The sequence below is a fragment of the Mesorhizobium sp. RCAM 06353 genome, assembly GCF_059683585.1.
In genome coordinates this window covers 2,818,112-2,872,319 of the sequence record NZ_CM185031.1, presented here as the reverse complement: position 1 = coordinate 2,872,319, position 54,208 = coordinate 2,818,112, and the positions used below count along the sequence as shown (strand labels likewise).

Below are 54,208 nucleotides of genomic sequence, written 5' to 3'. Positions count from 1 at the left end.
CGTCATGCGTCCGACCAGATGCGGGCCGGAAATGGTCACGCCATAGCCGATATCGAGGAAGGCATGGTCATAGGCGCGCCCCAGATTCTGCGGTAGAACGAATTCTTCACGCGGCGTCGAAAGGAAGGCGCGCTTGTTGCGGTCGTCCAGCACATCCTTGTTGTAGACCATGATCTGGAAGCGATCGAACCGCTCGGCCAAAAACTTCGGATCCTCGCCGCGATTGGCCACCATCCAGTCGATGAACGATTTTTTGTCGTTGAACGGCACTTCGGCGTTGCGGTCATAGGCCACCGGCAAGGCAGCCCTGACGGTGGCCGGAAGAATGGAGAACGCCGCCGCACCCGCCGACAGCGTCAAGAAATCCCGACGCTTCATGGAAAAGCCTCCAAAAGTGGCCTTTGCCACCCCAAAACCAAGCACTTCAACGGGATTGCACCGCCTCCCAAAACGAGTCAATGGCCGTCGGGAGGCGGGCGTCCGGTCCGGAAAAATGTTGCAAACGGGCAACAGTTTTTGCGATGCCATCGGCCTTTTTCAGCATCTTGGAATGGCGCGCCGCATTGACGCAGGGCCCGCTGGAGCGCCTTTGCCTTAGATTAGCAAGAGCTGTTGTGCTTGACTCGGCCGTCAAAAACAGGCAGCAAACCTGGATCGGAAGGGCTGAAATACCGCGTGCATGATCGTGGACGAGCCTTTTTTGGCACAAAGTCCACGTCTCAAAGTTGGTTTTGAGAGGGATTGGTTAACCAACTTTGTCCATATTTTGAAGCAATCGGCAATCAACGACAGGCGCGGCAAACGCGTCGGGGACCACCCTGGGATCACTCGCAGAATGGTCGTCGCGGCTGACAAGGCCACGTACGGGGAAAACCGATTGGAGCGAGATTGGTTGCATGGCGTTGTCGAGTAAACACAAAATAATCTGGGACCAACGCGAAGGCGGCCAGCAGGCCGATGCGCAGCGTTCCTCTCCCTTCAACCCGCAACGGATCGTCCGCTGGGTCGCTGTGCCCGGCGTCAGCGCCGCCGTCGGCCTCTGGCTGATCGGCACCATGGCGGGCCTCAGTTCCGTCGGCGCCTCGCTGTCGGCGACGTCGGGCGGCGGCCTGCCGCAGACGCTGGCCATGCCGGGCTCGTTGGCGATGGCCGATCCGCTGAAACAGCATTTCCTCAGATCCTCGGCGCCATTCGTGCTGGCCAATGCCCATGGTGGCGCGCAGGCCCTGCACGACCATGCCGTGCAATGCGGCGCCAGCTGCTTCAAGCTGGCCAGTGTGAGCCCGCTGGCGGAAAAATCCGCGCGCCTCGTTGCACATGCGAAGCCCGAACAGCCAATCCTGAAGTCGAAGGCGCAGGAGCGCTTCGAACGCATGGAAGCGTCGCTGTCGCCGGCCAAGCTCGCCGCCGCTTTTGCAGTCGCAGGCAAGCCTGTTGCCGTGGCCGACGCCCGCCCGGTGATTTCCAGCATCGGCGCGCAGATCACCGAAGCCTCGCTGGTGCCGTCTTCACAGGTCATGGCCAGCCTGTCGGATGACATGCCGGCTCCCGCGGCGGAACGCTTCGCCCGCGCCGATACCGTGGTCCAGACCGCGCCGACGCCGAGCGGCTTTGCCCAGTCGCAGACGCCTGACAACGCGCAGCTGGCGCTGGCCCTCGTCGAGTCGATGCCGGTCGATGACGAGGCATTCGCCTCGCCGCTGCCGATGACCGAATCCTCGGCCGATGTCGCGGTCGCGCCGGTCGAGACCCAGCAGCAACAGCCCGGCGACGCCGCCGCGCTGCCGGATGCACTGACCGACGACGTGCCGCTGCCGACCCGTCGCCCGCAATATGACACGCCGCAGCCCAAGGCCGTGGAACAGGACAGGCCCGCGCTGCAGCCCAAGATTGCTCAGCCCAAGATCGCGCAGCAGAAACCGGCGCCGCAAGCGAAGCCGGTCCAGCAGGCACAGCAGCCGGCAAGGCCGGCCAGGACCGGCCGGTCTGGCGATGGCGGTGATGTGCTGGCCTATGCCAAGCCGGACACGCCTTCGGGCGGCCTTGGCCAGGCGTTCAGGAACCTGTTCAACGGACCGAACCCCGGAAGCGGCGCCGGCCACGGCGTCGCCGTCTATGACATCAGCGCCAAGACCGTCTACATGCCGGACGGCCAGCGGCTCGAGGCGCATTCCGGCCTCGGCGCCATGGTCGACCAGCCGCGCTATGTCCACGTGAAAGATCGTGGTCCGACGCCGCCCAACACCTACAATCTGTCGCTGCGTGAATCGCGCTTCCATGGCGTCGAGGCCCTGCGCCTGACTCCGGTCGGCGGCGGCAACAAGTACAACCGCAACGGCCTGCTTGCCCACACCTACATGCTGCGCGGCGGCCGCGCCGAGTCCAATGGCTGCGTCGTCTTCCGCGACTACGCCCGCTTCCTCGCCGCCTTCAAGAAGGGCAAGGTCACCCGCCTCGTCGTGGTGCCGCGCCTGAACGGATCGCCGACCCAGGTAGCGACTGACAACGCACGCGGCGCCTGACCACGACAGGCAGGCATCCCCCGATACCTGACTTCCTCCTGACAGCCTTCTGTCAGGAGCCGCATCCGGGGATGCGGCTCGCCGCATCCCGCTCTTTCCATTTTGGCCAAGACTCACCATATTCGGGCCATGGCCAAATCCCCCGACAAGAGAACGCCGCCGACGGCGGATGACGACCGCGCCGCGCCGAAGCGGCGCAGCCCGCTGACCGATTTCCTCGACGCCTCGGAGCCGCTGCACAGAGGCGGCTTCGCCGAGATGCCGCAGCCCGAACTGTCGGGCACGCCACTGACCGGTTCGATCGCGGATTGGGCCGAGCAGATCGAGCAGGAGGCCGAGAAGGAAGGGCGCCAGACCAGCAAGGGCGACGGCGGCAAATCGCCAAAACCGTCGAAGAAGATCCCCGAACGCTCCGCCGCCCCGGGTCGCAGCTCGCGCGGCACTTCGATGGGTGGCGCGGCAACGGCCAGGGAGCGGACCGCGGCCGGCCTTAATCCGGTCGCAGGTCTCGATATCTCGCTGGAAGACGCCGAGACAATGGCCTCGAGCAGCGTCACCGCCACGGTGGCAGCGCTGTCGGCGCTGATCGAATCCGGCAATCCGCTGCACAAGGACGGCGTGCTGTGGACACCGCACCGCCCTGCCCGCCCGGAGAAATCCGAAGGCGGCATTGCCATCAAGATGGTGTCGGACTTCGAGCCGGCCGGCGACCAGCCGACCGCCATCAAGGATCTGGTCGAAGGCGTCGATAACAACGACCGCACCCAGGTGCTGCTTGGCGTCACCGGCTCGGGCAAAACCTTCACCATGGCCAAGGTGATCGAGGAGACGCAGCGCCCTGCCCTGATCCTGGCGCCCAACAAGACGCTGGCGGCGCAGCTCTATTCCGAGTTCAAGAAATTCTTCCCCGACAACGCGGTCGAGTATTTCGTCTCCTACTACGACTATTACCAGCCGGAGGCCTACGTTCCGCGCACCGACACCTTCATCGAGAAGGAATCCTCGATCAACGAACAGATCGACCGCATGCGCCATTCGGCGACGCGCTCGCTGCTTGAGCGCGACGACGTCATCATCGTCGCCTCGGTGTCCTGCATCTACGGTATCGGCTCGGTCGAGACCTATACGGCAATGACCTTCCAGATGCAGATCGGCGATCGGCTCGACCAGCGCGCGCTGCTCGCCGACCTCGTCGCCCAGCAATACAAGCGCCAGGACATCAATTTCGTCCGCGGCTCGTTCCGCGTGCGCGGCGACACGATCGAGATCTTTCCGGCCCACTTGGAAGACCGCGCCTGGCGCATCTCGATGTTCGGCGACGAAATCGAGCAGATCACCGAATTCGACCCGCTGACCGGCCAGAAGACCGGCGAGCTGAAAAGCGTCAAGATCTACGCCAATTCGCACTATGTGACGCCGCGCCCGACGCTGAACCAGGCGATCAAGTCGATCAAGGAAGAGCTCAAGCACCGGCTGGTCGAACTGGAACGCGCCGGCCGCCTGCTGGAAGCGCAGCGGCTGGAGCAGCGCTGCCGCTTCGATCTGGAGATGCTGGAAGCCACCGGCTCCTGCGCCGGCATCGAGAACTATTCGCGCTATCTGACCGGCCGCCAGCCGGGCGATCCGCCGCCGACACTGTTCGAGTACATTCCCGACAATGCGCTGGTCTTCATCGATGAAAGCCATGTCACCGTGCCGCAGATCGGCGGCATGTATCGAGGCGACTTCAGGCGCAAGGCGACGCTGGCCGAATACGGCTTTCGCTTGCCCTCCTGCATGGACAACCGGCCGCTGCGCTTCGAGGAATGGGACGCCATGCGGCCGCTCTCCGTCGCCGTCTCGGCGACGCCTGGCGGCTGGGAAATGGAACAGGCCGGCGGCGTCTTCGCCGAGCAGGTCATCCGCCCGACCGGGCTGATCGATCCGCCGGTCGAGGTGCGCCCGGCGAAAAGCCAGGTCGACGATGTCGTCGGCGAGATCCGCGAGACCACCAAGGCCGGCTACCGCACGCTGGTCACCGTGCTGACCAAGCGCATGGCCGAGGACCTGACCGAATATCTGCATGAGCAGGGCGTGCGCGTGCGCTACATGCACTCCGACATCGACACGCTGGAGCGCATCGAGATCCTGCGCGATCTTCGCCTTGGCGCCTTCGACGTGCTGGTCGGCATCAACCTGTTGCGCGAAGGTCTCGACATTCCCGAATGCGGCTTCGTCGCCATTCTCGACGCCGATAAGGAAGGCTTTTTGCGCTCGGAGACGTCGCTGATCCAGACCATCGGCCGCGCCGCCCGCAATGTCGACGGCAAGGTCATCCTCTATGCCGACCAGGTCACCGGCTCGATGGAGCGGGCGATGGCCGAAACCAGCCGCCGCCGTGAGAAGCAGATGGAGTGGAACGCCGCCAACGGCATCACGCCGGAATCGGTGAAGTCGCGCATCTCAGACATTCTGGACTCCGTCTACGAGAAGGACCACGTCCGCGCCGACATCTCGCAGTTCACCGACAGCGCCGGCGCCATGATGGGCAACAACCTCAAGGCCCATCTCGACGCGATGGAGAAACAGATGCGCGACGCTGCCGCCAATCTCGACTTCGAGAAGGCGGCCCGCATCCGCGACGAAATCAAGCGCCTGCGCGAGATGGAACTGTCGATCTCCGAAGACCCGCTGGCCAAATATGCCGATATGGAAAGCCCGGTGTCGGGCCGTGAAAAGGGCAAGCACAACAAGGGCGTGGCCAAACACCGTACAGCAGAGGAACAGGAGCGGTTCCGCAAGCTCGACGAAGCACGTGCCGCCGAAGAGGCCGCCAAGGCTGCCCGGTCCAACCTCTTCCGCAAGCCGGCGCTTGACGAGATGGGCGCCGACGGCGCCGTGCCGGTGAAGAAGCCGCTATTCGCCAAACCTTCGATCGACGACATGGGCCCAGGCACCGACATGCCGACGCCGGCAGGCGCCGTGTCACGCTCGCTGTTCAAGAAACAGTCGGCTGAAGAGGCGCATGGCTCGGACTTCGGCATTCCCGGCGACGCCACCAAGCCGCTGTTCAAGAAGAACTCGCTGGACGAGATGACCGTGCGACGCACGGAAAAGCCGGTCGAGGGAAAAGTGCCGGCGAAGCCCCAGCCGATCTCCCCCCTCGTGGGGGAGATGCCCGGCGGGGCAGGCGTGAAGGAACGTGACGGCAAACCAATCGTCCGTCAGCGCGCCGGCATCGGCTCTTACGAGGATCCAGGCGACGCCCGTCGCGAAAAGCGCCGGCCGGGCAAGACGGGTCGGCCGGGGAAGTAGTCTCGAAGGACGCCGCGTTTTGGCGTCCTTGGAAACGCTGGCGGGACAGCGCCCCCCTCTGTCCTGCCGGACATCTCCCCCACGAGGGGGGAGATAGGCAGTTCCAGCGCATCGCTCCCTCCTGGACTTGCCCCCACCCCCACCTTTGGTGTAATCGCTCCCCAACACTCGAACGTCTTGAAAGGAGGGCTCACGTGTTTACGTTTCATCGTCACCATCGTCAGCGTGGCCCGATTTCTGCCCTGCGAGCTAGCTTGCAGGGCTGACCAGGGACGGTCCGGGTTTTTCCCGCTTCGATTTTTTGGTCTGCCCTTCGTGGTGCCGCTAAGCCGAGCCTGATGGCCGGCACGCGCACCGTCAAAGTGCATCCGGAATTGTTCCGGCAAGACCAGAGAAATCCAAATGGCCCTGATCAGCCTCAAATCCCTCGGCGTCACCATGAGTGCGCCGCTCTTCGCCAACCTCGACCTCACCATCGGCAGCGGCGACCGGCTCGGCATCGTCGCCGCCAATGGCCGCGGTAAGTCGACCTTGCTCAAATGCCTGACCGGCGAGATGGAGCCGACCTCCGGCGACATCACCCGCACGCGCGGCCTGCGCGTCGGCCATGTCGAACAGTCGGTTTCCCCTGCCCTTCTCAGCCGCACCTTCCACCAGGTGGTGGCCGATGCCCTGCCGGCCGAGCAGGCCGACAGCGAGATGTGGCGCGTCGACGTGGTGCTGGATTCGCTCGATGTGCCCGAGGCGATGCGCGAACGAGAAATGCAGGCACTGAGCGGCGGCTGGCAGCGGCTGGCGCTGATCGCCCGCGTCTGGGTCACCGATCCAGACGTGCTGCTGCTCGACGAGCCGACCAACCATCTCGACCTTGCCCGCATCAGCCAGCTGGAAAGCTGGCTGAACGCGCTGCCGCGCGAGGTGCCTGTGGTCATCGCCAGCCACGACCGCGCCTTCCTCGACGCCACCACCAACCGGACGCTGTTCCTGCGCCCGGAACAGTCGCCGGTGTTCGCGCTGCCCTATTCCCGCGCCAGGCAGGCGCTTGATGAGGTCGACGCCTCGACGGCGCGCAAGTTCGAGCGCGACATGAAGGTCGCCCAGCAGCTGCGAAAGCAAGCCGCCAAGCTCAACAATATCGGCATCAACTCCGGCAGCGACCTGCTCACCGTCAAGACCAAGCAGCTCAGGGAACGTGCGGAGAAACTGGAAGACGCGGCGAACCCGGCGCATCGCGAGAAATCGGCCGGCGCGATCAAGCTCGCCAATCGCGGCACCCACGCCAAGGTGCTGATCACGCTTGACGATGCGGCGGTCGAAACACCCGACGGCACGCTGCTGTTCAGGACCGGCAAGCGCCACATCTGCCAGGGCGACCGCATCGTGCTGCTTGGCCGCAACGGCGTCGGCAAGTCGCGCTTCGTCACCCTGATCCGCAACGCCATAGCCGAACCCGACACGGTCCAGAACGTGAAGGTGACGCCGTCGACGGTGCTCGGCTACAGCGACCAGGCGCTGTCGGGCATCAGCGGCGACGACACTCCGCTGGCGATGGTGTCGCGCCGCCATGATGTCGGCGAACAGCGCGCCCGCTCGCTGCTTGCCGGCGCCGGCGTGGTCATCGAGATGCAGGAGAAAAAGATCGGCGTGCTCTCCGGCGGCCAGAAGGCGCGGCTGATGATGCTGGCGCTGAGGCTCGCCAACCCCAACTTCTACCTGCTCGACGAGCCGACCAACCATCTCGACATCGATGGCCAGGAAGCGCTGGAGGAGGAGTTGCTAAAGCACCAGGCAAGCTGCGTGCTGGCCTCGCACGACCGCTCCTTCATCCGCGCCATCGGCAACCGCTTCTGGCTGATCGACAAGCGGAAATTGATCGAGGTCGAGGATCCGGAGGGCTTTTTCCGCGAGGTGGCTGAGGCGGGCGGTTGAGGGCGAAGCATCGATACCCTCAATCAACCTGTAAATTATTTGCTTACACCTCTTGATTGGTGTAAGCAATATGTTTACATATATCCATGATCAAGTCCTTCAAGAACAAGGCGCTGTCGGACCTCTTTCAAACCGGGAAAACCGGCAAGATCGACGCCAAGATGTACAAGCGCATTCTTGTCCGGCTTGACCGCTTGGAAGCATCGGAAAAGCCCGAGGAGATGAACCTTCCCGGCTTCGACTTCCACCCGCTGAAAGGTTTCGATCCCATCCGCTACACGGTCCATGTCAATGGCCCGTGGTGCATCACATTTGAATTCGACGGTACGGACGCCGCCCGTGTCGATTTCGAGCAATATCACTGAGGCGGCCAGATTGGAGAAGTTCGACTTATGAACGTGCACAAGCCGACGCGTCCGATCGAGCGTTGTCCCTCCCACCCGGGAGCGCTGCTTGAGGACATCATCCCGGCAACTGGAAAGACCAAGGTGGAAATTGCAAATCTGCTCGGAATCTCCCGGCAGCAGCTCTATGACATCATCCGCGAAAAGAAGCCGGTTTCGCCGGCAGTGGCCGCCCGCCTTGGGAAGCTGTTCGGCGACGGCGCTGCGATCTGGCTTCGCATGCAGGCGGCTTTCGACGCCTGGCACGCTGAGCGTGAAGTGGATGTGTCAGCTATCCCAACGCTTAAGGTCGCCTAGGCCCCGTTCTGGATTGAATCCGGTGTCGTAACAAAAATTCCGACGCCCTGTCGGATCGCCTGAACCTGCCTCGTCCTTGGGATGCCGACACGATGATGCCGGCTTCATCTGAGGAGAAAGCATCATGTCCATTCTGTCATCCCTGGGTCGCGTTGCCTCCCGTTACGCACAGAACCGCGCCCGCTACCGCAGCGAACGTGAGCTGCTGTCCCTGCCGATCGAACTGCGCAAGGATATCGGCTGGCCGGAAATCGTCATCGACGCACAAAACAGTCCGCGGATCCGCAGGACGCCCTGACATGCGGTCGGAAAATATCGATGCAGGCCGCCACGGGGCGACCATTGCTCAATCATGCGTGTCGCCCGAGAGCGGCGTCGCCTGCATCGATCCGCGCTTTTCGAAAGCGTCGAACCAGCGCGTCAGCCGCGCCCGCGACCGAAAAGGCGGAAGGTTGCGGAACGCCATCCAGGACAGCGTTGTGGCGAGCGCTATATGGCCGAGATGGAGCGGCGCGCCGTCGTCCAGGGTGCCTTCGATCCAGTCGTAGCTTGCCTCGATCTTATCCCGATATCCCCCGGCAAGAGCGTCATAGCGCAGCGGCTCGGGCCTTCTTTCCGTCTCCCAGCGCAAGGCGATGCCCGTCTGCGCCAACCCTTGGGCGACCGCCTGCAGCCGCAATGCGTGCCAGCGCGCCTCGCCGTCTTGCGGCAACAGCTTGCGGCCGTCATGCAGCGTGTCGAGATAGGCGCAGATGACATCGGAATCAAAGAGCGCCGATGCGCCGGGCCGCAGCAGCACCGGCACTTTGCCGAGCGGGTTTTCGGCGTAGACACGAGCATTGCGCAAGGTCGGACTGGTCTCGTGATGAATGACCTCGAGCCGATCGGCAATGCCGATCTCATGCGCGAAGACGAGCGCCTTGCGCGCGAAAGGTGAGTGGGTCTGATAATAGAGGATCATTGTCGTCCCAGGGGTTGAGGAGGCGGCGCGTGATCCTGCCGTTCTAGCCTGCACGCTGCGAGAATTGCGCTCTGATTGCGGGCCGCCGGCGCAAGTTCGTTTCACGCCTTCCGTTCAAACCGCCGCTTGCACGATCTGTCGGCGACCGGCCCGAAAAATTTTCACCGCCATGTAGGATTGCCGTCACCTCATGCGTCCTAGGGGTCGCAAGGCCAGGCCAAACGTCCAAACCAGACGCAAAGAGGAGCAAGACATGACTGACCAGACCCCCGTTCAGCCCAGGGCAGAAGTGCTCGGCGGATTGACCCCCTACCTGCAGGTGGACGGTGCCTTCAAGGCTGCCGATTTCTACAAGAAGGCCTTCGGCGCGGAGCAGGTTTTTGCCTATCCGGCGGATGAGCAGGGCCGCACCATGCACATCCATCTTCACGTCAACGGTTCGACGCTGATGCTGGGCGACGCCTATCCCGAACACGGCCATCCGCATAAGCCGGCGCAGGGCTACACGCTGCAACTCCATCTCGACGATGGCGACATCGACAGCTGGTGGCAGCGCGCCGTCGATGCCGGCTGCGAAGTGGTCACGCCGTTGCAGGTGATGTTCTGGGGCGACCGCTGGGGCCAACTGAACGATCCGTTCGGCGTCGCCTGGGCGATGAACGCGCCGGTGAAATAGATTTCCCGTCGAGCAGGCGTCGCCCGCCAGGGCTGACGCGCTCACCGCGCCGGGTCGTCTCCCCGCCGACCCGGCGTTCGTTTCAGCAAAGGAATTCCACCATGTCCTATGTCGATGGTTTCGTACTTGCCGTGCCAAAGGCCAAACTCGACGACTACAAGAAGCTGGCCAACCTCGCAGGCCCCATATGGATGGAACATGGCGCGCTCGCCTATGTCGAATGTATCGGCGACGACGTGCCCTATGGCGAGCTGACCTCGTTTCCGCGTGCCGTCCAGGCAAAGGACGACGAGATCGTCGTCTTCGCCTGGGCGGTCTACGCATCCAGGCAAAGCCGCGACGCGGTGATGGCCAAGGTGATGGCCGACCCGCGTTTGACACCCGATTTAGGCCCCATGCCCTTCGATATGAAGCGCATGATCTTCGGCGGCTTCAAGCCGTTCATTGAACTGTAGGCCGTAACATCCCGACCGATCGCCAGCTGCCGCATGCCGACGCCGACAGCAGGGCGCGAAACCTCGTTCCATCTCTCAAAATAGGACCGACTTATGCGCAAACTGATCGTATTCAACAGCATATCGCTCGACGGCTATTTTACCGACGGGCACGGCGACATGGACTGGGCGCACAGCCAGGATCCGGAATGGAACGCTTTCGTCGCCGACAATGCCAAGGGCGGCGGCATGCTGGTGCTGGGCCGGGTTACTTATGACCTGATGATCCAGTTCTGGCCGACGCCGATGGCCGCCCAGATCGCGCCTGTGGTGGCCGAGCGCATGAATGCCATGCCGAAGGTCGTGTTTTCCCGCACGCTCGACACGGCGAGTTGGAACAACACCGAGTTGGTCAAAAGCGGAGCGGCCGCGAAGCTTCGGGAATTGAAGCAGCAGGCAGGCAATCACATGACCATCCTGGGAAGCGGCAATCTCGTCGCTCAATTGGCCGAGGAGAATTTGATCGACGAATACCAGTTCGTCATCGTCCCGATCATGCTTGGCGCCGGCAGGACGATGTTCGAAGGCATCGGCAACCGGCTTAACGTCAAGCCCCACTTAAACACCGCCTGTAAGAATATGTTATTATATCAGCACGTTAGGCGCGCGCCGGCGCGTGTTACCACTACATTTTGGGGATGATCTCAGGCGAGTTGTTCGTCGAGGTTGTGTGGCAGAGCGATGCCAGATGCCTTGAAGACGTTGCCCACTTGGCCCGTAACGTGAGTTCTGGTTGTGACGATGCGACCATCCTTTTCTATGGTGGCTTCCTGGAGGCGGTCGAGATCGCGTAGGAGCGGCTGCCATTCGGGCGTCAGGCCTTTGGCCCGGCAGAGGCGGCGCAGTTCCTTGCTGAGCACGAGCGCCAGGAACGAGCAAAACACATGCCCGCGGATGGCGGCATCGGATTGGTGGAAGATCGGCCGGGTATTGAAGGTTGCCTTGGCGGCGCGGAACAGGCTCTCGACCTCGAGCAAATCGCGATACCGCAGCACGGCCTGGAGCGGGGTCACCTTCGCGTTGGTCCGCACCACGGTGAGGCCGTCGTACCGGGCTTCCTCGGCAAGCTTGCCGACATCGATCTTGAAGTTCTTGCCGCTGGCCTTGAGGTAACGCCGGTAGGCCGAGTTGCCGACCAGTGCCTTGTCGCCCTTCTTGAGCTGTGCCTCGAGGCCGGCGATGATCGCCTGGCGGTCGGCCTTGTCCTTCTCGGCCTCGGCGTCATTGCGGCTGACAATGTAGCGGTCTTTACCGACCTTGACCTCTTTGACCCACAACTGAGTTTCACCGCGCTGGCGCTCGAGAACGAGCGGAACCATCGGTGCCGCGTCATTGAGCACGACGTTGTGGATCACGCTGCTCGAGCGTTCGCGGGCCCCCAGAATGTATTCCATGCCCAGCTTTTCGAGCGCGGCGATGGTATCGGCGCTGATCATGCCGCGATCGGCGACAACGCAGGCGCGTGTGACGCCGAAGCGCGTTCGCAGCCGATCGACCACCGGCAACAGGACGGTCACGTCAGCGGTGTTGCCGGGCACCATCTCGGTGCAGATCGGCCGGCCCTCGGCATCAACGACCAGCGCCAGGATCATTTGCGCCAGATCGGGGCGGAAGTCCTTGGAATGCCCGCGCTTGCCCAGCGTCTCGCCGCCCGCGCCATGGAAGGACAACGAGGTTGTGTCCATGAACACAAGGCTGAGGTCGGTGAACAGGTCCTGCCGGCGCGCGAAGAGCTTTTCCTCGATCACGTCTTTCACGCAGCGCGCCACCAGCGCGCCTTGCGCCTTTTCGCCGAGTTCCTCGCCCAGCCACGCCATGGCCCGGTAAAAGTGATGGAGCGCCAGACCCTCGGCGCCCTCGATACCATAATCGGCCATCCAGTTCGCGCAGTCGCGGTCCGAGCCGGACACGAACAGCCGATGCAACGTGCCAATGAACACCGCCCGTTCCACCGCAAAGCCGAACTGGCGCCCCTCCAGCACCTCTTCCAGCACATCGCCGATCCCGAGCCGCTGCCACAGCCGCCCGAACAACAGCGGACCGCCAATGCGGCGAGAGGCAATCCGCCCCGCGTCAATGTCGGACAGGATGAGGCTGCGTTCGCCATGGCGCGCAATCGAGGCCGCCAATCTGTCAAGTTCGCCGCTGGCAACCAGCGCATCCTTGCGGCCCAGCGCCTTTATCGTGCGCTGGCGAACGGTTTTGCCGTCGCGGACACTTTCCACGAGGTAGAGATAGCGGTGGCCGCGCGCGACTCTCTCAACGACAAACATGCCAGCGTTGTTAGCGAATAAATGCCGTCAAATCCATACAGAACCACGATAACAGCACAAATGTTGTTACCACACATTTTCGCGCCGGAAATTCAAGGCAAGTGAATTCAATAGCTTAACTGACAGCGTTCGCCATCCGTTCACCTCCAACTGTTCAAGTCGGGTCAAGCTGGCCCGGTCGCAGGCCTTCGGCAACGGCAACGTTTTCCTGCGCTACGAGCCGAAGGCCGGCTAATGCATTTCACCCAACAAGATCAAGATGGCGGTTCAACCAACGTCACCCTGATCCAGCGCAGGGCATCGGCTGACCGTTCAGCCTAGCTTGTCGAGCAGCGGCTTCAGCCTGTCGCCATAGCGTTTCCACAGGTCGACCGAGCCTTGATACATTGGCTGGCGCACCTGCGCGGCGGAAGCCGTGCGCACCGGCCTGTCGGTATCATGGAACGACAGCACGGCATCATCCCATGGCAGGCCGAGATAGTCGATGAGTGCCCGGGTCTGCCCTTCCTGATCGGCGACGAAATCCTCGTAGCGAACATCATGCACGACCCCAGGCAGCACCTTGTGCCAATGCGCCATGAGGTCGGTGTAGAGATTGTGGAAATCGGCAAGTTCGCCGAGATCATAGCCGTAGCGGTGGCTGTCGCCGCGGAAATGCACCTTGTAGATCGACAGGCAGGTTGCCGCCGCATCGCGGGCGACGTGGATGATCCTGGCCTTCGGCATCATCATGTGGATGAAGCCGACAAGCAGGAAGTTGCCCGGCATCTTGTCGGTGACGTGGCTGATATGGGGATAGCGGGCATGCAGCATGTCGAGATAGGCTTGGCCTGCCTCGGCAAAATCCGCGTCATCCGTATCGGATACGCCCCAGGGGAAACCGCCCGGCATGGTCGCCGGGAACTGCTTGCCGACCGCCTTCTTCAGGATGCTGAGCTCGCCCGCGCCATAGACGTTGGGATGGCTGGCGATGATCTGCTCGACCAGCGTCGTGCCCGAACGCGGCATGCCGACGATGAAGATCGGCGCGTCATCGGTGATCGGACTCGGTCGGTGCTTTTCGAAGAAGCCGGCATCGAACACCGTCTTCATCGCCTCGAATTCCGCCCGCGTCCTGACAGGATCATAGTTGATCCCCTTGCGGCGAATGGCATTGCCTTCGGCGAAATAGTCGAAGGCCCTGTTATAATCCTTCAAATCGTCGTTGGCTTTGCCGAGGCCGAAGGACAGCTGCATGCGTGCCAGGCTGTTCTGCGGCGCCTTAGCATGCTGGGCCTCCATGCCGGCCAATTCGGCGTCGCGCTCCTTCTGGCGCTTGACCTGCGTCAGCATCAGCCAGGCCGTGGCCATGCCGGGGTTCACCGCCAGCGCCTGCCGGAACAGATCGGCCGCTTCGTCGAGCTTGCCCTTTTCCATCAGACCGACGCCGAGCCCGTGCAGCAGGTCGGCATCCCTGGGGCGGATGGTCAGCGACTCGCGGAACACAGCCAGCGCCTCGTCCAGCCGTCCGGCTTCCTGCAGGGTTTCGGCAAGCCCGAGACGAGCGCGCACATGGAAAGGATTGCGCGCAATCGTGCCGCGATAGATCTCCTCGGCCTCCTCGAACTGGCCGAGCTGCGTCAGCGACGAGCCGAGATTGTCCCGTGCCGCAAGCTGCTCCGGCCGCAGATCCACCGCGCCACGGAAGAAGTCGATGGCCGCAGCAATGCGGCCGAGGTCGCGCATCACCGTGCCGAAATTGTTGAGGAAATCGGCATTCGTCGGCTGCAGGCTCACCGACTGTTCGAGGAGATCGAGCCCTTCTTCGCTGCGCCCGGTCTGGTGCAGCAGCAGCCCCAGGAAATGCGCCGCCGCCGCATGTTTGGGCTGACGCGCCAGCACCTGCCGGTAGATTGCCTCAGCCTCTTGCCGGCGCCCGGCCTGGTGCAGTTGCAGGGCCTGCTGCACATATTGGTCGAGGCCCAGCGGCGGCTGTCCACCCGCGCCAGACCTGGCTCCCGCACCCGCCGCTCGTCTCTGATCTCTGTTAATGGGAAACCTGCCGTGTTTGTCCGCCTGCCGCGATCTAGGCCATTGGCGCGTCAGGTTCAAGTCTCGGCGTGGTTCTGCGGCTTTTCCGTCGCCGCGAAAGTGGTCAGATCAGACGGTTGGTCTCGGCAACCTGCCTGGCCCGCCTCACCGTGCCATCGGTATCGGAGATCGTTCGCCTTGCCGCCTCATCGCTTCTGATGGTCAGCCGTGCCGACTTGACGATCATCGGCTGGCCGTTGGCGCCAACGGCAATGGCATGTATGGCGATTGGCTTGATGACCGGATTGACCGCGACGGTCCTCGCCCTTGAGCTTCTTGTGGAAACCATGGTTCTGTCCTTATTCCAGAGTAAATAAAAATATGAGCACTGGGAAAATACCCCAGCGCGCTCTCAAGAATTTTTAGAAATATGCCGGACCATAGCAGAAATATCTGAACGTCTATAGCGATCTATTTTTCAGCCGCGGCGAGTTTATTTCCTGAATCACCTTGAACTGACCGCCTTAACGATCTACATAAAAAAAGATCGTTTTGGCCAGAATTGGCATCTCGCGGCGTCAGAGGTTCTCGACGCGCCAATATCATTCCAAATCGTCGATACCGGACGCGCGGCACTTTCGCTGTGCGACGGTTTTTCAATTCGCGAAAGACACAGATGACCACCGGAACCGTGAAGTTCTACAATGGCCAGAAGGGTTTTGGCTTCATTCAGCCAGCCGACGGCGGCAAGGACGTTTTCGTCCATGTCAGCGCGCTGGAGCGCGCCGGCTTTCCCGGCCTCGCCGAAGGCCAGAAGCTGCAGTTCGAACTGGAGCGCGACGGCAAGGGCCGCGAGTCGGCCGCCAATCTGCAACTGATCTGATCAGGCCGAATTCGATGAACGCTGACCACGGATGTACTGGCAGCTCTCGAAGGCGGCTTATTTCCAGCGATTGCCGGAAATAGGAAAGCGGGGCTCGTCCCCGCTTTTTTGCTTTCAAGCCGCTGTTTCGCATAACGCCCCAAGGTGTGAGCCAAAAAGGGCGTGAACCAATCGAAGGCCAGGGATGCCGGACCGCACCACCCATTCAATCGCCCACTTCACCGCAGCTTTCGCGCTCGGTGGACTGGAGGGACCGTTGCCGGCCGGCGATTACGACATCGATCATGACGAAGAGCTGATCGAGGGCATGTCGCGTATTGCCTGGCGCCGCGTCGCCACCTTCATTCACCTGCCGGCTAGGGCGGCGAAGAACCCGACCACCAGCCAGCTTATCGCCATCGACCACCTCGAACTCGAAACCGCGCTGAAGCGCGACCGGGAGAATGCAGCATGATCCGTTTCCAGCAGAATGCGCGTCCGCGCACCGACACGCCCTCGCACCTTTTCGCGATTGGCCAGACGGTGCGCATGAAGAGCCGCACCGGCCTTGTCCAGAAGACGGCGGAGCTGTTCGAGATCAAGAGCAGGCTGCCGGTCAAGGACGGTTCGCCGCAATACCGCATCCGCAGCGAGCAGGAGACCTACGAGCGGGTCACCACGGAAGACAATCTCGAACCGGTCGACAATCCGGTTGTCGCCGGCAATCCGGTCGTCTGAGACCACGCAACAACGCCAAACCAGCACGCGCACACGAGGAGCAGTCCATGTCCAAGGGTCAACAGCGAAGCAATCGCGAAACACGCAAGCCGAAGAAGGACAAGATCGTGGCCAAGGCCGCCGCCCCGTTCGGCTCTTCGGTCAAGCAGGCGGAGAGCAGCCTGAAGCCAAAGTCCAAGGGCTGACAGCCCTTGGGGGCGCTTCGCATGCGCCCCATCGCCCCGCTGTGAGCAGGCGTTGAACTGACGCAAAAGGCCCACGCAGTGCTCTGCCACGGAGGCTTGCTTGAATTTCGTCATCGAGTTCTATCGGTCGCGCGACGCCGAGGAAGCAACACTCGACAAGGTGTCGCTGGAAGCGCCGACCCTGCGCGCCGCCCTGCAGGGCGCCACCGCACTCTTGCATACGCTGGCAATGCCGCAGATCCCCGACCGCCTGCGCATTTCCGATGAGCATGGCAGCGAGGTCTATGCCGGGCCTGCCGATGGGGCTTATCCGGCTTAAGGCACCACATCTGGATATCATCGGCGCAACCGCACACGCCTCGCGGCGTTGAGCCTGCACAGCCATTTGCAGGAGTCCGCGCAATGCCCCTCACCGCCTTCGCCATCAATTGCTCGCTGAAAGCCTCCGGCGACAGGGAGAAATCCTCGACCGACAAGATCATCGCCGATCTGCTCTTGGCGCTAAAACCACACGGTGTGAAAGGCGAGGTCGTGCGCGCGCTTGATCATGACATCAAGCCCGGCGTGCTCTCGGATATGGGCAAGGGCGACGACTGGCCGAAGCTGCGCAAGAAAATCATCGCGGCCGATATCTTCATCCTCGGCCTGCCGATCTGGATGGGGCAGCCCTCCAGCGTCGCCAAGCGCGTGATGGAGCGCATGGACGCCTTTCTCGACGAAACCGACGACAAGGGCCGCATGCCGGCCGCCGGCAAGGTGGCGCTGGTGGCGATCGTCGGCAATGAGGACGGGGCGCACCACTGTCATGCCGAGTGCTTTCAGTCGCTCAACGATGTCGGCTTCACCATCCCGGCCAATGGTGGGGTCTACTGGGTTGGCGAAGCCATGGGCGACGTCAACTATATCGACCTGCCGAAGACCCCCGAAAAGGTCGCCGGCGTGATCGAGATGGCCGCATCAAACGCCGCCCATCTGGCCACCCTTTTGAAGGCCAAGGCCTATACTGGCGTGGCCAAGTAGCGCCCTCTCAGCACGGTCCGTCGCCAACGATGCGGTAGTCCGCGGCGCGAGCTTCGCAGGCGTTGGGGAAACTGCGCATCTCGCCATGGCGGCGGCCGCAGACGGGCGCGTATTCACGGGTGCAGAACGTCTGCTCTTCGCCGCCACCGCCACCGCCACCGCCACCACCACCGCCGCCGCCACCATCGCCGTCACCGCGGCAGGGGCCGTCGCGCACGATGCGGTAGCCGGCGCGGTCGGCAAGGCAGCCATTGGCGAAGGTCTGGCGGTCGCCGCCGCGGCGGGCACAGACCGGTTCGTATTGCCTGGTGCAGAATTCCGGTTCGGGACGCGGCGGACGCGGGCGTGGTCCCGGCCCGTCATCGACGACGACGGTGCAGGCGGCCAGAAGCGCCGACAGGCACAGCGCGACCAATGCTTGCCGCGAAAAGCCAAGACTTTGCCGCGAAAAAATCGACGCCAGGAATTTCATGCTGATCTCTCCCTCGATCCCGTCTCCGACCGCGATCCTCGCCATTCCCCCGTCAAATGCAACCATGTTCGCGGCTCTTCGCGCGGGAAATTTCGGTTGCAGCCGTGGCGGGCGCCCGCTCACGCTACAGGCAATCCTGGCCCATGCGTGACCCCGTCCGTGGGCCGATGACCCGATCCAAATCCGAGCCTACTTGCGGCTGGTCGACGCTCAGATCGGTCGATTCTTGCGTCGGGATGCGCCCCGTGTGGCGGCCCGCGGCGCTATCTTGCAACCTTCACGTTTCCGTGCGATAAATTCCGTGTTCGGGCATTTGCGACCCGGAGAGCGGAACGTTTTGGACGACCTTTCCCCGATACTGTGAATCTCTGACGGCCCCGTTTTCGGCGGGGGGTTTGACCATGCGCCAATGCATGACTGCCGAAGCAACCACCGGGAACTGCCCTCGACGCCAGGTGGCGGGCAGGACCATCAAAGACTGAACGGGTGAAGGAGTTTCCCCAATGGCCCAGACCGGCACCGTTAAATTCTTCAACGCGACCAAAGGCTTCGGTTTCATCACGCCCGACGGCGGCGCCAAGGACGTATTCGTCCATATTTCCGCGATCGAGGCATCGGGCCTGCGCACGCTCGTCGACGGCCAGAAGGTCACCTTCGACGTCGAGCCGGACCGCATGGGCAAAGGCCCGAAGGCGGTCAACCTCCGCGCTGCCTGAACCATCGGCGCGCCGCTGTCCTTGACGGCGGACGAACGAAGTTCGGAGTTTGCCCGGTCCTTGGGCACGCAGACAGATTTTTGAAAAGGCGCGGCGGTTTTCGTCGCGCCTTTTTCATGTCCGCAGCGCAGCATCAGTGCATGTCGCCCGCAAGTGGATCCGGTTCCGGGTCAACGACATGCATCATAACAAGGGCTTAAAGCGTGACGCGCTTTAAGTGCCCGCAAAACTTTCTCTTGCCGATGACGCTAAAATAAAGGACAAATTTCCTCTCGGGCATTTGCCGGCCCGAGACTGGAGTTTATGGGATCAAAGGGAGCTTCCCATGCCGCAGACCGGCACCGTCAAATTCTTCAACCATGCCAAAGGCTTCGGCTTCATCACGCCGGACGATGGCGCGAAGGATGTCTTCGTCCATATTTCGGCCGTGCAGGCGTCGGGTCTTCCCGGTCTCGAAGATGGGCAGAAAGTGACATTCGACACCGAGCCGGACAAGCGCGGCAAGGGACCCAAGGCCGTCAACCTGTCGGTCGGCTGAACCGGTCTCAGACCGTCGGCTCCAGCAGGCAGCCCAGCTCATTTCGAGCGTGGTTTTTGACGGCCTCTTGAACACGCCATTTTGAACAGGCAGGTCGAAATCCGTTCAGCCTCCGTTCAGCCACGGTCGCATATTAGTCTTGGGTAAAGCCGGACCGCATCCCCTGCAACACTGCACGGCCCGGTACGAAGGAGACCAAGATGAACAGAATTTTCAAGACTGCCGTGCTGTCCGCCGCCGTGGCCGGCACCATGCTTGCGGCCTTGCCCGCGGCCAACGCCGATGACTGGGGTCATCACCGCCGCCACCACAATGGCGACGCCATCGCCGCCGGCGTACTTGGCCTCGCGGCCGGCGCGCTGATCGGTGGCGCGTTGGCTAATGATGCGCCCCCGCCCTACGCTGACCGCTACTACGGTGACGGTTACTACGATCGTGAGGTCGTGGTGCGCCCGGCCCCGGTCCGTCGCTATTACGCCGAGCCGCAGGTGGTCTATGCCGATCGTTATGCCGAACCGTGGACGCGCGGCTGGTACGAGTATTGCTCGGACCGCTACCGCACCTTCAACTCCCGCACCGGGACGTTCACCGGCAATGACGGCGAACAGCATTTCTGCACTGCAAACTGAGGCTTCCCTGCCCCAAACAAAAAGCGCTGGCCGCAAGGCCAGCGCTTTTTTGTTTTGACCCTAGGACTTGGTGCCAAGGGCCCTGATCCTAAACGAGAAACGGATTGGTCCTGCGCTCCTCGCCAAACCGGCCACCGGGACCATGGCCGCAGATGAAACCGATGTCGTCGCCAAGCGGCAACAGCTTGTCCTTGATCGAAGCGATCAGCGTCGCATGGTCGCCGCCCGGCAGATCGGTGCGGCCTACCGAGCCATGGAACAGCACGTCGCCGACATGGGCGAACTTGGCGGCGCGGTTGTAGTAGACGACATGGCCCGGCGCATGGCCGGGGCAATGCAGCACCTCGAACACGTGGCCACCGAACGACACGGTCTCGCCTTCGGTGAGGAAGCGGTCGGGCACGCAGTTGCGCGAGCCGGCAATGCCGTAGCGCCTGCCCTGGTTCTCCAGATTGTCGAGCAGGGACTTGTCGGCCGCATGTGGGCCGATGATGTCGATGCCGAGCGCCTCCTTCAGCTCCATGGCGCCGCCGGCATGGTCGATATGGCCATGCGTGATCCAGATTGCTTCGGCCGTGATCGCATTGTCCTTCAGCACCGCCAGCACCTTGTCGATGTCGCCGCCCGGATCGACGACGACGCCGTGCTTGTCGTCCATGTCGAACAGGATGGTGCAGTTCTGCTGGAACGGTGTGACCGGCACGATGCCGGCATTGAGCTGACCCATGATCGTCCTTTCGATGTTCACGCGGTGATGTAGAGGCGCCAGTGAAAGGCGTCCACCCCTCGAAAGACGAACAGTCGGTCGCTTTAGAAACAGAAATGGGCGGCCGAAGCCGCCCATTTGAACAGACCTGAGACCCGTCAGGCTTACTTCTTCATGGCGCCCAGGACCGCACCGATGATGCCGGTCAGGATCGCGCCGCCGCCGGCGCCGCCGACGATGTTGTTGAGGTTGAGCGCGCTGCCGAGACCACTCGTCGCCGCCGCTGCCGCTGCCGGATCGACCGCGCCACCACCGAGCAGGCTGCCGAGGATCGCCGCGCCGCCGACGCCGCCAATGGCGCCACCCAGGATTTTGGGCAGCTGTCCCATAGCAGCGTTCTTAAGCGCAACACCGACCGCCTGACCGCCGATGATGCCTGTAATCACCTGAATGATGATCGGAAGAAGCGTGTTCATGTCCATATGATTAGTCCCTCCATAGCTGCCAGCCTCCCGGGCCGACACCATCATGAGACGCCGAATTGGATGAAAGTCAAATGCAGAAACGCTGAAATAAAAGGGGCGGCTCGAAAACCGCCCCTGCTTGCGAGAAAAGCTGTGACTATCGTTATTCTGCGGCGATCGCGTGCTTCGGCTGCACCGCGGCAGAATAGTCGTTCATAAGGTTCTTGGCGATTTCGCCAACCTCGAATCGGTAAGGGCCGATCTCCGAAACCGGCGTTACTTCCGCTGCCGTTCCGGTCAGGAAGCATTGCTCGAAGCCTTCGAGTTCTTCCGGCAGGATGGCGCGTTCGATCACTTCCAGGCCACGATCCTTGGCCAGCCCAATGACCGTGCGGCGGGTGATGCCGTCGAGGAAGCAATCGGGCTTGGGCGTATGGATCTTGCCGTCCTTGACGAAGAAGATGTTGGCGCCGGTTGCTTCGGCGACCTGGCCGCGCCAGTCGAGCATCATGGCGTCGGCATAGCCCTTGGCTTCCGCGGCGTGCTTGGACATGGTGCAGATCATGTAGAGGCCGGCGGCCTTCGACTTCGACGGCGCCGTGCGCGGGTCGGGCCGGCGCCATTCCGCCACGTCGAGGCGAATGCCCTTCAGCTTCTGCGCCGGATCGAAATAGCTCGGCCACTGCCAGATGGCGATGGCGCAGTTGATGCGGTTGTTCTGCGCCGAAACGCCCATCTGCTCGCTGCCGCGCCAGGCGATCGGCCTGACATACGCGTCCTGGAAACCCTGCTTCTTCAACAGCGTGGTCGAGGCGTCGTTGAGCTCGGCGACCGAATAGGGAATCTTGAAGCCGAGCAGGCGCGCCGATTCATGCAGGCGCTCGGTGTGCTCGTTGAGCTTGAAAATCGCGCCGCCATAGGCGCGCTCGCCCTCGAAGACCGCGCTGGCATAGTGCAGACCGTGCGTCAGCACATGAATCTTGGCGTCGCCCCACGGAACGAACTCGCCATTCATCCAGATGAAGCCGTCCAGCTGATCGAAGGGAACGGATGCCATGGTAACCTCCCGCGGGCAGCCGCCCGCATATCTTGGTGTCGTTGCGTGTTCTTTTTGGCCGCGCCATGCGTTCGGAGACGCCGGCCGGTGTCTCGAAGCGTAGGCGGAGAATCGCGCTCTGGCAAACTCAGGAAGTTCCGGAAAAACCGGCCTGCCTTGCCTTTTCGTTCGCAATCCGCCCAAAAGCTTGTCAAAAATTACCATTGCAGGGAAATTACGTCAATAGTACTGACATAATCTCCCGTTCCCCTGGAGACATGATGACGGATCGAAGCGCAGCCGCCGGAAAACCGATCAGGACCGCGATCACGGACGAGGACGGCATCGACTTCGCCATCATCGAACTGTTCTTCTTCGCCTATCGCGACTTCACCTCCGATCCCGATCAGATCCTGGCCGACTATGGCTTCGGCCGCGCCCACCACCGGGTGCTGCATTTCGTCAACCGCCGACCGGGCCTGACGGTTGCCGAACTGCTCGACGTGCTGAAGATCACCAAGCAGAGCCTGGCGCGCGTGCTCAAGCAACTGATCGACACCGACCATGTCGTGCAATTGCAAGGCCCGCGCGACCGCCGCCAGCGCGAACTCTATCCGACGGCGAAGGGCCGTGCGCTGGCGCTGGCGCTGGCGCGGCCACAGTCGCGCCGCATCCGTGCTGCATTGGAAGATTCCGGCGCCACCGAACGGACCTTGGTGGAACGCTTCCTCGAAGCGATGGTCAATCCGGAACTGAGAGCGCAGATTGACGTTGGGTCCGCAAAAATGTCAGGGAAAAGCCATGGAGAGCACTGAGAGGGTCGATCAGACGGCCGCACCGGACGACGATGCGCCGCATCTGCTCGTCGTCGACGACGACACCCGCATTCGCAATCTTCTCAAGCAGTATCTGACCGAGAACGGCTTTCGCGTCACCGTCGCCGGCAATGCCGGCGAAGCCGAGCGCAAGCTTGCCGGCCTCGATTTCGACCTGCTTGTGCTCGACGTGATGATGCCGGGCGAAACCGGCGTCGATCTGACCAAATCGCTGCGGGCCGAAAAGAACGTGCCGATCCTGATGCTGACGGCGCTGTCGGAGACCGACAGCCGCATCTCAGGGCTGGAAGCCGGCGCCGACGACTATTTGCCCAAACCCTTCGACCCGCGCGAGCTGATCCTGCGCATCAACAACATCCTGCGCCGAGGTGGCCCGGCGACGACGCCCAAGGTCGAGCAGCTGGTCTTCGGCCCCTACACCTTCCAGATCGCCAGGCGCGAATTGAAGCGCGGCGGCGAGGCGCTGAAGCTGACCGACCGCGAGCAGGAGATCCTGGCGATCTTTGCCGCACGCGCCGGCGAGACCATCCCGCGCCACGAACTGGTCGGCGACGATTCCGAGGTCGGCGAGCGCACCATCGACGTCCAGATCAACCGGCTGCGCCGCAAGATCGAGCGCGACCCGTCCAACCCGGTCTGGCTGCAGACCGTGCGCGGTATTGGGTATCGGCTCAGTGTAGAATAGAATACCGGCCGTGGCCCGATTGGCCGCGGACGAAATGAAAAAGAGCCAATGGCGACGACGGAACTGGAAGGGCCGGGACCTGACGGCTTGAGCGCACGCGCCACGCGAACGCTCAAGGCGGTGCCGCGCATCTGGAACCGGTTCTGGCGCCTTGTTTCGCTCTACATGCCCAAGCGCCTCTATGCGCGCTCGCTGATCATCGTCATCGCGCCGATGATCCTGCTGCAATCGGTCGTCGCCTTCGTCTTCATGGAGCGCCATTGGGCAACGGTGACGCAGCGCCTGTCGCAAGCCACCGTGCGCGACATCGCCGCCATCATCGACCTGATCGAGACCTATCCGCACGACGCCGACTACGCCAACATCATCCGCATCGCCCAGGACCGCATGCAGCTGAAGGTCGACCTGTTGCCACCGGATCCTTTGCCGCCGCCCGGTCCAAAACCGTTCTTCTCGATCCTCGACGACGTCCTCTCGTCCGAGATCACCCGCCAGATCAACCGACCGTTCTGGATCGACACGGTCGGCAATTCCAACATCGTCGAGGTGCGCGTCCAGCTCGAGAACAAGGTGCTGCGCGTCTTCGTGCGCCGCAGCCAGGCCTATGCCTCCAACACCCACATCTTCCTGATCTGGATGGTCGGCACCTCGCTGGTGCTGTTGATGATCGCCATCCCCTTCCTGCGCAACCAGATCCGGCCGATCCTGACGCTTGCCGAAGCCGCCGAAAGCTTCGGCAAGGGCCGGCCGATGCCGCGTGATTTTCGCCCGCGCGGCGCCGAGGAGGTTCGCCGCGCCGGCTTTGCCTTCATCCAGATGCGCGAGCGCATCGAGCGCCAGATCGACCAGCGCACCGCCATGCTGACCGGTGTCAGCCATGATCTGAGAACCATCCTCACCCGCTTCAAGCTGCAGCTGGCGCTGGCCGGCGGCAAGACCGAGACCAAGGCCGCACTCAACCAGGACATCGACGACATGCAGTCGATGCTCGAAGGCTATCTCGCCTTTGCCCGCGGCGAAGCCTCGGAGGATCCGGGACGTTTCGACCTCGAAGCCTATTTCCAGAAGCTCGGCGACGAGGCTGCCTTGCGCAAATGCAAGCTGTCGACGGCGCTTTCCGGCGATCCGACCGTGCATGTCAGGCCGAACGCCTTCGCCCGGCTGTTGTCCAATGTCATCGGCAACGCCTTCCGTTATGCCAAGACGGTGGAGGTCAGCGCCAATCACGGCCGTGGCTCGCTCGTCGTCACCGTCGACGACAACGGTCCCGGCATCCCGGCCGACAGGCGCGAGGACGTGTTCAAGCCCTTCGTGCGGCTCGACGAGGCCCGCAACCTCGACGCCAGCGGCACCGGGCTCGGCCTGTCGATCGCCCGCGACATCGCCCGCAGCCATGGCGGCGACATCACCCTCGACAACAGCCCGCTCGGCGGCCTGCGCGCGGTGATCAAGGTGCCGGCCTAGGCAAGCCCAAGCATCGCGCCCAAAAAGCCCAAATACCAAGCCAGGTATCAGGCTTCATCCGCTCGTCATGAAATCATGGTGAAGAGCGCGCATGAAACGCAAGACTACAGTTGATTCGATCTTGCCGCCTCACTTCGACGCCGTGCCCACCCGGGTGCGCTGGCGCGAAGCGAGGGCAGCCGGCTGGTCGCCGTTCCGGCATCGTCTCAAGGCAACCGTCGACCTTTCCAGCAAAGGGCCGCCATGCGCATATTGATGGTCACCGACGCCTGGCGCCCGCAAGTCAACGGCGTCGTCCACACACTGGAGCGGCTCACCGAAACGCTGAAATCCTTCGACGTGGCGGTGGATTTCCTGACGCCCAACATCTTTCGCACACTGCCCCTGCCGACCTATCCCGACATCCGCCTGGCGCTGACCACGCCTGGCCATGTCGCGCGCCTGATCGAAGCCTACAAGACCGACCACGTCCACATCGTCACCGAAGGCCCGCTCGGCATCATGGCGCGGCGCTATTGCCGCAATGCCGGACGGCCGTTCACCACCAGCTACCACACGCGCTTTCCCGAATATCTCAGCGCCCGCCTGCCTGTGCCGGAAAGCTGGGCCTATCGCTGGCTGCGCGATTTCCACAATTCCGGCCAAGGCACGCTGGTCGCCACCCAGTCGCTCGCCGACGACCTTTCGGCGCGCGGCTTCAACAAGCTGAGGCCATGGACGCGCGGTGTCGACACCGACCATTTCCGCCCGGACAAGAGGAAGGACCTCGGCTTCCCCGGCCCGGTATTCCTTTGCGTCGGCCGCGTCGCCATTGAAAAGAATCTGGGCGCCTTCCTCGACCTCGACCTGCCCGGCAGCAAGGTGATCGTCGGCGAAGGACCGGAGCTGGCCAAATTGAAGGCGAAGTACCCCAAGGCGCATTTCCTCGGCCACCGTCCCAATGACGAACTGGCGGAGATCTACGCCTCGGCCGACGTCTTCGTCTTCCCCAGCCGCACCGACACCTTCGGCAACGTCATCATCGAGGCGCTGGCCAGCGGCACGCCGGTCGCCGCCTATCCGGTGACCGGGCCAATCGACATTGTCGGCGACGGCATCGGCGGCGCAGTCTCGACCGATCTGCGCGAGGCCTCACTCGCCGCCCTCAAGGTCGACCGCGCCGAAGCGCGCGAACGCGCCATGCGCTACAGCTGGAAAGCCTGTGCGGAAATGTTTCTCGACTGTGTCGAGGAGGCCCTCGGTAGGACGCGCAGGCTGGCGGCCTGACTGATTCCTGGTTCAGGAATCCTCTGCGCACAGCGCTACTCGCCTTCCCCATTGCATTCTGGCTATGATCAGGTCCCTGCGAACGGAAATTGGAATGGATGGCAAACGAGCCTTATCCGTATCTCGTGCACACCAACCGCGAATTGGAGATGATGCTCGCCGGATCCAAGCCGTTTGCCGTCTTTGCCCATGAGCGCGTGGATGGCTTTGAAAAATCCGATGCGCTGGCCAACCAGGATTTCGCGACCTATGTCGCCAATGGAACAGTGTCGCAGCATATCCGCTCCTTCACTAGGCGCCTCCCGGATGGCTCCCCACTGGACATCGACTATTACTTTTATTCCCGCCGGGGTGAAGAATGGCGGGTGGAGGCCTTTTTGCTTCTGCTCGATCTAATGGGTCGCGGGGCCTGGTGCTCTCAATTGGAATGGCTGGAAGGCAAGCTTCTGGGCTACACGGATGAGCAAAACCTTTATCATCTCTCCCGAACCTATCCGAAAGATCGATGGGTCCCAGAGACATTTGGGAACCTAGCGTCATCCAAGCCAATCGGGCTCACTTAAGCGCTAAAACAATCTGCCGCCGTCCGCCACCCTGCGCTCGATCGCTCCGAGCACGACAGCGCCCTCCTCGTCGGGAAAGCCCAGCGTCAGCACTTCCGACATGAACGGCCCGATCTGGCGGGGCGGGAAATTGATCACCGCGAACACCTGACGACCGATGAGCGTTTCAGGCGTATAGTATTTGGTGATCTGCGCCGACGATTTCTTCACCCCGATGTCAGGTCCGAAATCGATCTTCAGCTTGAAGGCAGGCTTGCGCGCTTCCGGAAACGGTTCGGCCTCGACGATCGTGCCGGCGCGGATGTCGACACGATCGAAATCGGCAAAACTGATCTCGGGCTTACGCTCGCTGCTCGAACTCATGTCTCTGCCCTACTGGCTCAGGCGTTGCCGTAGGTCTCGAACAGCACGCCGGCGAGCGCGTCCTTGGCCGATGTTCCCGACCAGACGACGAATTGAAAGGCCTGGAAATAGCATTCGCAGGCTTCAAGCGCCGAGGACAGGAGCACCTCGACCTGCTGGCTCGACGGCTCGACCCCGCCGGCCAAAAGCAGCGATTGGCGGAACATGATCGCACCTTCCTGCTCCCAGAGGTCGAAATGGCCGAACAGCATCTGCTCGTTGATCAGCGACAACAGTCGCATCACTTCCAGCGCGCGGGTCTCCGGCACTTTGATGTCAAAGGCGCAGGCCAGATGCAGCGCCTCGAAATCCTCCATCCAGGAGAAGGAGACGTGATAGTCGGTCCAACTGCCGGCGACCGAGATCGAAATTTCATCATCGCCGGCCCGTTCGAAGGACCAGTCATTGTTGTGGGCCACCTGCTCGATAACATCCACCGGATGGATTTCGCGGGAGTATTCGAGTTCGAGAAGTTCCATGGAATGCTTCCTGTGTTCAGGGGGAGCGCCTCACGCTCCGCGGGGCACACACGACGAACAATCTGATCTAGAACTCGGACGGCCAGGACTTACTTCGCGCTAAAGACTACTTCTCGACGCAAAGACCCCAGACCGGACCCCACCGCCCGGCCGCATGACCCTGCTCCGAATCATGCAACAAATTCAGTCTATTGATCGGGAGTCGCGTGAACAGCCCAATTTTTCGCACTGCGGCATTCGCATGTGGAAAGGCGCTGTCACAAAGATTCATGCAATGCCGTTAAGCGATTCACGACAAAGCGATTTTCGGGATCGCACTATGTGGAAAAGTTTAACGATTATTTTTTTGCGCGGGGCTTCGCCGCCGCCGCTGGTGCGGCATCACCGGCCAGTTCGGCGAGCTTCGCTTCGAGCGCCTCTATGCGGGCGGCAAGCCTGTTGTTCTCGTCCCGGGCCTTGGCGGCCATCTCGCGCACGGCCTCGAATTCCTCGCGCTGCACCACGTCCATCGAATTGAGGATACGCTCCGCCTGCCCCTTGAAGGCGGTTTCCACCTCGCGCCTTACACCTTGCGCGGCGCCGGCGGCGTCGGTCATCAGCTTGGCGAATTCATCGAGAATGCGGTTCGGTCCGGTCGACATGGCAAATCCTCGCTTGCTCGAAATGACGTAGTGGCGCGGAGCGCGGAATGCAAGAACGTTGAGGGCCGGTGCGGCCTCTGCGTTGCTATGGCGCACAGCGGTACCATGCCTATAGGAAGCTCTCAAACAGCCCCAACTGTACTTGAGAACGCCAAATCGCCTATTGTGTTTCATCGCGTCTCGCGTCCAGCAGCGCTCGTCTCCAATCCAAGGTCAATCCAATGGCAACGCCCCCGCGCCGACCGACAAATCCATTCGAAGCCGCCGAAGCGGCCTTCAAGCCGGTCAAGAAGCCGGCAGCGCCCATTCGCGAAGCCTCGAGCGCCCCAAATGTCCGGGAACTTGTTTCGATCCGGATCGACCGGGCCGTGCTCGATCATTTCCAGGAAGACGGTCCCGGCTGGCAGGACAGGATCAACGACGCTTTGCGGCAGGTGGTGGCCGCCAAGGATTGAGCACACCGTCCACCGCGCGATGGCTCGCAATCGGGATCCGTCGCGACACTTGACGGCAACCAGCTTGCCTTGACCCTGCCAAAACCCTGCCGCATGGTCCGCGCCCGAACGCGACCGCAACCGAGAGCTCCCCGTTGAACGAATATTTCCTGCTGCCGCTGGCCTCGTTGCCCTTCCCCAACATCAACCCGATCCTCATCCAGATCGGGCCGCTGGCGGTGCACTGGTACGGCGTCGGCTACATCGTCGGCATCCTGTTCGCCTGGTGGTACGCCAAGCGGCTCGCCGCCAACCCGAAACTGTGGCCCGACGGCATCCTGCCGATGAAGCCGGAGGACCTCGACGATTTCATCGTCTGGGCGGCGATCGGCGTCGTGCTCGGCGGCCGCACCGGCTACGTGCTGTTCTATGATCTGGCGCGCTATATCGCGCATCCGCTCGACATCTTCGCCGTCTGGCAAGGCGGCATGTCGTTCCATGGCGGCCTGCTCGGCGTCATCCTCGCCATGACGCTGTTTTCCATCAAGCGCGGCATCCGCACCTGGTCGCTGTTCGATGTCGTGGCCGCGGGCGTGCCGGTTGGGCTCGGCCTGGTGCGCGTCGCCAACTTCATCAATTCCGAGCTCTGGGGCCGGCCAACCGACGTGCCGTGGGGAATCGAATTCCCCAATGGCGGACCGTTCACCCGCCATCCGAGCCAGCTTTACGAAGCCTTCCTCGAGGGCATCGTACTGTTCCTCGTGCTGCGCATCCTCACCCATTCGCGCCTCAAGCTGAAGACGCCGCGCTTCGTCGGCGGCGCCTTCATCTGCGGCTACGGCCTGTCGCGCATCTTCGTCGAGTTCTTCCGCGAGCCCGACCAGCAGCTCGGCTATCTCCTCGGCACCAACTGGCTGACCATGGGCATGATCCTGTCGACGCCGATGGTGCTGGCCGGCATCTGGGCGATGGCGACGGCCAAGCCGGTGACGCAAGCACAGCCGCAGGCGACATGACGCGGCTGAAGACCCGCATCGTCGACCTGATCGAGGCGCTCGGCCCCCTACCCGTCAACGAATACATGGCGCTGTGCCTGTTCGATCCCGCCGACGGCTACTACACGACGCGCGAGCCCTTCGGCGCCGCCGGCGATTTTGTCACCGCGCCGGAGATCAGCCAGATGTTCGGCGAACTCGTCGCTGTCTGGCTCTACCAGGCTTGGGCCGCGATTGGCCGGCCAATGCCGGTCACCATCGCCGAGATCGGCCCGGGCCGAGGCACGCTGATGAAGGACATGCTGCGCACCCTGTCCCGGCTCGACCCCACGCTGGCCAATGGCGCCGCCTTCGCCATGATCGAGACCAGCCCGCGCCTAACCGAGGTGCAGAAACAGACGCTCGACGCGACACCCTTCGCGATTGGCTGGCACGAGACCATCGAGACCTTGCCCGATCAGCCGCTGCTCATCGTCGGCAACGAATTGTTCGACGCCGTGCCGATCCGCCAGTTCGTCCGCGCCGGTACGGGCTGGCGCGAGCGCATGGTCAGCCTGGACGACGAGAATGCCCTTTGCTTCTTCGCCGGCGCCGGCTCGGTCGACCCGACACTGCTGCCCGTTGACGCCGCTGAAGCGCCGCAAGGCGCGGTCGTCGAGATCGCACCCGCCCGCACCGCGCTGATGGCGGCCATTGCCGAACGCGTGGCCCGCCATGGCGGCGCCGGCCTGTTCCTCGACTATGGCTATCTCCAGCCGGGTGTCGGCGACACGCTGCAGGCCTTGCGCCGGCACAATCACGAAGATGTGCTGGCCAATCCCGGCGAAGCCGACCTCACCTCGCATGTCGATTTCGCCGCCCTTGCCGCCACCGTGCGCGCTCATGGTCTCGATGCCCATCTGTCGACGCAAGGCAATTTCCTGCTCGGCATGGGCATTCTCGAGCGTGCCGGCCGACTTGGCGCCGATGCCGGCCAGACGGCCCGCGACAAGATCACCGAAGATGTCGAACGCCTCGCCGGACCGCAGGCCATGGGCGAGTTGTTCAAGGTGCTCGCCGTGTTGCCGCGCGGCGTGACCATCCGCCCCTTTGCCACGGCGGATTGACTTTTCACCGCTGCCCCTCCCAATCTCCCGTCCGGTAAAAGAGCGGTCGGACCGCCAGCCGCTTTTTCTTGACGAAACCGCCCACACGGACAACAACGCCCGCATGCTGAATCAGACCAAACCGGAACCCGTTCGGTCGCCGCTGCTGGACAAGGCGCAGGCACAAGGCATCCGCCACGGCTATTTCACCCGCACAGGCGGCGTCTCGACCGGCATCTACCAGGGCCTCAACATCGGCACCGGATCGGATGACGACAAGGCGCTGGTGGCCGAGAACCGCGCCCGCGTCGCCGCCTGGATGGGCGTGCCGGCGAGCCATCTGTTGACCGCCTGGCAGATCCATTCCCCCGACGTCGTCGTCGCCAGGGAACCTTTTGCCGGCGAACGTCCGAAGGCCGATGCCATCGTCACCGACCGCCCGGGCATAGCCATCGGCGCCTCGACCGCCGATTGCGGCCCGGTGCTGTTCGCGGATGCCGGGGCGCGCATCATCGGCGCGGCGCATGCCGGCTGGAAAGGCGCTTTTACGGGCGTGCTGGAAAACACCATTGCCGCCATGGAAGGCCTGGGTGCCCGGCGCGAAAACATCGTCGCCGTGCTCGGCCCTTCGATCGGCCCCGACAATTACGAAGTCGGGCCGGAATTCGTTGCCCGCTTCGTCGAGGCCGACGCGGAAAACATCGGCTACTTCGCACCCTCCGCCACATCAGGCCATGCCATGTTCGATCTCAACCGCTACACGGTCGACCGGCTGGCCAGGGCCGGGGTGACCGCCGAGGGCCTCGGCCGCTGCACCTATGCCGAGGAAGATCTGTTTTACTCCTACCGGCGCACCACGCACCGCAAGGAGCCCGATTACGGCCGGCAGGTTTCGGCCATCGTTTTGGAGACTGAATAATGGCGTTGCATTTTGAACGATCGGAATTTGACGCGCGGCGCGACCGGCTGATGATCGAGATGGCCGAGAAGAAACTCGACGCCATCCTGCTGTTCGCGCAGGAAAGCATGTACTGGCTGACCGGCTACGACACGTTCGGCTTTTGCTTCTTCCAGTGCCTGGTGGTGAAGGCCGACGGCTCGATGGTGCTGTTGACCCGCTCGGCCGACCTGCGCCAGGCGCGAAACACCTCGATCATCGACAACATCGTGCTGTGGACCGACCGCAATGGCGCCAACCCGGCGGTCGACCTGCGCAATCTGCTCAACGATCTCAACCTGCTTGGCGCCCGCATCGGCGTCGAATACGACACCCACGGCCTGACAGCCTACAATGGCCGCCGGCTGGACGAGCAGTTGCAGACCTTCGGCCAGATCGCCGATGCGTCCGGAATTGTCGGCCGCTTGCGCCTGTTCAAGAGCCCGGCCGAGATCGCCAAGGCCGAGAAGGCCGCCAATCTCTCCGACGACGCGCTGGACGCGGCACTGCCGCTGATCAAGCAGGGGGGCGACGAGGCGCTGATCCTGGCCGCCATGCAAGGCGCGATCTTCGCCGGCGGCGGCGACTATCCGGCCAATGAATTCATCATCGGCTCGGGCGTCGATGCGCTGCTCTGCCGCTACAAGGCCGGCCGCCGCAAGCTGACCAAGAACGACCAGCTGACGCTCGAATGGGCGGGTGTCTTCCATCACTACCATGCGCCGATGATGCGCACGGTGCTGACCGGCAAGGTGTCGAAGCGCCATCAGGAACTGTTCGACGCTGCCCGCGCGGCCCTTCTCGCGGTGGAAAAGGCGATGGCGCCGGGCAATACATTCGGCGACGTGTTCGACGCCCACGCCCGCACCATTGAGGCGCACGGCCTGACCAAGCACCGGCTGAACGCCTGCGGCTACTCGGTCGGCGCCCGCTTCACGCCGTCCTGGATGGACATGCCGATGTTCTATCAGGGCAACCCCGAGCCGATCGCGCCGCACATGACGCTGTTCGCCCACATGATCATCATGGATTCCGAGACCGAGACGGCAATGACGCTTGGCCGCACCTACCTGACCACCGAATCCCAGCCGAAGCCGCTGTCCCGCCATGATCTCGACTTGATCGTACAGTGAATCCATAATGGGAGGCGTTCTTCGCCAAGGAGTTAGAAGGCAAATGAGACGATCGCATGTGACGACCGTGTCATTGCTTGTGGCATTGGCTCTTGCCTCCTGCACCAACGCAAAGGACGTTCTCGAACCTTCCGCCATCACCCCGCCGGCGACCTCGGCGCCGGCAGCACCGGGCAGTACGGCGGCCACAGTTCCCGCAACGTCACCAGCCGCGCCTACCACCACCACGGGCGTTCCTGCAACCACTGCACCGCTCACTTCAGCCCAGAGCGCCGCCATCCTGTCGAAGACCCGGCTGCAGATCGCGCCGATCGTCGGCGCTTCGGTCGAGGCCGCCACGCCGCTCACGGCGGAACTGCAGACGCGCGCCAAACAGCGTGGCATCACGCTTGCCGGCAGCGCCGACCAGACCGCGACGCATGTGCTGAAGGGCTATTTCTCGGCGATTTCCGAAGGCAAGGACACCACGGTTATCTATGTCTGGGACGTCTACGACCCCGCAGGCAACCGCCTGCACCGCATCAACGGCCAGATGAAGGCGCCTTCGGTTGGCAATGGCGGGGGCGCCGACAGCTGGAAGGATGTCTCGCCCGCAACCATGCAGGCGATCGCCGACCAGACCATCGACCAGTTCGCGGCATTTCTTGGCGGCAAGGCGGGTTAGCAAGTTGTGCTGGAGTGTTGCCCCTTGGCGATGGCAAGAACCTTTCTTGAGTTTAGCCGGCGGATTCCCGATCTCGGCGCTTGCAATACCGGCGCGGGCCGCTAAAAGCCCGGTTAACGGGCGCAGGCGAGTCCGTGAGGTCTCGCTATCCTCCACCAGGAACGGTGCATGAAACTCTTCGCGGGCAATTCCAACAGGGTGCTGGCCGAAGCGGTCGCCCGTTATCTCAATGTCCCGCTGGGCAAGGCCAGTGTCAGGCGCTTCGCCGACCAGGAAATCTTCGTCGAAATCCAGGAAAACGTGCGCGGCGAGGATGTCTTCATCCTGCAGTCGACCTCGTTCCCGACCAACGATCACCTGATGGAACTGCTCATCATGATCGACGCCTTCATGCGCTCCTCGGCCAAGCGCATCACGGCGGTGATTCCCTATTTCGGCTATGCCAGGCAGGATCGCCGGGCGTCAGGCCGCACGCCGATCTCGGCCAAGCTGGTTGCCAACATGATCACCCGCGCCGGCGTCGACCGGGTTCTGACGCTCGACCTCCATGCCGGCCAGATCCAGGGTTTTTTCGATATCCCGACCGACAATCTGTTCTCGGTGCCGGTGATGGCCCGCGACGTGAAGGCGAAATACAAGCAACTCGGCAACGTCGTGGTGGTCTCGCCCGATATTGGCGGCGTGGTGCGGGCGCGGGCGTTGGCCAAGCGCTTCGATGCGCAACTCGCCATCGTCGACAAGCGCCGTGAACGCCCGGGCGAATCGGAAGTCATGAACATCATCGGCGCCGTCGCCGGCAAGGATTGCCTGCTGATCGACGACATCGTCGATTCCGGCGGCACGCTGTGCAATGCCGCCGATGCGCTGCTGGCCAATGGCGCCACCAGCGTCACCGCCTATATCACCCACGGCGTGCTGTCGGGCGGCGCTGTCGCCCGCATCAGCGGCTCGAAGCTGCAGGAACTGGTGATCACCGATTCCATCCAGCCGACGCAGGGCGTGCTCGACGCCCCCAACATCCGCGTCATCTCGATCGCCGACCTGATGGGCGAGGCCATTTCGCGCACGGCGACCGAGGAATCGGTGTCGAGCCTGTTCGACTAATCTCCTGACGGCAGCAATCTGGTGCCTGCATCGGGCGCCGCCCGCCGCATGCCTTCGCCGTCTCGCGTGCCACGCATATAGCCGCGCGGTGAGGAGCCCAGCATGCGCTTGAACATGGTGATGAAGGCCGGCACGCTGTCATAGCCGAGATCGAGCGCCACCCGCGTGATCGGCTCGCCATCGGCGAGCCTGGGCAGCGCCGCGAACAGGCAGGCCTGCTGGCGCCATGTCGACAGCGACAGGCCGGTCTGGCGCTGGAAGGCGCGGGTGAAGGAGCGCCGGCTCATGCCCGCGGCATCAGCCCATTCGTCGATCGTCGCATGCGGCGAAGGGGCGGCGACGAAGCGACGGCACAGTATCGCCAGCCGCGGATCGGACGGGAACGGCAGGCCGAGCGGCCGTTCCGGCAAGGTCGGGATTTCGTGCAGCAGCAGGTTCATGATCAGCCCGCCGCGCCCTTGCAACTCGCCACCTTGCGGCAGTTTCTCCGATTCCACGATCAGGCTGTGCATCAACTCGGTGACACCGACGACGCGCAAGCCTTCCGGCAGGCCGGGAATCGCGCCAGGCATGACATAGACCGAGCGCATCGAGACATCGCCCAGCATCTCGACGGAATGCTCCGTGCCGGCCGGAATCCACATTGCGTGGTCCGGCGGCACCATCCAGCGCCCGTGCCGCGTCGTCACCAGCACGACGCCGACCAGCGCGTGCAGCAACTGGCTGCGGCTGTGGCGGTGCTGCGGCACATGGTAGCCATCGGGATATTCGGTCGGCAACGCCACCGCCGGCCCGGCGACCTCCTCCAGCCATTGCCAGCGACTCTCATGCAATTGGCCGAGATCGGCATTGCCGGCGCGAAAGATTTCCCTGCCATGCGGCATCTTGTATGGCCCACTTGCGAAACTATTGGACCAAACCACGAAAGAAGTCGCGCTGCAAGCAGCCTATAAGGCAACCGTCCCTAAGGCGGCCGCGCCGCCAGATTGCCTGCGGGCGTGCCCGCCAAAAAGACCACGGAGCCACCCTTGACCGATACGACAGCCGCCAGCGTCGCGCCACTTGCGCCCGCCAGTCACGCCTCCGCCCAGGCGACGGCCTTCACCGTCATCCTGGCGGTGAGCTTCTGCCACTGCATCAACGACATCATGCAGTCGCTGCTATCGGCCATTTATCCGCTTTTGAAAGAGAATTACGGCCTCGATTTCTGGCAGATCGGCCTGTTGACCTTCACCTTCCAGGTGACGGCGTCCTTGCTGCAGCCGGTGATCGGCATGGTCACCGACAAGCGGCCGATGCCCTATTCCCTGCCCTACGGCATGGCCTCTTCGCTGATCGGCCTGGTCGTGCTGGCCTATGCCGGACATTACTATCTGCTGCTGCTCGGTGCCTCGCTGATCGGCATCGGCTCGGCGATCTTCCACCCGGAATCATCGCGCATCGCGCGCTTTGCCTCGGGTGGCCGGTTTGGCCTGGCGCAGTCGCTGTTCCAGGTCGGCGGCAATTTCGGCCAGTCGATGGGGCCGCTGCTGGCCGCCTTCATCGTCGTGCCCTTCGGCCAGACCAGCATCGCCTGGTTCGCCGTCGGCTCGCTGATCGGCATCTTCGTTTTGTGGCAGGTTGGCGGCTGGTACAGCCGGCTGCGCGCCGCGCAAGGCACCCGCAAGGCGGCAAGCTTCGTGTCGCCCTTTCCGCGCCGCAAGGTGATGAACGCATTGATCGTGCTGACCTTGCTGGTGCTGAGCAAGAACGCCTACATCGCCAGCCTCGCCAGCTACTACACCTTCTACTCCATCCATAAGTTCGGGGTGTCGGTGCAGATGTCCCAGGTGATGCTGTTCCTGTTCCTCGGCGCCTCGGCGCTCGGCATCCTGCTCGGCGGCCCGTTCGGCGACCGCTACGGACAGAAGGCGATGATCTGGTTCTCGATCGTCGGCGTGCTGCCCTTCACGCTGGCGCTGCCCTACGCCAATCTGGAATGGACGATGGTGCTCACCGTGCTGATCGGGCTGATCCTGTCCTCGGCCTTCTCCAACATCGTCGTCTTCGCGCAGGAACTGGTGCCGGGGCGTGTCGGCATGATCGCCGGCATCTTCTTCGGCTTCGCCTTCGGCATGGGCGGCATCGCGGCCGCCGTGCTCGGCGTCGTCGCCGACATGAAGGGCATCGATTTCGTCTTCCAGATCTGCTCGTATTTGCCGTTCCTGGGATTGCTCACGGTGTTCCTGCCGAACATGAAGGAAGCCCGCAAGGCTCAGCCAGCAATCAGCTAAAATCAGCTGATCTTCCGATTTGACACGAGGGGCGTGGCAACGGCCACGCCCCTCGTGATTCTATCACCTTACGCCAGGTGAAAAGCCTGTTAGGAATCCTTATCCCTGACGGCAGGGCTTGGATCAGCGAACGCCTTCGCTCCAAGTCAGAAGAGGCAAGCTGATATGTCCAGACTTGAAGGCAAGGTCGCACTGATTACGGGCGGCACCAGCGGCATCGGCCTGGTGACGGCGCGCCGTTTCATCGAGGAAGGCGCGCGCGTCGCCATCACCGGCACCAATACGGGCCGCCTCGAGGAAGCGCGCAACATCTTGGGCGGCGATGTGCTCATCATCGCCGCCGATGCCGGAGATGCCCCAGCCCAGAACGACATCGCCCGGCAGATCGGGGAAACCTTCGGCAAGCTCGACGCTCTCTTCCTCAACGCCGGTATCGCCGATTTGCGCCCGCTTGGCGACTCGACCGAGGCGGCGTTCGACAGGAGCATCGATATCGACCTCAAGGGACCGTACTTCCTGGTCAAGGCGCTCGTTCCGCTGTTTTCGAACCCGTCTTCGATCATCCTCAGCGGCTCGGTCAACGCGCATATGGGAATGGCCGGAACGCACGTCTATGCACTGGCCAAGGCCGGCATGATTTCGCTGGCGCGAACGCTCTCGGGCGAACTGATAGGGCGCGGCATCCGCGCCAACGTGATCAGCCCCGGCCCGATCGACACGCCGCTCAACGACAAGCTTGGACTGGATCCGGAAGCGGCAAAGGCGCGCGCGAAAGCGGTGGTCGGCCTGGTGCCTGCCGGCCGTTTCGGAACCGCCGAAGAAATTGCCAACGCGGTGGTGTTTCTGGCCTCGGACGAATGCCCGTTCATGGTCGGCGCGGAAATGCTGATCGACGGCGGCCTGAGCATCGCCTGACACCCGGATACAAAGACACCCGCCAGATGGCGGGTGCTTTGTCTATCCAGCGGAAAGCCTTACGCCTTGAAGAAGGCCAGCAGGTCGGCGTTGATGACATCGGCATGGGTAGTCGCCATGCCGTGCGGAAAGCCCTTGTAGACCTTGAGCTCGCCCTTCTTGAGCAGCTTGATCGACAGCAGCGCCGCGTCGGCGATCGGGACGATCTGGTCGTCGTCACCGTGCATGACCAACACCGGCACGTCGATCGCCTTCAAATCCTCGGTGAAGTCGGTTTCCGAGAAGGCCTTGATGCAGTCATAATGCGCCTTGGTGCCGCCCATCATGCCCTGGCGCCACCAATTGTCGATGACGCCCTGCGAGACTTCAGCCCCTGGGCGGTTGAAGCCGTAGAACGGACCGGCCGGAACGTCGCGGAAGAACTGGGCGCGGTTGGCTGCCTGGGCGGCGCGGAAGCCGTCGAAGACCTCGATCGGCAGGCCGCCGGGATTGGCAGCTGTCTTGAGCATGATCGGCGGCACAGCCCCGATCAGCACCGCCTTGGCGACGCGGCCGCCTGAGCCGTACTTCGCGACATAACGCGCCACCTCGCCGCCGCCGGTCGAATGGCCGACATGGATGGCGTTCTTGAGGTCGAGATGCGCGGCAAGTTCGGCCACATCGGCGGCATAGGTGTCCATCTCGTTGCCGATATCCGTCTGGGTCGAGCGGCCATGGCCGCGCCGGTCATGGGCAATGACGCGGTAGCCTTGTGCCAGGAAGAACAGCATCTGGGCGTCCCAGTCGTCGCTGCTCAACGGCCAGCCATGATGGAAGACGATGGGCTGACCGGTTCCCCAGTCCTTGTAGAAAATCTGCGTACCGTCCTTGGTGGTGATCGTGCCGCTGCCGGAACCGGACTTTGTCTGCGTAGCCATCTCAATCTCCTCTGATTGCTTTCGCGATAAACAATATCGCGATACGAATATCGTTAGCGCAGCTCCAAACCCTTGTCTACAAGAAATATGTATCGCGATATCATTTTTCGTGGTATCGAATTCTCTAGTCGGCAAACAAGGAATGCGTCGTGCCTCTTCCGTTGGACAATCAGCTCTGCTTCACGCTCTACGCCACCTCGATGGCGATCAACCGCACCTACAAGCCGATGCTGGACGAGATGAGGATCACCTATCCGCAATATCTTGTGCTCAACGCGCTTGCCGAGGCCGACGGCATGTCGGTCGGCGCGATCGCGCACCGGCTCGCTTTGGAATCGAGCACCATCACGCCGCTGGTGAAGCGGATGGAACAGGCCGGTCTGGTCACACGCCAGCGCAGCCAGACCGACGAGCGCCAGGTGCAGGTCGACCTGACATCGGTCGGACGTGCGCTGCTGGTCCAGTGCAACTGCCTCAACGAGACCTTGATCGAGCGCTCGGGCATGACGCTGGCTGAGCTTGATGCGCTGAACCGCCAGATCCAGGCGCTGCGCGATGCGCTGAGCAGCGGTCAGGGGTAGCCGATGCCAGGCGCTCCCGGGCGCCAATGCTGCGAAGGCGCGCAACCACCAGTCAGATATTCTCCCGCGTATAAATTTCGAACGGCAGAATGGTGGTGAAGGTGCCGCCCTCATTGGGGCCGGCAACAGCGCGCACCATGCCGCCCAGCGCTTCCTGCGCGATGCGGGCGAGCGGGTGCGAGATGATGAAGGTCAGCGTGCCGTCGAGCAGCGCGGAACGGGTCGACTCCATCAGTTCGTAGCCGACGACGACGACGCTGCCGGCACGGCCGGTGGAGCGCAGGGCGGCAATGGTGCCGGTGATGCCGCCACCGGCGACATAAAGCCCGGACAGATCCGGATTCTCGTTCAGCAGCTTTTCGGTCATCTCCTGCGCGATGGCGCTGGATTCGAAGGTCAGCAGCGGCTCGAGCAGCGTGAAATCAGGCGCATGCTCGCGGAAATAGGAGCGGAAGCCGCTTTCGTTCATTTCCTGGCAGCGATAGCGGTGATTGCCGACGAGGATGCCGAGCTTGCCAGGCGCCTTGCAGACATGCTCGAACACCCAGGCTGCGGTGCGCCCGACCTTCCAGCCATCCAGCCCGATATAATGAACCTGGCCCGTCGCCGAGATCTGCGAGATCAGCGCAAACACCGGCACGTTGCGGGCCTGCAGCGCGTCGACCGCCTGGGTGACCAGCGGATGGACGGCGGCGACGACACCGACGGCGTCGCATTCGGCGCCGAGCGCCAGCAGGCGCGCTCCGACATTCTGCGGCGACAGATCGTCGAGAAACTCGATGCACAGCTCTATCTCGCAGTCGGGCATGGCCGGCGCCACCGCGCGCAGCGCCTCGGCGATGTTGCGGTAGAAGGCGCGGCCCGGCTGGTGCAGCAGGAAGCCGAAGCGGTAGTGCGGCCGGGCCGCCGCTATGCGGCTGCGCAGCGCGCCCATGCCGTAGAAGCCGATCTGCTCGGCGGCCAGCCTGACGCGCTCGCGCGTGCCCTGGCGGACGGCGCAAGCGCCGCTCAGCACCCGGTTGACGGTGGCCACCGAAACATTCGCCTCGGCGGCGACATCCCTGATCGTCGGCCGCTTGTTCTGATCCATTTCGTCTCATCCGCCTGGTGCAATTGATACGAAAATATCATTCATCGCGCCAGATTGATATGAATGACACAATCCATTTGGAACAAACATTCTATTCTTGATTCATTTTGGATCAAGATGTTTATCTCTGGAAAAGCAAGCAAGGCGGACGCACCGCCAGTCCAGGGATAGCAGCAGCACAGCGCAGACAGGTTGTCGCCCACCGCTCACAGGCGGTGTGAGGCAGCGTGCGCGTGCGGCCCATCCCAAGGCGTTGCGGGTGGAGGAACTGCATGGACGATCTCAAATACGGCGTGCGCGACAAGCGCGGCGACTGGAAGCCGAACGGACGCATCGAAGGCGCGCCGTTGTGGAACTGGCCGCCCAGGCCGCCGAAGATCCTGGCGTGGCTGCCCGGCTATATCTGGCCGTGGAATGCCTGCCACATGGCAACCGCGCTGCTCTACTGGTTCTATATCGTGCCTGACGTCGAGACGATGAAGACCATCAGCTGGGGCTGGGCGCTGTGGCTCTATGCCGTCAATGCCGCCGCGATCCTCGTCTTCTACGGCATCTTCGAGCTGCGCTATTACATCAAGCGCACCCAGGCGACGCGGTTCAAATACAACCACAAATTCCCCGGCGATGCGCCCTCCGACGTGTTCTGGTTCCAGAGCCAGAACCTCGACAATTTCCTGCGCTCGTTCTTCATCACCATCCCGCTGTGGACCGTGGTCGAAGTCGTCTTCCTCTGGTGCTTTGCCAATGGTTACGTGCCGTGGGTCGGCTGGTCGGATCATCCGGTCTACCTCGCCGCTCTGGTGCTGGTCGCGCCGGCCATCCACGAGGTGCATTTCTTCTTCATCCACCGCCTGATCCACTGGGGCCCGCTCTATCGCTGGATCCATTCGGTCCACCACAATTCGATCAACCCCTCGCCCTGGTCGTCGCTGTCGATGCATCCGGTGGAAGGGTTCCTCTACCACGCAGTCGCCTTCTGGCACCTGGTCATCCCGTCCAATCCGATCGTCGCGCTGTTCCAGCTGCATGTCGCCGGCTTCGGCGCCGTCAATGGCCATCTCGGCTTCGACAAGCTGGAAGTGACCGAGGACACGGCCGTCAACAGCCACGCCTACACGCATTACCTGCACCACAAATATTTCGAGGTGAACTATGGCGGCGACCGGCTGATCCCGCTCGATCGCTGGTTCGGCACCTGGCACGACGGCACAAGAGAGGGCGAAGCCATGATGGACGCCCGCTTCCAGAAAAAGAAGGAACGCATGAACGCCAAAGCCGCGGCGAACCATTGATCAACCGACGCAACGCGCAATCGGGAGAGGTGCGCGCCTGCGGATGAATGCAATTTTTCTAAAACCCGTCTGACGACGGCAACCGGGAGGAAATGAAATGAAAACGATCACGAAACTGCTGACGGCGATCATGCTTGCGGGCGTGGCGGCGACATCGGCCACCTCGGCAATGGCCGATGGGGCGAAGATCTTCGTCATCGGCGGCAAGGCCGACGACCCGTTCTGGTCGAAGGTCAAGAAGGGCGCCGACGATGCCGGCAAGGTCGCTGAACTGACCGGCGGCTCGGTGACCTGGCTCGGCCCGCAGAACTACGACAATCTCGGCCCCGACGCGGCCAAGCTGATCCGCACCGCGCTCAGCCAGAAGCCGAGCGCCATTGTCGGCCCCGACTGGGTGCCGGAGGCCATGGACGACGCCTTCAAGGAGGTCGTTGCCGCCGGCGTGCCGCTCATCATCTACAATTCCGGCGGCATGGACGCGGCCAAGCGGCTCGGCGCCATGAACTATGTCGGCAATGAAGAATACGCCGCTGGCCTCGGCGGCGGCGCCTATTACGGCAGCCATGGCGCCAAGAACGTGCTGTGCGTCAACACCTTGCCGGGTGCCACCAACACAGAAGACCGCTGCAAGGCATTGCCGACGCCATCGCCAAGAGTGGCGGCAAATCGAGCCAGTTGCCGCTGCCGTCGTCCAGCTTCGGCAACCCGACCGCCGTCGCCGAGGCGATCAAGGCCGCCGTGCTGAAGGACAACACGATCGATGGTGTCATCACCATCAGCGCCGGCGACGCCAACAGCGCCGCCAACGCCATCAACCAGGCAAATGCCGGCGACAAGGTCAAGCTCGCTTCCTTCGACATGGACGAGACCGGCCTGCAGAGAATCAAGGCCGGCACCCAGATGTTCGCGGTCGACCAGCAGCCCTATCTGCAGGGCTTTCTTGCGGTGTCGCTGCTGAACGGCTTCGTCAATTATGGGCTCGACCTGCCGACCAAGCCGGTGCTGACCGGACCGGGGATCGTCGACGCTGCCAATGTCGACGCGACGATGGCTGGTGCCGCGGCCGGCGCTCGCTAGCTTCTGCAGACAGAATGTCCGGCCCATCCGTGGGCCGGACATCATCTGCCACGCGCCGCCGATGATTGGCCGTGCCAGGCTCCCATTGTTCAAGCCAGGGACATTTCGATGACATCCCAAGCCCATCACGAGCCCGTCGCTGCGGCGACCGCGCCGCCCTCTCCGCACTCTTCGATGCCCTCGATCGGCAGCCTCGTGCGCCGGCCGGAAGTCGGCTCGCTGATCGGCATGATCGCCGTTCTGGTGTTCTTCTCGATCTTCGGCGGCGCCAATTTCATGTCGGCCGGGGGTGCCGCGAGCTGGCTCAACGTCGCCTCGGAACTCGGCATCATCGCGCTTCCCATCGGCCTGCTGATGATCGCCGGGCATCTCGATCTCTCCGTCGGCTCGATGGTCCCCGCCAGTTCGATGACCATCGCCATCCTGTCGGGCCACTACGGCCTGCCGATCATCGTCGGCATCCTCGCAGCACTTGGCCTTGGGCTCGCCGTCGGCTTCATCAACGGCGTGCTGGTGATCCGCACCAAGGTGCCGTCCTTCGTCGTCACGCTCGCCACGCTGTTTGCGCTCGCCGGCCTGACGCTCGGCCTCTCGGTCATCCTGTCCGGCAGCACCAGCGTCGCGCTGAAGAGCGGCCCCACCGCCAAGCTTTTGTTCGGCGACTATCTCGGCGGCAAGTTCGAGGTGACGCTGTTCTGGTGGATCGCCGCCATCCTGGTCGTCGGCTTCATCCTGAATTTCTCGCGCTTCGGCAACTGGATCCTGGCCATGGGCGGTGACGCGGTGAGCGCCCGCAACGCCGGCATCCCGACCGACAGGGTCACCATCGCGCTGTTCATGAGCAGCGGCCTGTGCGCCGCCTTCGTCGGCATGTCGCAGGCGATCCTCTACAACAGCGCCCAGGTGGCCGCCGGGCAGTCCTTCATCTTCAACTCCATCATCGCCGTGGTCATCGGCGGCGTGCTGCTGACAGGCGGTTACGGATCGGTGGTCGGCATCGTTTTGGGCACGCTGACCTTCGCCATCGTGAACCAGGGCATTTTCTACACCGGCTTCGACGCCAACTGGGCAAGCCTGATCATCGGCGTCCTGCTGCTGGCGGCCGTGCTGATGAACAACACCTTCCGCACCATGGCGCTCACCTATGCACCACGTGCCAAATCGAGGGCTCGCTGATGACACCGCCCCTGCTCAGGCTGACTGGACTCAACAAGTCGTTCGGTCCGATCGATGTGCTTCACGACATCTCGCTCGAGGTCAACAGAGGCGAGGTGCTGTGCCTGCTCGGCGACAATGGCGCCGGCAAGTCGACGCTGATCAAGATCCTCTCCGGCGTCCACAAGCCGACATCGGGCACGATGGAAATGGACGGCAGATCCGTCGCCTTCGACAGCCCCCGAGACGCCAGCGACCATGGCATCGCCACCGTGCACCAGTTCGGCGGCACATTCCCGCTGATGAGCATCGGCCGCTCCTTCTTCGTCGGCGCGGAGCCGACCCGGCGCTGGGGGCCGCTGACCATCTACGACCGCAAGCGGGCCAACGAGATCGCCGTCACCGAGATGCGCCAGCTCGGCATCACCCGCATCGACGACGGCGACCGCCTCGTCGGCGGACTGTCCGGCGGCGAACGCCAGGCGCTGGCGATCGCGCGCGCCGTGCATTTCGGTGCCAGCGTGCTGATCCTCGACGAGCCGACCGCCGCACTTGGCGTCAAGGAGGCGGCGCATGTGCTGCGCATTGTGCTGCAGGCGCGCCGCAAGGGCATCGCGGTGATCTTCATCACCCACAATGTCGTCCATGCGCTGACCGTCGGCGACCACTTCGCCGTCCTCATCAGAGGCGCCAAGGCCGCCGACTTCCGCAAGGGCGAGAAAAGCCGCGAGGCGATCACCGACCTGATGGCGGGCGGCGAGCAGATGGCCGAGCTCGAAGCCGAGATCGAGAGCTTCTCGGCGGCCGACAACGGGCATGCGCCACGGGGCGCGAGCCATGCGTGACCAGTGAAGACGCCCATCTCCTCCTCCCGGGCATCTTCCTGCACGGCCGGCGGAATGCGTGGTCCGCCGGCCGCCTTTTTCGACCAACCAAAGAACAGACGGCAGAGTGACAATGGCGAAATGGATCAACGCGTGCGCGACCGATGACATCGACGAAGAGGACGTCATCCGCTTCGACCACGAGGGCCGGACATTCGCCATCTACCGCAGCCCTGACGATGCCTTCTTCTGCACCGACGGGCTGTGCACGCATGAGAAGGTGCATCTGAGTGACGGGTTGGTTATGGAACACAGGATCGAATGCCCGAAGCACAACGGCGTGTTTGATTACCGGACCGGCGAAGCGCTGCGCGCACCGGTCTGCGTGAACCTGAAAACCTACACCACGAAGGTCGAGGACGGCCGCGTGTACATCGAGGTCTGACATGTCCGATACCTTTACGCTTGCGGCTTGCGTCGAAATGCTCTGGCGCGACCGCCCGATGGAATGGCGCGTCAAGCGCCTCACCGAAATGGGTTTTCAGGTCGGCCTGTGGAACTGGCCCGAACACGACCTTTCAATGCTCGAGAAATCCGGCGCCACCTTCTCGATCATGAACGGTTATTTGCGCGGCCGGCTGGCCGACGACGAAGGTGCCGCCGAATTGCTGAAGACGGCGAAGGAGACGGCGGCGGTCGGCAAGCGCCTCGGCGTCGCCCGGCTCAATCTGCACGGCACCGGGCTGGGCGATGGCGGCCTGCCTGTCACGCCGTGCGAGATCGTCACCGGCGCCATGTGGCTCAAGGCGCGCGAGACGCTGAACCGCATTGCCGACCTTGCCGAGGCCGAGGGCGTGACCTTCACGCTGGAGAATCTGAACCTGCCGGTCGACCATCCCGGCGTGCCGTTCGGGCGCGCGGAGGACACGCTAGCGCTGGTCTCGAGCGTCAACCGGCCGGGCCTGCGCCTCAATCTCGATCTCTACCATGCGCAGATCGGCGAAGGGAATTTGATCGAACTGTGCCGCGCCTGCCTGCCGTGGATCGGCGAGGTCCAGGTGGCCGACGTGCCCGGACGCATGGAGCCCGGCAGCGGCGAGATCAATTACCGCGGCATCGCCCGTGCGCTGAAGGACATGGGCTATCGCGGGCCGGTGGGCATGGAGGCGTTCGCCTCCGGCGATCCCGAGGCGGCGTTGCTGGCCTTCCGCGAAGCTTTCACCGTCTGAGGAACGAAAATGGTCGCCAAGAGCACTCGCCCAACCGTCGCCGACATCCGCGCCATGAAGAGCCGCGGCCAGAAGATCTCCATGCTCTACGTCACCTCGCTCGAAGAAGCGGCGGCGGCGGATGCTGCCGGTGTCGACATGCTGTCGATCGAGGGCCGCTTCTTCTCGCCCGAGATGCGCGAGGCGGCCGGCCGCTGCTTCGTGCAGGTCGGGCTTCCCTACGGCCCCGCCGGCAATCTGGTCACGGCGGAGGACTATCTGAAAACCGCCTATTACTTCATGCGCATCGGCGGCGACTGCTTCTACTGCGCCGCCTCGCTCGATATCCAGAAGACGCTCTGCGACAACGCCGTGCCGGTCGTCGCCCATGTTGGACTGATCCCCTCGCAATGCACCTGGACCGGCGGCTTCAAGGCCGTCGGCAGGACGGCCGAGAGCGCGCGTGCGGTGTGGGACCACGTCAAGCGCCTGGAGGCCATCGGCTGCTTCGGCGCCGAGCTGGAAGTGGTGCCCGACCGGGTCGCTGAACTGATCACCAGGAGTACGCCGATGATCATGCTCGGCATGGGCGCCGGACCGCATGCCGACGCCCAGTATCTGTTCAGCGAGGACGTGCTCGGCCACACCACTGGCCACAAGCCGCGCCACGCCAAGACCTACCGCAACTTCGCCGCCGAATTTGAGCGGCTGCAGCGCGAGCGCATCGCCGCCTATCGCGAGTTCATCTCCGACGTGAAGACAGGCGCCTACCCCGAGCCGCAGCACGTGGTCGCCATCACCGACGACGAGCTTTTTGGTTTCAAGGCCTCTCTAGGTCTCTAGGGGCCGCCTCGAGGCGATTCAGGCACGACGACCACGGCCCCTCCGTCGACCGTGATCGCCCGCGACCATGCGCGAACGCTCGAACGCCGGCGCTCATGACCATGTTGCTCCGAGAGATCCCATCACAAAGCGGTGACGGCTGTAACGCAGGCTCAGTGAGCCGCGAAGACTGGGCATAGGCGCCGGGCAAAGCATTTGCGGCGTGTCCAACGGAAATCCGGGCGCGATCCGCCAACCTCTCAAGGAATCCACGATCATGTTGAATAGGCGTACTTTTTCCACCGCGCTCGTCGCCGGGGTGGCGACGAGCATACTGGCCGGCTCCGCCAAGGCGCAGGCCCAGACAGGCCCCAAGGTTCGTCCCGAGGTCCGCCCTGAGGTCCGCCCCGGGGTCCGCAACGCCGTCCTGGTCCATGGCGCCTATGCGGATGGCTCGTGCTGGTCGGAGGTGGTTGGCCTGCTGCAGCAGGCCGGTCTCAACGCAACCGTCGTCCAGCACCCGCTGACCACGCTGGAGGCAGGCGTCGAGGCAACACGCCGTGCGATCGCTCTCCAGGATGGACCGACGATCCTTGTCGGGCACTCCTTTGCCGGCATGATCGTCAGCGAGGCAGGAATGGATCCAAAGGTGTCCTCGCTCGTCTATGTCGCGGCGCGCGCGCCCGATGCCGGTGAAGACTATACGGCGCTCGCCAAGACGTTTGCGGCGCCGCCCGCCTCGGCGGGCCTTGTCTGGTCCGCAGGCTATGGCAAGCTCAGCGAGGAGGCTTTCCTGCGGGATTTCGCCGGTGGCATTCCGCGCGAGAAGGCGCGTATCCTCTATGCCGTCCAGGGACCGATCTCGGACAAGCTTTTCTCCGGAAAGACAACCCAGGCGGCCTGGCGCTCGAAGCCAAGCTGGTATGCCGTCTCGACCGAGGATCGCACCATCAACCCGGATCTCGAGCGCTTCATGGCCAAACGCATGAACGCCAAGACCATCGAGGTGAAGGCAAGCCATTTGTCGCTGATCTCTCACCCTCGTGAGATCACCCAGCTCATCTCGCAAGCCGCGGGGCAGCTCAGTTAGCGAGGTTGGTCGGGTCTGGGGCGGCATGGCATTCAGCCGCCCCGGGGCCGGCGCGTACGAATGCCGCGACCCCAAGCCGACCGACCGGGCACAGCGACCGTGGTGAACAGCCCCGGGCGCGGCTTGAAGGGCGCTCGCGCGGCGCCAAGGTCAACATCAATCAATCGCACCGCCTTTTCGCGGGGAGCATGCAGCGCCAAAGCGGATTGAGCTTGCGTCATGGCAACGTCGATTGGCTTAGCGAGTGCGGGCCAGCCAATCGCGGCGCTCGTTGCACGGGCTTGCCATCAAATGGGATCGAAATGCTTCCTTGGTTCGCCCTCTAATGTGCAGGCTGGCACAAAAGGAAATTGAGCATGGTGAGCCGCGGGGAGTTGACCCATAGGCTCTCTATTCTGCTATAGCGTACAGTGCGGGCAATGCTTCGGCAAAGGTGAGATGTATGGGTGTCAACAGCCCCAAGATAAGCGGCTTCGTCATAACCTACAATAGCGGAGAAATTCTCAAGACTTGCTTGCGTTCCTTGCGATTTGTCGATGAGCTCATTGTCGTCGACAAATCATCCACCGACGGTAGCGCTGCTGTTGCGGCCGGCTTTGCCGACAAAGTCATCTCCGTGCCGTGGTCGCCCTTGCCCACCGAGACGCGGTTCGTCGCCTACGACGCCTGTTCGCACGACTTCATACTCTATCTGGATCATGACGAATGCCTCAGCGTCGAAGCCATTCGCTGGATAAGGGAAAATGTCGGCTCCCACCCGGCTGGCGTGTTTCGCTTCCCCAAGCGCGAATACATTATGGGACGCCACGACGATGGCGCCTATTACTGGCCGTCCTACAATGTGCGCGCCTTTCGCCGTGGCGCTGCGGAATTCGTTTCGACGCTGCATGAAGAGGTCGGACGAATAACGGGCGAGGTCTGCGATGTCCCGCATGATGGAGGCGTGTGCATCCACAATTTGTCGCATCGGGATGCGCATCAATGGATTGAAAAAACCAATCGTTATACGAGCGAGCGAGACAGGGTCTCGTTCTTCGACGCCAGCACCCCCCTGGAGACTTTCGGGCAGAAGCGCATAGCGTACTGGCTGGCTCAGTCCAGGTCGCGGTCGGACTACGTTGTCGCCACCGCGCTGCTGCGGGCGGTCTACGATATAGTGGACCGGGTAAAACTGTGGGAAGCACAGGATGGCCTTGATGGCGACGCGGCATTCGCCGCCGTCTGCTCGGAATTGGAGGCAACCTACGATATTGCCGAACGGGCGAAGCTCTGGGAGACTCCCGGCGGGCCTGAGGAAGCGGCAATATTCGCCGCCGTCCGCAAGGAGATGGCAGCATTTCATGACCCGTTGAGATCCGACCGCCGTCGAACATCGGCGCAAGCCGCCGGATCGAAGCTTCGACCGAAGCAGCCATCCCGTCTCAAAAAGACCTTGAAAAAGATCCGCTCGCGCTTGACGGGAAGAAGGCGTTGACGCCGGAAACCGGCGCGCCTGGATCCGCCATGCACTTGCAGCCGCTTCGTGTTTTGACCCTGATGGCGCGTCACGGAACCGAGAAGTATCCGACCGCCTGGCAGGACTTGCGCGCTATGTTCGCCGAGCAGATGCCGGACGTTGCGCATCGCATGCTCGTGATCGACAATGCGCTGCCAGTCGGTCACGGCTCCGATCTCGACTGCGGGGTCGAACTGATCGGCGCGTCGAACGACGATTGGGAGTTCTCCGCGTGGGACCGCGGTATCAATCATACCGGCGCCAAACTTCATCACTATGATCTCGTTCACTTGGCCACTTCGGCTTTCGCGGCATCCGCATCTGACCATCTCAAATTGATGGATGGCGGCTTGTTGCGGTCGTTCCTTGACTTGCAAGGGGCGCTGGGCCGCATCGATTTTCACGGCGAGGCCATCTCGATTTTCGGAATCCCTTCGCAAGTCTGGCTCCGCAGCTCGTTCATCCTGATGCAGCCGCAGCAACTCAGCGGCCTGGGATCTTTGGTCAGCGTCGGCTGGAACGCGCCGATTTTCAGCGGCAACCCCCGGCAGCCCTTCCGTGATGACGCTCCGATCTCAAAGGGGTATCAGCAGTTTTTGCTGCGTTGGCTCACCGGCAACGGAGACGGCAAGGGGCCGGTCTGGCATTCAAGGTTCGATCTTACGCCTGAAACGCTGCCGTTTTTCGAAAGCAAGGCCCGGGCTATTCTCAATGAGCAGATGCTCACCAACCGGTTGCTGGCCAATGGATGCGCGCCTGTCGACGTGACATGGCTGGCGCGGAAGGCGGCGAGCCCGGAATCCGGGACTGATATTCCGGACTGGCGCGTGCAGATCAGCTACCGAGCGCGGCCCAAACGCACTTTGACCCAAAAGCTCCGCCGCTGGTTGTCCAAACTTATGTCGTGGCAATGATGGCTGCCATCGTTCGTTGCCCCCGCAGGCATGGCCAGCCCAACCGCTTGCACCTGTGGCCACCTTCCGCTATAGAGCCGCCACCCGCGTAGACACCCTTGGAGGCAACGCGGCGGAAGGCCGCCTCACCCGGCGGCTTTCGACGTTTACGGTCCAGGCGCACTGCCCACCGCGAACGCTCCAGAACAAACCGAAAGGAAATGCCATGAGCCACGACACTTACGAGCTCAAGGCCGAAGCACGCGAACAGGTCGGTAAGGGGTCCGCCCGTGCAGTTCGCCGCAACGGTAAAGTGCCTGCAGTAATCTATGGTGACAAGCAGCCTCCCCTGGCAATCGCTCTCACCTACAAGGACATCTACTACAAGATCCATGGCGGCGGGTTCCTGACCACGATCGCCACGATCGATGTCGACGGCAAGAAGATCCAGGTCCTGCCGAAGGACTTCCAGCTCGACCCGGTCAAGGATTTCCCTGTCCATGTCGACTTCCTGCGCATCGGCAAGGACACCGAAGTCAACGTCGACGTGCCTGTCCACTTCATCAATGAGGACAAGTCGCCCGGCATCAAGCGCGGCGGCGTACTCAACATCGTGCGTCACGAAGTCGAGTTCCACTGCCCGGCCAATGCGATCCCGGAATTCATCACCGTCGATCTCACCGGCACCAACATCGGCGACTCGATCCACATCTCGGCGGTCAAGCTGCCGGCCGGCGTCAAGCCGGTCATCTCCGATCGCGACTTCACCATCGCGACCATTGCCGGCTCCTCGGCAATGAAGCCGGAGACGGAAGAGACGGTCGAAGCGGCTGCACCTGAAGCGGCTCCTGCCGCCGAAGAGAAGTAACTCTTTTCCGCCCGGAGCTGACGATGCTGCTGTTTGCAGGACTCGGCAATCCGGGCGCGAAATACGCTGGCAACCGGCACAATGTCGGTTTCATGGCGGCGGACGCCATCGCCCGCCGCCATTCCTTTTCGCCCTGGTCGAAGAAATTCCAGGGCCTGATTTCAGAAGGCACGCTCGGCGGCGAGAAGATCGTCCTGATCAAGCCGCAGACCTTCATGAACCTGTCCGGTCAGTCGGTCGGCGAAGCGCTGCGCTTCTACAAGCTCGACCTTTCCGCGCTCACCGTCTTCTATGACGAGATCGATCTTGCCGAAGGCAAATTGCGCATCAAGACCGGCGGCGGCGCTGGCGGTCATAACGGCATCCGCTCGATCGACGGCCATGTCGGCAACGCCTATCGCCGCGTGCGCATCGGCGTCGGCCATCCCGGCGTCAAGGAAATGGTCCAGCATCATGTGCTCGGCGACTTCGCCAAGGCCGACCGCGAATGGCTCGATCCCTTGCTCGACGCGATCGCCGACAACGCCGCGATGATCGTCAAGGGCGACGAATCCGGCTTCATGAACAAGGCCGCCCTTGCCGTCCAGGCCAAGGCGGCGCCCGAGCCGGAAAAACCGGCACAAAAGCAGGTTCCAAAACAGCAGAGCCACATCCGCCAGGCACGCCCGCAGCAGGCGCCCGCCAAACTGCCGGAATCCGGGCCGATGGCCGCCATGCTGAAGAAACTGTTCGGCAACAAGGACTGAGCGCGCACGCATGCGGCCTTACAGGGCTTGACGTTGATCACCCCTATCGCCCATAGCCCTCATCAACTTTCGCTTTTCCCGATAGGACCGACACCATGGGTTTCAAATGCGGCATCGTTGGCTTGCCCAACGTCGGCAAGTCGACGCTCTTCAACGCGTTGACCAGGACGGCGGCGGCGCAGGCCGCCAACTATCCGTTCTGCACCATCGAACCGAACACCGGCGAGGTGGCGGTGCCCGATCCGCGCCTGCAGAAGATCGCCTCGATCGCCAAGTCGAAGGAGATCATCCCGACCCGCATCTCCTTCGTCGACATTGCCGGCCTGGTGCGCGGCGCCTCCAAGGGTGAAGGGCTGGGCAACCAGTTCCTCGCCAACATCCGCGAGGTCGACGCCATCGTGCATGTGCTGCGCTGCTTCGAGGATGACGACATCACCCATGTCGAGGGCCGCATCGACCCCGTCGCCGACGCCGAGACGGTCGAAACAGAGCTGATGCTCGCCGACCTCGACAGCCTGGAGCGCCGCATCGTCCAGATCCGCAAGCGGGCCTCGACCAAGGACAAGGAAGCCACCACCGTCCTGCCGATGATGGAAGCCGCGCTCGAATTGCTGCAGGCCGGCAAGCCGACCCGCATCCTGCTCAAGGGCATCTCGGCCGAGGATCTGCGCATCCTGCAGGGGCTGAACCTTTTGACCTCGCACCCGGTGCTCTATGTCTGCAACGTCGCCGAGGCCGACGCCGCCACCGGCAACGAGCACACCCAGGCCGTGGAAAAGATGGCCACCGCGCAGGGCGCCGGCACCGTGGTGATCTCGGCTGCGATCGAGGCCGAAGTCGCCCAGCTCTCGGACGAGGAAGAGATGGAATTCCTGTCCTCGCTCGGGCTCGATGAGCCTGGCCTGAACAAGGTCATCCGCGCCGGCTACGATCTCTTGCATCTCATCACCTATTTCACCGCCGGGCCGAAGGAAACGCGCGCCTGGACCATCCACAAGGGCGACAAGGCCCCGCAGGCCGCCGGCGTCATCCACACCGATTTCGAACGCGGCTTCATCCGCGCCCAGACCATCGCCTATAACGACTACATCACGCTGGGCGGCGAAGTGGCGGCCAAGGAAGCCGGCAAGGCGCGCGACGAAGGCAAGGAATATGTCGTCCAGGACGGCGACGTCCTGTTGTTCAAGTTCAACACCTGATGCAGCGAGCGGCCGACGATATCCAGCCACTCCCTGGAATCGATCTGCCGCATGAACTGCGCCGGCTGCTCTCCGCCTATCGCTGGCACCGGCAAACCATCGGCAAATCACAGGCCGGCGTGTTCCGGCTGGTGGCCGACGGCAAGCCGGCCCTGTTCCTGAAATGCGAGCGCAACGGTCCCTTTGCCGAACTCGCCGGCGAAGCCGCGCGGCTGCGCTGGCTTTCCGGACAAGGCATCGCTTGCCCTGATGTAATCGCTTGGGAAAGCCATGCCGGTCACGACTGGCTGCTGATGTCGGCCGTTGCCGGCAAGGACTTGGCTTCGGCGCCGATCGATCCGGCTGATGTCATCGACATCATGGCCAGTGCGCTTCGCGAACTGCATGCACTCGATATCGGCTCTTGTCCCTTCGACCATCGCCTTGACCGGCGGATCGCAGCGGCGCGGGTCCGCATGGAGGCCGGCGAAGTCGACGAAAGCGATTTCGACGACGAGAGGCAGGGCTGGACCGCCGCAAAAGCCTTCGCCGAGCTTGAGGCGCTGAGGCCAACAACCGAGGATCTTGTCGTCACCCATGGCGATGCCTGCCTGCCGAATGTCATGGTGGCAGAGCGCCGCTTCAGCGGTCTCATCGATTGCGGCCGGCTGGGCGTCGCCGATCGCCACCAGGATCTGGCGCTCGCCTGCTGGAGCATCCGCTACAACATCGGCGAGACCTGGATAGAGCCTTTTCTCGAACGCTACGGGCCACCGCAAGCAGAGCCGGCGAAGCTTTCCTGGTACCGGCTCCTCGACGAGTTTTTCTGAGCGGCCGACGCCGGCCCGCCCGATCCGGGCTTGTCTTGAT

Annotated in this window: 61 protein-coding genes and 1 pseudogene (1 of these 62 only partly in view); 47 read left to right on the top strand and 15 right to left on the bottom strand. The window is 63.0% G+C overall.

Going from position 1 to position 54,208, the window contains the following annotated elements; translation table 11 throughout:
- Positions 1-378 carry the 5' portion of a protein-L-isoaspartate O-methyltransferase family protein gene (locus AC56QX_RS13640; protein WP_497116582.1) on the bottom strand. 492 nt of this gene lie to the left of the window's left edge, so the window shows 378 of its 870 coding nt (coding positions 1-378); its start codon is at positions 376-378; its stop codon lies beyond the left edge, outside the window.
- Between the two features lie 518 nt (positions 379-896).
- On the opposite strand from AC56QX_RS13640, the gene AC56QX_RS13635 reads away from it, so the two are divergent.
- From AC56QX_RS13635 to AC56QX_RS13610, 6 genes are all read left to right on the top strand, one after another.
- Positions 897-2,522 (top strand): DUF2778 domain-containing protein, encoded by a 1,626-nt coding sequence (locus AC56QX_RS13635; protein WP_497116580.1) that lies wholly within the window; start codon positions 897-899, stop codon positions 2,520-2,522.
- 129 nt (positions 2,523-2,651) lie between these two features.
- Complete coding sequence (uvrB, locus tag AC56QX_RS13630; RefSeq protein ID WP_497116578.1) at positions 2,652-5,816, top strand: excinuclease ABC subunit UvrB; 3,165 nt, start codon at positions 2,652-2,654, stop codon at positions 5,814-5,816.
- Positions 5,817-6,218: 402 nt separating this feature from the next.
- On the top strand, positions 6,219-7,745 hold the full coding sequence (locus tag AC56QX_RS13625) for an ABC-F family ATP-binding cassette domain-containing protein (protein ID WP_497116576.1): 1,527 nt from the start codon (positions 6,219-6,221) through the stop codon (positions 7,743-7,745).
- Between the two features lie 86 nt (positions 7,746-7,831).
- Entirely contained in the window at positions 7,832-8,110 is a 279-nt protein-coding gene (locus AC56QX_RS13620) for a type II toxin-antitoxin system RelE/ParE family toxin (protein WP_497116574.1), read from the top strand.
- A gap of 27 nt (positions 8,111-8,137) precedes the next feature.
- Positions 8,138-8,446, top strand: coding sequence for a HigA family addiction module antitoxin (locus AC56QX_RS13615; protein WP_095201853.1), 309 nt, complete (start codon positions 8,138-8,140; stop codon positions 8,444-8,446).
- 124 nt (positions 8,447-8,570) lie between these two features.
- Complete coding sequence (locus AC56QX_RS13610; RefSeq protein ID WP_497116572.1) at positions 8,571-8,744, top strand: hypothetical protein; 174 nt, start codon at positions 8,571-8,573, stop codon at positions 8,742-8,744.
- A gap of 48 nt (positions 8,745-8,792) precedes the next feature.
- On the opposite strand, the gene AC56QX_RS13605 is transcribed toward AC56QX_RS13610, so the two are convergent.
- Complete coding sequence (locus AC56QX_RS13605) at positions 8,793-9,407, bottom strand: glutathione S-transferase family protein (protein ID WP_497116570.1); 615 nt, start codon at positions 9,405-9,407, stop codon at positions 8,793-8,795.
- A gap of 253 nt (positions 9,408-9,660) precedes the next feature.
- Between AC56QX_RS13605 and AC56QX_RS13600 the strand changes: the two genes are divergently transcribed.
- The 3 genes from AC56QX_RS13600 to AC56QX_RS13590 all read left to right on the top strand — a co-directional run bounded on the left by AC56QX_RS13600 (position 9,661) and on the right by AC56QX_RS13590 (position 11,219).
- Positions 9,661-10,083 carry a VOC family protein gene (locus AC56QX_RS13600; protein WP_497116568.1) on the top strand — a complete coding sequence of 141 codons (423 nt, stop codon included), beginning with the start codon at positions 9,661-9,663 and terminating at the stop codon, positions 10,081-10,083.
- Positions 10,084-10,184: 101 nt separating this feature from the next.
- Positions 10,185-10,538: a DUF1428 domain-containing protein gene (locus AC56QX_RS13595; RefSeq protein ID WP_477444088.1), complete on the top strand. Its 354-nt coding sequence runs from the start codon at positions 10,185-10,187 to the stop codon at positions 10,536-10,538.
- A gap of 93 nt (positions 10,539-10,631) precedes the next feature.
- The gene (locus AC56QX_RS13590; protein ID WP_497116566.1) at positions 10,632-11,219 is read left to right on the top strand and encodes a dihydrofolate reductase family protein; all 588 of its coding nucleotides are present in this window, start codon (positions 10,632-10,634) and stop codon (positions 11,217-11,219) included.
- A gap of 2 nt (positions 11,220-11,221) precedes the next feature.
- On the opposite strand, the gene AC56QX_RS13585 is transcribed toward AC56QX_RS13590, so the two are convergent.
- The 3 genes from AC56QX_RS13585 to AC56QX_RS13575 form a co-directional block, all read right to left on the bottom strand.
- Positions 11,222-12,850, bottom strand: coding sequence for an IS1634 family transposase (locus AC56QX_RS13585; RefSeq protein ID WP_497111064.1), 1,629 nt, complete (start codon positions 12,848-12,850; stop codon positions 11,222-11,224).
- A 312-nt stretch (positions 12,851-13,162) separates the two neighbouring features.
- Positions 13,163-14,797: a tetratricopeptide repeat-containing sulfotransferase family protein gene (locus tag AC56QX_RS13580; RefSeq protein ID WP_497116564.1), complete on the bottom strand. Its 1,635-nt coding sequence runs from the start codon at positions 14,795-14,797 to the stop codon at positions 13,163-13,165.
- A gap of 187 nt (positions 14,798-14,984) precedes the next feature.
- The gene (locus tag AC56QX_RS13575; RefSeq protein WP_497116562.1) at positions 14,985-15,209 is read right to left on the bottom strand and encodes a hypothetical protein; all 225 of its coding nucleotides are present in this window, start codon (positions 15,207-15,209) and stop codon (positions 14,985-14,987) included.
- A 327-nt stretch (positions 15,210-15,536) separates the two neighbouring features.
- Here AC56QX_RS13575 and AC56QX_RS13570 point away from each other — a divergent pair, with 327 nt between their 5' ends.
- From AC56QX_RS13570 to AC56QX_RS13545, 6 genes are all read left to right on the top strand, one after another.
- Positions 15,537-15,743, top strand: coding sequence for a cold-shock protein (locus AC56QX_RS13570; protein ID WP_096449281.1), 207 nt, complete (start codon positions 15,537-15,539; stop codon positions 15,741-15,743).
- A 184-nt stretch (positions 15,744-15,927) separates the two neighbouring features.
- On the top strand, positions 15,928-16,197 hold the full coding sequence (locus tag AC56QX_RS13565) for a hypothetical protein (protein WP_497116560.1): 270 nt from the start codon (positions 15,928-15,930) through the stop codon (positions 16,195-16,197).
- Positions 16,194-16,460: a hypothetical protein gene (locus AC56QX_RS13560; RefSeq protein WP_497116558.1), complete on the top strand. Its 267-nt coding sequence runs from the start codon at positions 16,194-16,196 to the stop codon at positions 16,458-16,460. The genes AC56QX_RS13565 and AC56QX_RS13560 overlap by 4 nt, the downstream gene beginning before the upstream one ends.
- A gap of 47 nt (positions 16,461-16,507) precedes the next feature.
- A complete protein-coding gene (locus tag AC56QX_RS13555; protein WP_497116555.1) occupies positions 16,508-16,645 on the top strand; it encodes a hypothetical protein in 138 nt (45 codons plus the stop codon).
- 100 nt (positions 16,646-16,745) lie between these two features.
- On the top strand, positions 16,746-16,964 hold the full coding sequence (locus tag AC56QX_RS13550; protein ID WP_497116553.1) for a hypothetical protein: 219 nt from the start codon (positions 16,746-16,748) through the stop codon (positions 16,962-16,964).
- An 83-nt stretch (positions 16,965-17,047) separates the two neighbouring features.
- Positions 17,048-17,665 (top strand): flavodoxin family protein, encoded by a 618-nt coding sequence (locus tag AC56QX_RS13545; RefSeq protein ID WP_497116551.1) that lies wholly within the window; start codon positions 17,048-17,050, stop codon positions 17,663-17,665.
- Between the two features lie 7 nt (positions 17,666-17,672).
- Here AC56QX_RS13545 and AC56QX_RS13540 read toward each other — a convergent pair whose 3' ends face one another.
- Positions 17,673-18,137 carry a Kazal-type serine protease inhibitor domain-containing protein gene (locus AC56QX_RS13540; protein ID WP_497116549.1) on the bottom strand — a complete coding sequence of 155 codons (465 nt, stop codon included), beginning with the start codon at positions 18,135-18,137 and terminating at the stop codon, positions 17,673-17,675.
- A gap of 503 nt (positions 18,138-18,640) precedes the next feature.
- Here AC56QX_RS13540 and AC56QX_RS13535 point away from each other — a divergent pair.
- From AC56QX_RS13535 to AC56QX_RS13525, 3 genes are all read left to right on the top strand, one after another.
- Positions 18,641-18,853 carry a cold-shock protein gene (locus tag AC56QX_RS13535; RefSeq protein WP_006202520.1) on the top strand — a complete coding sequence of 71 codons (213 nt, stop codon included), beginning with the start codon at positions 18,641-18,643 and terminating at the stop codon, positions 18,851-18,853.
- A gap of 325 nt (positions 18,854-19,178) precedes the next feature.
- Positions 19,179-19,391 carry a cold-shock protein gene (locus AC56QX_RS13530; protein WP_008877668.1) on the top strand — a complete coding sequence of 71 codons (213 nt, stop codon included), beginning with the start codon at positions 19,179-19,181 and terminating at the stop codon, positions 19,389-19,391.
- Positions 19,392-19,591: 200 nt separating this feature from the next.
- The gene (locus tag AC56QX_RS13525; protein WP_497116547.1) at positions 19,592-20,020 is read left to right on the top strand and encodes a BA14K family protein; all 429 of its coding nucleotides are present in this window, start codon (positions 19,592-19,594) and stop codon (positions 20,018-20,020) included.
- Positions 20,021-20,108: 88 nt separating this feature from the next.
- On the opposite strand, the gene AC56QX_RS13520 is transcribed toward AC56QX_RS13525, so the two are convergent.
- The 3 genes from AC56QX_RS13520 to AC56QX_RS13510 all read right to left on the bottom strand — a co-directional run bounded on the left by AC56QX_RS13520 (position 20,109) and on the right by AC56QX_RS13510 (position 22,247).
- Positions 20,109-20,747, bottom strand: coding sequence for an MBL fold metallo-hydrolase (locus tag AC56QX_RS13520; RefSeq protein ID WP_497117753.1), 639 nt, complete (start codon positions 20,745-20,747; stop codon positions 20,109-20,111).
- Between the two features lie 143 nt (positions 20,748-20,890).
- Positions 20,891-21,208 carry a hypothetical protein gene (locus tag AC56QX_RS13515; protein ID WP_497116545.1) on the bottom strand — a complete coding sequence of 106 codons (318 nt, stop codon included), beginning with the start codon at positions 21,206-21,208 and terminating at the stop codon, positions 20,891-20,893.
- 145 nt (positions 21,209-21,353) lie between these two features.
- Positions 21,354-22,247: a branched-chain amino acid aminotransferase gene (locus tag AC56QX_RS13510; RefSeq protein WP_027044076.1), complete on the bottom strand. Its 894-nt coding sequence runs from the start codon at positions 22,245-22,247 to the stop codon at positions 21,354-21,356.
- Positions 22,248-22,507: 260 nt separating this feature from the next.
- On the opposite strand from AC56QX_RS13510, the gene AC56QX_RS13505 reads away from it, so the two are divergent.
- The 5 genes from AC56QX_RS13505 (at position 22,508) to AC56QX_RS13485 (ending at position 27,040) form a co-directional block, all read left to right on the top strand.
- On the top strand, positions 22,508-23,041 hold the full coding sequence (locus tag AC56QX_RS13505) for a MarR family winged helix-turn-helix transcriptional regulator (protein WP_027044075.1): 534 nt from the start codon (positions 22,508-22,510) through the stop codon (positions 23,039-23,041).
- The gene (locus AC56QX_RS13500) at positions 23,028-23,747 is read left to right on the top strand and encodes a response regulator (protein WP_497116543.1); all 720 of its coding nucleotides are present in this window, start codon (positions 23,028-23,030) and stop codon (positions 23,745-23,747) included. The genes AC56QX_RS13505 and AC56QX_RS13500 overlap by 14 nt, the downstream gene beginning before the upstream one ends.
- 48 nt (positions 23,748-23,795) lie before the next feature.
- On the top strand, positions 23,796-25,211 hold the full coding sequence (locus AC56QX_RS13495; RefSeq protein WP_497116541.1) for an ATP-binding protein: 1,416 nt from the start codon (positions 23,796-23,798) through the stop codon (positions 25,209-25,211).
- 243 nt (positions 25,212-25,454) lie between these two features.
- The gene (locus AC56QX_RS13490) at positions 25,455-26,477 is read left to right on the top strand and encodes a glycosyltransferase family 4 protein (protein ID WP_497116540.1); all 1,023 of its coding nucleotides are present in this window, start codon (positions 25,455-25,457) and stop codon (positions 26,475-26,477) included.
- Between the two features lie 98 nt (positions 26,478-26,575).
- Positions 26,576-27,040 carry a hypothetical protein gene (locus AC56QX_RS13485; RefSeq protein ID WP_497116538.1) on the top strand — a complete coding sequence of 155 codons (465 nt, stop codon included), beginning with the start codon at positions 26,576-26,578 and terminating at the stop codon, positions 27,038-27,040.
- Positions 27,041-27,043: 3 nt separating this feature from the next.
- Here the strand turns inward: AC56QX_RS13485 and AC56QX_RS13480 are convergent, their stop codons facing one another.
- From AC56QX_RS13480 to AC56QX_RS13470, 3 genes are all read right to left on the bottom strand, one after another.
- On the bottom strand, positions 27,044-27,403 hold the full coding sequence (locus tag AC56QX_RS13480) for a tRNA-binding protein (RefSeq protein WP_497116536.1): 360 nt from the start codon (positions 27,401-27,403) through the stop codon (positions 27,044-27,046).
- Positions 27,404-27,420: 17 nt separating this feature from the next.
- Positions 27,421-27,921 (bottom strand): type III secretion system chaperone family protein, encoded by a 501-nt coding sequence (locus AC56QX_RS13475; protein WP_027030631.1) that lies wholly within the window; start codon positions 27,919-27,921, stop codon positions 27,421-27,423.
- A 338-nt stretch (positions 27,922-28,259) separates the two neighbouring features.
- Positions 28,260-28,562 carry an accessory factor UbiK family protein gene (locus AC56QX_RS13470; RefSeq protein ID WP_497116534.1) on the bottom strand — a complete coding sequence of 101 codons (303 nt, stop codon included), beginning with the start codon at positions 28,560-28,562 and terminating at the stop codon, positions 28,260-28,262.
- A gap of 221 nt (positions 28,563-28,783) precedes the next feature.
- On the opposite strand from AC56QX_RS13470, the gene AC56QX_RS13465 reads away from it, so the two are divergent.
- From AC56QX_RS13465 to AC56QX_RS13435, 7 genes are all read left to right on the top strand, one after another.
- On the top strand, positions 28,784-29,017 hold the full coding sequence (locus AC56QX_RS13465) for a BrnA antitoxin family protein (protein ID WP_497116532.1): 234 nt from the start codon (positions 28,784-28,786) through the stop codon (positions 29,015-29,017).
- A gap of 134 nt (positions 29,018-29,151) precedes the next feature.
- Entirely contained in the window at positions 29,152-30,012 is an 861-nt protein-coding gene (lgt, locus tag AC56QX_RS13460; protein WP_497116530.1) for a prolipoprotein diacylglyceryl transferase, read from the top strand.
- Complete coding sequence (locus tag AC56QX_RS13455) at positions 30,009-31,097, top strand: class I SAM-dependent methyltransferase (RefSeq protein WP_497116528.1); 1,089 nt, start codon at positions 30,009-30,011, stop codon at positions 31,095-31,097. The genes lgt and AC56QX_RS13455 overlap by 4 nt, the downstream gene beginning before the upstream one ends.
- 103 nt (positions 31,098-31,200) lie before the next feature.
- Entirely contained in the window at positions 31,201-31,995 is a 795-nt protein-coding gene (gene pgeF, locus AC56QX_RS13450) for a peptidoglycan editing factor PgeF (protein ID WP_497116526.1), read from the top strand.
- Complete coding sequence (locus AC56QX_RS13445) at positions 31,995-33,146, top strand: M24 family metallopeptidase (protein WP_497116524.1); 1,152 nt, start codon at positions 31,995-31,997, stop codon at positions 33,144-33,146. The genes pgeF and AC56QX_RS13445 overlap by 1 nt, the downstream gene beginning before the upstream one ends.
- A 43-nt stretch (positions 33,147-33,189) precedes the next feature.
- Positions 33,190-33,810, top strand: coding sequence for a hypothetical protein (locus tag AC56QX_RS13440; protein ID WP_497116522.1), 621 nt, complete (start codon positions 33,190-33,192; stop codon positions 33,808-33,810).
- A 168-nt stretch (positions 33,811-33,978) separates the two neighbouring features.
- Positions 33,979-34,914, top strand: a complete 936-nt coding sequence (locus AC56QX_RS13435; protein ID WP_015316090.1) for a ribose-phosphate pyrophosphokinase — start codon at positions 33,979-33,981, stop codon at positions 34,912-34,914.
- Here the strand turns inward: AC56QX_RS13435 and AC56QX_RS13430 are convergent.
- Entirely contained in the window at positions 34,911-35,798 is an 888-nt protein-coding gene (locus AC56QX_RS13430) for an AraC family transcriptional regulator (protein ID WP_497116520.1), read from the bottom strand. The genes AC56QX_RS13435 and AC56QX_RS13430 overlap by 4 nt on opposite strands.
- Before the next feature lie 144 nt (positions 35,799-35,942).
- Here AC56QX_RS13430 and AC56QX_RS13425 point away from each other — a divergent pair, with 144 nt between their 5' ends.
- A complete protein-coding gene (locus tag AC56QX_RS13425) occupies positions 35,943-37,187 on the top strand; it encodes an MFS transporter (protein ID WP_497116518.1) in 1,245 nt (414 codons plus the stop codon).
- A 165-nt stretch (positions 37,188-37,352) separates the two neighbouring features.
- The gene (locus AC56QX_RS13420) at positions 37,353-38,102 is read left to right on the top strand and encodes an SDR family oxidoreductase (RefSeq protein ID WP_497116516.1); all 750 of its coding nucleotides are present in this window, start codon (positions 37,353-37,355) and stop codon (positions 38,100-38,102) included.
- A gap of 59 nt (positions 38,103-38,161) precedes the next feature.
- Here the strand turns inward: AC56QX_RS13420 and AC56QX_RS13415 are convergent, their stop codons facing one another.
- The gene (locus AC56QX_RS13415) at positions 38,162-39,019 is read right to left on the bottom strand and encodes an alpha/beta fold hydrolase (protein ID WP_497116514.1); all 858 of its coding nucleotides are present in this window, start codon (positions 39,017-39,019) and stop codon (positions 38,162-38,164) included.
- A gap of 149 nt (positions 39,020-39,168) precedes the next feature.
- On the opposite strand from AC56QX_RS13415, the gene AC56QX_RS13410 reads away from it, so the two are divergent.
- Positions 39,169-39,600, top strand: coding sequence for a MarR family winged helix-turn-helix transcriptional regulator (locus tag AC56QX_RS13410; RefSeq protein WP_497116512.1), 432 nt, complete (start codon positions 39,169-39,171; stop codon positions 39,598-39,600).
- A 52-nt stretch (positions 39,601-39,652) separates the two neighbouring features.
- On the opposite strand, the gene AC56QX_RS13405 is transcribed toward AC56QX_RS13410, so the two are convergent.
- Positions 39,653-40,690: a LacI family DNA-binding transcriptional regulator gene (locus AC56QX_RS13405; protein WP_497116510.1), complete on the bottom strand. Its 1,038-nt coding sequence runs from the start codon at positions 40,688-40,690 to the stop codon at positions 39,653-39,655.
- Positions 40,691-40,962: 272 nt separating this feature from the next.
- Here AC56QX_RS13405 and AC56QX_RS13400 point away from each other — a divergent pair, with 272 nt between their 5' ends.
- From AC56QX_RS13400 to AC56QX_RS13335, 14 genes and pseudogenes are all read left to right on the top strand, one after another.
- The gene (locus AC56QX_RS13400) at positions 40,963-41,982 is read left to right on the top strand and encodes a sterol desaturase family protein (RefSeq protein ID WP_497116508.1); all 1,020 of its coding nucleotides are present in this window, start codon (positions 40,963-40,965) and stop codon (positions 41,980-41,982) included.
- Between the two features lie 97 nt (positions 41,983-42,079).
- Positions 42,080-43,059 (top strand): annotated as a pseudogene (locus tag AC56QX_RS13395) (sugar ABC transporter substrate-binding protein).
- 174 nt (positions 43,060-43,233) lie between these two features.
- On the top strand, positions 43,234-44,235 hold the full coding sequence (locus AC56QX_RS13390) for an ABC transporter permease (RefSeq protein ID WP_497117751.1): 1,002 nt from the start codon (positions 43,234-43,236) through the stop codon (positions 44,233-44,235).
- A complete protein-coding gene (locus AC56QX_RS13385) occupies positions 44,235-45,059 on the top strand; it encodes an ATP-binding cassette domain-containing protein (protein WP_497116506.1) in 825 nt (274 codons plus the stop codon). Before AC56QX_RS13390 ends, AC56QX_RS13385 begins: the two co-directional genes overlap by 1 nt.
- A 112-nt stretch (positions 45,060-45,171) precedes the next feature.
- Positions 45,172-45,483 (top strand): MocE family 2Fe-2S type ferredoxin, encoded by a 312-nt coding sequence (locus AC56QX_RS13380; protein WP_477224085.1) that lies wholly within the window; start codon positions 45,172-45,174, stop codon positions 45,481-45,483.
- A gap of 1 nt (position 45,484) precedes the next feature.
- Positions 45,485-46,267 (top strand): TIM barrel protein, encoded by a 783-nt coding sequence (locus tag AC56QX_RS13375; protein WP_497116504.1) that lies wholly within the window; start codon positions 45,485-45,487, stop codon positions 46,265-46,267.
- 9 nt (positions 46,268-46,276) lie between these two features.
- On the top strand, positions 46,277-47,089 hold the full coding sequence (locus AC56QX_RS13370; protein WP_497116503.1) for a 3-methyl-2-oxobutanoate hydroxymethyltransferase: 813 nt from the start codon (positions 46,277-46,279) through the stop codon (positions 47,087-47,089).
- 256 nt (positions 47,090-47,345) lie between these two features.
- Positions 47,346-48,158 carry an alpha/beta fold hydrolase gene (locus AC56QX_RS13365; protein WP_497116501.1) on the top strand — a complete coding sequence of 271 codons (813 nt, stop codon included), beginning with the start codon at positions 47,346-47,348 and terminating at the stop codon, positions 48,156-48,158.
- A 442-nt stretch (positions 48,159-48,600) separates the two neighbouring features.
- Positions 48,601-49,632, top strand: a complete 1,032-nt coding sequence (locus AC56QX_RS13360) for a glycosyltransferase (protein WP_497116499.1) — start codon at positions 48,601-48,603, stop codon at positions 49,630-49,632.
- A complete protein-coding gene (locus AC56QX_RS13355; RefSeq protein WP_497116498.1) occupies positions 49,629-50,567 on the top strand; it encodes a hypothetical protein in 939 nt (312 codons plus the stop codon). Before AC56QX_RS13360 ends, AC56QX_RS13355 begins: the two co-directional genes overlap by 4 nt.
- Before the next feature lie 205 nt (positions 50,568-50,772).
- Positions 50,773-51,414 carry a 50S ribosomal protein L25/general stress protein Ctc gene (locus AC56QX_RS13350; RefSeq protein WP_497116496.1) on the top strand — a complete coding sequence of 214 codons (642 nt, stop codon included), beginning with the start codon at positions 50,773-50,775 and terminating at the stop codon, positions 51,412-51,414.
- Between the two features lie 23 nt (positions 51,415-51,437).
- Positions 51,438-52,160 (top strand): aminoacyl-tRNA hydrolase, encoded by a 723-nt coding sequence (pth, locus tag AC56QX_RS13345; RefSeq protein ID WP_497116494.1) that lies wholly within the window; start codon positions 51,438-51,440, stop codon positions 52,158-52,160.
- A gap of 95 nt (positions 52,161-52,255) precedes the next feature.
- On the top strand, positions 52,256-53,359 hold the full coding sequence (gene ychF / locus AC56QX_RS13340) for a redox-regulated ATPase YchF (RefSeq protein ID WP_497116492.1): 1,104 nt from the start codon (positions 52,256-52,258) through the stop codon (positions 53,357-53,359).
- The gene (locus AC56QX_RS13335; protein WP_497116490.1) at positions 53,359-54,168 is read left to right on the top strand and encodes an APH(3')-II family aminoglycoside O-phosphotransferase; all 810 of its coding nucleotides are present in this window, start codon (positions 53,359-53,361) and stop codon (positions 54,166-54,168) included. Before ychF ends, AC56QX_RS13335 begins: the two co-directional genes overlap by 1 nt.
- Positions 54,169-54,208 lie beyond the last annotated feature (40 nt).

What these genes read in the sequence shown, in the direction of transcription:
- AC56QX_RS13635 (WP_497116580.1), top strand. Translation starts at nt 897, where the DNA reads ATGGCGTTGTCGAGTAAACACAAAATAATCTGGGACCAACGCGAAGGC.
- uvrB (WP_497116578.1), top strand. Translation starts at nt 2,652, where the DNA reads ATGGCCAAATCCCCCGACAAGAGAACGCCGCCGACGGCGGATGACGAC.
- AC56QX_RS13625 (WP_497116576.1), top strand. Translation starts at nt 6,219, where the DNA reads ATGGCCCTGATCAGCCTCAAATCCCTCGGCGTCACCATGAGTGCGCCG.
- AC56QX_RS13620 (WP_497116574.1), top strand. Translation starts at nt 7,832, where the DNA reads ATGATCAAGTCCTTCAAGAACAAGGCGCTGTCGGACCTCTTTCAAACC.
- AC56QX_RS13615 (WP_095201853.1), top strand. Translation starts at nt 8,138, where the DNA reads ATGAACGTGCACAAGCCGACGCGTCCGATCGAGCGTTGTCCCTCCCAC.
- AC56QX_RS13610 (WP_497116572.1), top strand. Translation starts at nt 8,571, where the DNA reads ATGTCCATTCTGTCATCCCTGGGTCGCGTTGCCTCCCGTTACGCACAG.
- AC56QX_RS13605 (WP_497116570.1), bottom strand. Translation starts at nt 9,407, where the DNA reads ATGATCCTCTATTATCAGACCCACTCACCTTTCGCGCGCAAGGCGCTC.
- AC56QX_RS13600 (WP_497116568.1), top strand. Translation starts at nt 9,661, where the DNA reads ATGACTGACCAGACCCCCGTTCAGCCCAGGGCAGAAGTGCTCGGCGGA.
- AC56QX_RS13595 (WP_477444088.1), top strand. Translation starts at nt 10,185, where the DNA reads ATGTCCTATGTCGATGGTTTCGTACTTGCCGTGCCAAAGGCCAAACTC.
- AC56QX_RS13590 (WP_497116566.1), top strand. Translation starts at nt 10,632, where the DNA reads ATGCGCAAACTGATCGTATTCAACAGCATATCGCTCGACGGCTATTTT.
- AC56QX_RS13585 (WP_497111064.1), bottom strand. Translation starts at nt 12,850, where the DNA reads ATGTTTGTCGTTGAGAGAGTCGCGCGCGGCCACCGCTATCTCTACCTC.
- AC56QX_RS13575 (WP_497116562.1), bottom strand. Translation starts at nt 15,209, where the DNA reads ATGGTTTCCACAAGAAGCTCAAGGGCGAGGACCGTCGCGGTCAATCCG.
- AC56QX_RS13570 (WP_096449281.1), top strand. Translation starts at nt 15,537, where the DNA reads ATGACCACCGGAACCGTGAAGTTCTACAATGGCCAGAAGGGTTTTGGC.
- AC56QX_RS13565 (WP_497116560.1), top strand. Translation starts at nt 15,928, where the DNA reads ATGCCGGACCGCACCACCCATTCAATCGCCCACTTCACCGCAGCTTTC.
- AC56QX_RS13560 (WP_497116558.1), top strand. Translation starts at nt 16,194, where the DNA reads ATGATCCGTTTCCAGCAGAATGCGCGTCCGCGCACCGACACGCCCTCG.
- AC56QX_RS13555 (WP_497116555.1), top strand. Translation starts at nt 16,508, where the DNA reads ATGTCCAAGGGTCAACAGCGAAGCAATCGCGAAACACGCAAGCCGAAG.
- AC56QX_RS13545 (WP_497116551.1), top strand. Translation starts at nt 17,048, where the DNA reads ATGCCCCTCACCGCCTTCGCCATCAATTGCTCGCTGAAAGCCTCCGGC.
- AC56QX_RS13540 (WP_497116549.1), bottom strand. Translation starts at nt 18,137, where the DNA reads ATGAAATTCCTGGCGTCGATTTTTTCGCGGCAAAGTCTTGGCTTTTCG.
- AC56QX_RS13535 (WP_006202520.1), top strand. Translation starts at nt 18,641, where the DNA reads ATGGCCCAGACCGGCACCGTTAAATTCTTCAACGCGACCAAAGGCTTC.
- AC56QX_RS13530 (WP_008877668.1), top strand. Translation starts at nt 19,179, where the DNA reads ATGCCGCAGACCGGCACCGTCAAATTCTTCAACCATGCCAAAGGCTTC.
- AC56QX_RS13525 (WP_497116547.1), top strand. Translation starts at nt 19,592, where the DNA reads ATGAACAGAATTTTCAAGACTGCCGTGCTGTCCGCCGCCGTGGCCGGC.
- AC56QX_RS13520 (WP_497117753.1), bottom strand. Translation starts at nt 20,747, where the DNA reads ATGGGTCAGCTCAATGCCGGCATCGTGCCGGTCACACCGTTCCAGCAG.
- AC56QX_RS13515 (WP_497116545.1), bottom strand. Translation starts at nt 21,208, where the DNA reads ATGGACATGAACACGCTTCTTCCGATCATCATTCAGGTGATTACAGGC.
- AC56QX_RS13510 (WP_027044076.1), bottom strand. Translation starts at nt 22,247, where the DNA reads ATGGCATCCGTTCCCTTCGATCAGCTGGACGGCTTCATCTGGATGAAT.
- AC56QX_RS13505 (WP_027044075.1), top strand. Translation starts at nt 22,508, where the DNA reads ATGACGGATCGAAGCGCAGCCGCCGGAAAACCGATCAGGACCGCGATC.
- AC56QX_RS13500 (WP_497116543.1), top strand. Translation starts at nt 23,028, where the DNA reads ATGGAGAGCACTGAGAGGGTCGATCAGACGGCCGCACCGGACGACGAT.
- AC56QX_RS13495 (WP_497116541.1), top strand. Translation starts at nt 23,796, where the DNA reads ATGGCGACGACGGAACTGGAAGGGCCGGGACCTGACGGCTTGAGCGCA.
- AC56QX_RS13490 (WP_497116540.1), top strand. Translation starts at nt 25,455, where the DNA reads ATGCGCATATTGATGGTCACCGACGCCTGGCGCCCGCAAGTCAACGGC.
- AC56QX_RS13485 (WP_497116538.1), top strand. Translation starts at nt 26,576, where the DNA reads ATGGCAAACGAGCCTTATCCGTATCTCGTGCACACCAACCGCGAATTG.
- AC56QX_RS13480 (WP_497116536.1), bottom strand. Translation starts at nt 27,403, where the DNA reads ATGAGTTCGAGCAGCGAGCGTAAGCCCGAGATCAGTTTTGCCGATTTC.
- AC56QX_RS13475 (WP_027030631.1), bottom strand. Translation starts at nt 27,921, where the DNA reads ATGGAACTTCTCGAACTCGAATACTCCCGCGAAATCCATCCGGTGGAT.
- AC56QX_RS13470 (WP_497116534.1), bottom strand. Translation starts at nt 28,562, where the DNA reads ATGTCGACCGGACCGAACCGCATTCTCGATGAATTCGCCAAGCTGATG.
- AC56QX_RS13465 (WP_497116532.1), top strand. Translation starts at nt 28,784, where the DNA reads ATGGCAACGCCCCCGCGCCGACCGACAAATCCATTCGAAGCCGCCGAA.
- AC56QX_RS13455 (WP_497116528.1), top strand. Translation starts at nt 30,009, where the DNA reads ATGACGCGGCTGAAGACCCGCATCGTCGACCTGATCGAGGCGCTCGGC.
- pgeF (WP_497116526.1), top strand. Translation starts at nt 31,201, where the DNA reads ATGCTGAATCAGACCAAACCGGAACCCGTTCGGTCGCCGCTGCTGGAC.
- AC56QX_RS13445 (WP_497116524.1), top strand. Translation starts at nt 31,995, where the DNA reads ATGGCGTTGCATTTTGAACGATCGGAATTTGACGCGCGGCGCGACCGG.
- AC56QX_RS13440 (WP_497116522.1), top strand. Translation starts at nt 33,190, where the DNA reads ATGAGACGATCGCATGTGACGACCGTGTCATTGCTTGTGGCATTGGCT.
- AC56QX_RS13435 (WP_015316090.1), top strand. Translation starts at nt 33,979, where the DNA reads ATGAAACTCTTCGCGGGCAATTCCAACAGGGTGCTGGCCGAAGCGGTC.
- AC56QX_RS13430 (WP_497116520.1), bottom strand. Translation starts at nt 35,798, where the DNA reads ATGCCGCATGGCAGGGAAATCTTTCGCGCCGGCAATGCCGATCTCGGC.
- AC56QX_RS13420 (WP_497116516.1), top strand. Translation starts at nt 37,353, where the DNA reads ATGTCCAGACTTGAAGGCAAGGTCGCACTGATTACGGGCGGCACCAGC.
- AC56QX_RS13415 (WP_497116514.1), bottom strand. Translation starts at nt 39,019, where the DNA reads ATGGCTACGCAGACAAAGTCCGGTTCCGGCAGCGGCACGATCACCACC.
- AC56QX_RS13405 (WP_497116510.1), bottom strand. Translation starts at nt 40,690, where the DNA reads ATGGATCAGAACAAGCGGCCGACGATCAGGGATGTCGCCGCCGAGGCG.
- AC56QX_RS13400 (WP_497116508.1), top strand. Translation starts at nt 40,963, where the DNA reads ATGGACGATCTCAAATACGGCGTGCGCGACAAGCGCGGCGACTGGAAG.
- AC56QX_RS13390 (WP_497117751.1), top strand. Translation starts at nt 43,234, where the DNA reads ATGCCCTCGATCGGCAGCCTCGTGCGCCGGCCGGAAGTCGGCTCGCTG.
- AC56QX_RS13385 (WP_497116506.1), top strand. Translation starts at nt 44,235, where the DNA reads ATGACACCGCCCCTGCTCAGGCTGACTGGACTCAACAAGTCGTTCGGT.
- AC56QX_RS13380 (WP_477224085.1), top strand. Translation starts at nt 45,172, where the DNA reads ATGGCGAAATGGATCAACGCGTGCGCGACCGATGACATCGACGAAGAG.
- AC56QX_RS13375 (WP_497116504.1), top strand. Translation starts at nt 45,485, where the DNA reads ATGTCCGATACCTTTACGCTTGCGGCTTGCGTCGAAATGCTCTGGCGC.
- AC56QX_RS13370 (WP_497116503.1), top strand. Translation starts at nt 46,277, where the DNA reads ATGGTCGCCAAGAGCACTCGCCCAACCGTCGCCGACATCCGCGCCATG.
- AC56QX_RS13365 (WP_497116501.1), top strand. Translation starts at nt 47,346, where the DNA reads ATGTTGAATAGGCGTACTTTTTCCACCGCGCTCGTCGCCGGGGTGGCG.
- AC56QX_RS13360 (WP_497116499.1), top strand. Translation starts at nt 48,601, where the DNA reads ATGGGTGTCAACAGCCCCAAGATAAGCGGCTTCGTCATAACCTACAAT.
- AC56QX_RS13350 (WP_497116496.1), top strand. Translation starts at nt 50,773, where the DNA reads ATGAGCCACGACACTTACGAGCTCAAGGCCGAAGCACGCGAACAGGTC.
- pth (WP_497116494.1), top strand. Translation starts at nt 51,438, where the DNA reads ATGCTGCTGTTTGCAGGACTCGGCAATCCGGGCGCGAAATACGCTGGC.
- ychF (WP_497116492.1), top strand. Translation starts at nt 52,256, where the DNA reads ATGGGTTTCAAATGCGGCATCGTTGGCTTGCCCAACGTCGGCAAGTCG.
- AC56QX_RS13335 (WP_497116490.1), top strand. Translation starts at nt 53,359, where the DNA reads ATGCAGCGAGCGGCCGACGATATCCAGCCACTCCCTGGAATCGATCTG.